This window comes from Xanthobacter pseudotagetidis (assembly GCF_043194795.2).
Classification (GTDB): Bacteria; Pseudomonadota; Alphaproteobacteria; order Rhizobiales; family Xanthobacteraceae; genus Xanthobacter; species Xanthobacter tagetidis_A.
Genome location: NZ_CM195534.1, coordinates 222977 through 278095, shown reverse-complemented (window position 1 = coordinate 278095; position 55119 = coordinate 222977). Strand labels below are relative to the sequence as shown.

At 67.6% G+C, this 55119-nt stretch carries 57 protein-coding genes and 1 tRNA gene (2 of these 58 only partly in view); 30 read left to right on the top strand and 28 right to left on the bottom strand.

Annotation, left to right across the window (positions count from 1 at the left end; genetic code table 11):
• The 19 genes from V5F67_RS01335 to V5F67_RS01245 form a co-directional block, all read left to right on the top strand.
• Positions 1-1611, top strand: partial view of a methyl-accepting chemotaxis protein gene (locus V5F67_RS01335; RefSeq protein ID WP_394020565.1) — the 3' portion only. 522 nt of this gene lie to the left of the window's left edge; 1611 of the gene's 2133 nt are visible here — the last part of the coding sequence; its start codon lies beyond the left edge, outside the window; it ends in the stop codon at positions 1609-1611.
• On the top strand, positions 1608-3830 hold the full coding sequence (locus tag V5F67_RS01330; protein WP_394020567.1) for a hybrid sensor histidine kinase/response regulator: 2223 nt from the start codon (positions 1608-1610) through the stop codon (positions 3828-3830). Before V5F67_RS01335 ends, V5F67_RS01330 begins: the two co-directional genes overlap by 4 nt.
• On the top strand, positions 3827-4882 hold the full coding sequence (locus tag V5F67_RS01325; protein WP_394020569.1) for a chemotaxis protein CheB: 1056 nt from the start codon (positions 3827-3829) through the stop codon (positions 4880-4882). Before V5F67_RS01330 ends, V5F67_RS01325 begins: the two co-directional genes overlap by 4 nt.
• Positions 4879-7446, top strand: coding sequence for a response regulator (locus V5F67_RS01320; RefSeq protein WP_394020571.1), 2568 nt, complete (start codon positions 4879-4881; stop codon positions 7444-7446). The genes V5F67_RS01325 and V5F67_RS01320 overlap by 4 nt, the downstream gene beginning before the upstream one ends.
• Before the next feature lie 9 nt (positions 7447-7455).
• Positions 7456-8637 carry an EAL domain-containing response regulator gene (locus V5F67_RS01315; protein ID WP_394020573.1) on the top strand — a complete coding sequence of 394 codons (1182 nt, stop codon included), beginning with the start codon at positions 7456-7458 and terminating at the stop codon, positions 8635-8637.
• A 352-nt stretch (positions 8638-8989) separates the two neighbouring features.
• A complete protein-coding gene (locus V5F67_RS01310; protein WP_394020575.1) occupies positions 8990-10201 on the top strand; it encodes a tyrosine-type recombinase/integrase in 1212 nt (403 codons plus the stop codon).
• 113 nt (positions 10202-10314) lie between these two features.
• Positions 10315-11046, top strand: coding sequence for a hypothetical protein (locus tag V5F67_RS01305; protein ID WP_394020577.1), 732 nt, complete (start codon positions 10315-10317; stop codon positions 11044-11046).
• A gap of 145 nt (positions 11047-11191) precedes the next feature.
• Positions 11192-11425 carry a helix-turn-helix domain-containing protein gene (locus V5F67_RS01300; protein WP_394020579.1) on the top strand — a complete coding sequence of 78 codons (234 nt, stop codon included), beginning with the start codon at positions 11192-11194 and terminating at the stop codon, positions 11423-11425.
• Between the two features lie 271 nt (positions 11426-11696).
• The gene (locus V5F67_RS01295) at positions 11697-11984 is read left to right on the top strand and encodes a winged helix domain-containing protein (protein WP_394020581.1); all 288 of its coding nucleotides are present in this window, start codon (positions 11697-11699) and stop codon (positions 11982-11984) included.
• Positions 11981-12394, top strand: a complete 414-nt coding sequence (locus V5F67_RS01290) for a hypothetical protein (RefSeq protein WP_394020583.1) — start codon at positions 11981-11983, stop codon at positions 12392-12394. The genes V5F67_RS01295 and V5F67_RS01290 overlap by 4 nt, the downstream gene beginning before the upstream one ends.
• Positions 12391-12780, top strand: coding sequence for a hypothetical protein (locus V5F67_RS01285; protein WP_394020585.1), 390 nt, complete (start codon positions 12391-12393; stop codon positions 12778-12780). Before V5F67_RS01290 ends, V5F67_RS01285 begins: the two co-directional genes overlap by 4 nt.
• Positions 12777-14900, top strand: a complete 2124-nt coding sequence (locus tag V5F67_RS01280) for an AAA family ATPase (RefSeq protein WP_394020587.1) — start codon at positions 12777-12779, stop codon at positions 14898-14900. Before V5F67_RS01285 ends, V5F67_RS01280 begins: the two co-directional genes overlap by 4 nt.
• Positions 14901-15224: 324 nt before the next feature.
• On the top strand, positions 15225-15647 hold the full coding sequence (locus tag V5F67_RS01275; RefSeq protein WP_394020589.1) for a hypothetical protein: 423 nt from the start codon (positions 15225-15227) through the stop codon (positions 15645-15647).
• Positions 15648-15782: 135 nt separating this feature from the next.
• Entirely contained in the window at positions 15783-15968 is a 186-nt protein-coding gene (locus V5F67_RS01270; RefSeq protein ID WP_394020591.1) for a hypothetical protein, read from the top strand.
• Positions 15969-16031: 63 nt separating this feature from the next.
• The gene (locus V5F67_RS01265; protein ID WP_509210598.1) at positions 16032-16625 is read left to right on the top strand and encodes a hypothetical protein; all 594 of its coding nucleotides are present in this window, start codon (positions 16032-16034) and stop codon (positions 16623-16625) included.
• Complete coding sequence (locus V5F67_RS01260) at positions 16625-17809, top strand: hypothetical protein (RefSeq protein ID WP_394020595.1); 1185 nt, start codon at positions 16625-16627, stop codon at positions 17807-17809. Before V5F67_RS01265 ends, V5F67_RS01260 begins: the two co-directional genes overlap by 1 nt.
• Before the next feature lie 2 nt (positions 17810-17811).
• Complete coding sequence (locus tag V5F67_RS01255; protein ID WP_394020597.1) at positions 17812-20844, top strand: hypothetical protein; 3033 nt, start codon at positions 17812-17814, stop codon at positions 20842-20844.
• Positions 20845-20856: 12 nt separating this feature from the next.
• Positions 20857-21195, top strand: coding sequence for a hypothetical protein (locus V5F67_RS01250; protein WP_394020599.1), 339 nt, complete (start codon positions 20857-20859; stop codon positions 21193-21195).
• Between the two features lie 46 nt (positions 21196-21241).
• Positions 21242-21364 carry a hypothetical protein gene (locus tag V5F67_RS01245; protein ID WP_394020601.1) on the top strand — a complete coding sequence of 41 codons (123 nt, stop codon included), beginning with the start codon at positions 21242-21244 and terminating at the stop codon, positions 21362-21364.
• Between the two features lie 69 nt (positions 21365-21433).
• Here the strand turns inward: V5F67_RS01245 and V5F67_RS01240 are convergent, their stop codons facing one another.
• Together V5F67_RS01240 and V5F67_RS01235 are read right to left on the bottom strand one after the other, a co-directional pair.
• On the bottom strand, positions 21434-21730 hold the full coding sequence (locus V5F67_RS01240; RefSeq protein ID WP_394020602.1) for a hypothetical protein: 297 nt from the start codon (positions 21728-21730) through the stop codon (positions 21434-21436).
• A 38-nt stretch (positions 21731-21768) separates the two neighbouring features.
• On the bottom strand, positions 21769-22317 hold the full coding sequence (locus V5F67_RS01235) for a hypothetical protein (protein ID WP_394020604.1): 549 nt from the start codon (positions 22315-22317) through the stop codon (positions 21769-21771).
• 225 nt (positions 22318-22542) lie between these two features.
• Here V5F67_RS01235 and V5F67_RS01230 point away from each other — a divergent pair, with 225 nt between their 5' ends.
• On the top strand, positions 22543-23625 hold the full coding sequence (locus V5F67_RS01230; protein ID WP_509210597.1) for a beta family protein: 1083 nt from the start codon (positions 22543-22545) through the stop codon (positions 23623-23625).
• Here V5F67_RS01230 and V5F67_RS01225 read toward each other — a convergent pair.
• The 5 genes from V5F67_RS01225 to V5F67_RS01205 all read right to left on the bottom strand — a co-directional run bounded on the left by V5F67_RS01225 (position 23558) and on the right by V5F67_RS01205 (position 25840).
• Positions 23558-24160 carry a sce7726 family protein gene (locus V5F67_RS01225; protein ID WP_394020608.1) on the bottom strand — a complete coding sequence of 201 codons (603 nt, stop codon included), beginning with the start codon at positions 24158-24160 and terminating at the stop codon, positions 23558-23560. The genes V5F67_RS01230 and V5F67_RS01225 overlap by 68 nt on opposite strands.
• 84 nt (positions 24161-24244) lie before the next feature.
• Positions 24245-24601 carry a Rha family transcriptional regulator gene (locus tag V5F67_RS01220; RefSeq protein ID WP_394020610.1) on the bottom strand — a complete coding sequence of 119 codons (357 nt, stop codon included), beginning with the start codon at positions 24599-24601 and terminating at the stop codon, positions 24245-24247.
• A gap of 350 nt (positions 24602-24951) precedes the next feature.
• On the bottom strand, positions 24952-25236 hold the full coding sequence (locus V5F67_RS01215; RefSeq protein ID WP_394020731.1) for a GNAT family N-acetyltransferase: 285 nt from the start codon (positions 25234-25236) through the stop codon (positions 24952-24954).
• A gap of 133 nt (positions 25237-25369) precedes the next feature.
• Complete coding sequence (locus V5F67_RS01210) at positions 25370-25549, bottom strand: hypothetical protein (RefSeq protein ID WP_394020612.1); 180 nt, start codon at positions 25547-25549, stop codon at positions 25370-25372.
• A 60-nt stretch (positions 25550-25609) separates the two neighbouring features.
• Entirely contained in the window at positions 25610-25840 is a 231-nt protein-coding gene (locus tag V5F67_RS01205; RefSeq protein WP_394020614.1) for a helix-turn-helix domain-containing protein, read from the bottom strand.
• 90 nt (positions 25841-25930) lie between these two features.
• On the opposite strand from V5F67_RS01205, the gene V5F67_RS01200 reads away from it, so the two are divergent.
• Genes V5F67_RS01200 through V5F67_RS01185 form a run of 4 tightly spaced genes read left to right on the top strand, consistent with a single transcriptional unit; the run spans position 25931 to position 28312 of the window.
• On the top strand, positions 25931-26524 hold the full coding sequence (locus tag V5F67_RS01200) for a hypothetical protein (protein WP_394020616.1): 594 nt from the start codon (positions 25931-25933) through the stop codon (positions 26522-26524).
• A gap of 54 nt (positions 26525-26578) precedes the next feature.
• Positions 26579-27325, top strand: a complete 747-nt coding sequence (locus tag V5F67_RS01195) for a hypothetical protein (protein ID WP_394020618.1) — start codon at positions 26579-26581, stop codon at positions 27323-27325.
• A complete protein-coding gene (locus tag V5F67_RS01190) occupies positions 27318-27776 on the top strand; it encodes a hypothetical protein (protein WP_394020620.1) in 459 nt (152 codons plus the stop codon). Before V5F67_RS01195 ends, V5F67_RS01190 begins: the two co-directional genes overlap by 8 nt.
• An 11-nt stretch (positions 27777-27787) precedes the next feature.
• The gene (locus V5F67_RS01185; RefSeq protein WP_394020622.1) at positions 27788-28312 is read left to right on the top strand and encodes a hypothetical protein; all 525 of its coding nucleotides are present in this window, start codon (positions 27788-27790) and stop codon (positions 28310-28312) included.
• A 10-nt stretch (positions 28313-28322) separates the two neighbouring features.
• Here V5F67_RS01185 and V5F67_RS01180 read toward each other — a convergent pair whose 3' ends face one another.
• Both V5F67_RS01180 and V5F67_RS01175 read right to left on the bottom strand, forming a co-directional pair.
• Positions 28323-28997: a Fic family protein gene (locus V5F67_RS01180; protein ID WP_394020623.1), complete on the bottom strand. Its 675-nt coding sequence runs from the start codon at positions 28995-28997 to the stop codon at positions 28323-28325.
• Positions 28984-29169: a hypothetical protein gene (locus tag V5F67_RS01175; protein ID WP_394020625.1), complete on the bottom strand. Its 186-nt coding sequence runs from the start codon at positions 29167-29169 to the stop codon at positions 28984-28986. The genes V5F67_RS01180 and V5F67_RS01175 overlap by 14 nt, the downstream gene beginning before the upstream one ends.
• A gap of 669 nt (positions 29170-29838) precedes the next feature.
• On the opposite strand from V5F67_RS01175, the gene V5F67_RS01170 reads away from it, so the two are divergent.
• A complete protein-coding gene (locus V5F67_RS01170; RefSeq protein WP_394020627.1) occupies positions 29839-32151 on the top strand; it encodes a hypothetical protein in 2313 nt (770 codons plus the stop codon).
• 156 nt (positions 32152-32307) lie between these two features.
• Here the strand turns inward: V5F67_RS01170 and V5F67_RS01165 are convergent.
• The 4 genes from V5F67_RS01165 to V5F67_RS01150 all read right to left on the bottom strand — a co-directional run bounded on the left by V5F67_RS01165 (position 32308) and on the right by V5F67_RS01150 (position 36998).
• Positions 32308-32383, bottom strand: a tRNA-Ala gene (locus V5F67_RS01165).
• A gap of 42 nt (positions 32384-32425) precedes the next feature.
• Entirely contained in the window at positions 32426-35686 is a 3261-nt protein-coding gene (locus V5F67_RS01160; protein ID WP_394020732.1) for an efflux RND transporter permease subunit, read from the bottom strand.
• Between the two features lie 44 nt (positions 35687-35730).
• Positions 35731-36759 (bottom strand): efflux RND transporter periplasmic adaptor subunit, encoded by a 1029-nt coding sequence (locus V5F67_RS01155; protein ID WP_394020629.1) that lies wholly within the window; start codon positions 36757-36759, stop codon positions 35731-35733.
• 35 nt (positions 36760-36794) lie between these two features.
• A complete protein-coding gene (locus V5F67_RS01150; protein WP_394020631.1) occupies positions 36795-36998 on the bottom strand; it encodes a YgaP family membrane protein in 204 nt (67 codons plus the stop codon).
• A gap of 118 nt (positions 36999-37116) precedes the next feature.
• On the opposite strand from V5F67_RS01150, the gene V5F67_RS01145 reads away from it, so the two are divergent.
• Complete coding sequence (locus tag V5F67_RS01145; RefSeq protein WP_394020633.1) at positions 37117-37407, top strand: ArsR/SmtB family transcription factor; 291 nt, start codon at positions 37117-37119, stop codon at positions 37405-37407.
• Between the two features lie 64 nt (positions 37408-37471).
• On the opposite strand, the gene V5F67_RS01140 is transcribed toward V5F67_RS01145, so the two are convergent.
• The 9 genes from V5F67_RS01140 to V5F67_RS01100 form a co-directional block, all read right to left on the bottom strand.
• On the bottom strand, positions 37472-38839 hold the full coding sequence (locus V5F67_RS01140) for an arylsulfatase (protein WP_394020635.1): 1368 nt from the start codon (positions 38837-38839) through the stop codon (positions 37472-37474).
• 29 nt (positions 38840-38868) lie between these two features.
• On the bottom strand, positions 38869-39825 hold the full coding sequence (locus tag V5F67_RS01135) for a formylglycine-generating enzyme family protein (protein ID WP_394020637.1): 957 nt from the start codon (positions 39823-39825) through the stop codon (positions 38869-38871).
• A gap of 93 nt (positions 39826-39918) precedes the next feature.
• On the bottom strand, positions 39919-40113 hold the full coding sequence (locus V5F67_RS01130) for a hypothetical protein (RefSeq protein WP_394020639.1): 195 nt from the start codon (positions 40111-40113) through the stop codon (positions 39919-39921).
• Between the two features lie 54 nt (positions 40114-40167).
• Positions 40168-41046, bottom strand: coding sequence for an ABC transporter ATP-binding protein (locus tag V5F67_RS01125; protein WP_394020641.1), 879 nt, complete (start codon positions 41044-41046; stop codon positions 40168-40170).
• Positions 41046-41828 carry an ABC transporter permease gene (locus V5F67_RS01120; protein WP_394020643.1) on the bottom strand — a complete coding sequence of 261 codons (783 nt, stop codon included), beginning with the start codon at positions 41826-41828 and terminating at the stop codon, positions 41046-41048. The genes V5F67_RS01125 and V5F67_RS01120 overlap by 1 nt, the downstream gene beginning before the upstream one ends.
• 59 nt (positions 41829-41887) lie before the next feature.
• Positions 41888-42712 (bottom strand): ABC transporter ATP-binding protein, encoded by an 825-nt coding sequence (locus V5F67_RS01115; protein ID WP_394020645.1) that lies wholly within the window; start codon positions 42710-42712, stop codon positions 41888-41890.
• On the bottom strand, positions 42709-43563 hold the full coding sequence (locus V5F67_RS01110; protein WP_394020647.1) for an ABC transporter permease: 855 nt from the start codon (positions 43561-43563) through the stop codon (positions 42709-42711). Before V5F67_RS01110 ends, V5F67_RS01115 begins: the two co-directional genes overlap by 4 nt.
• Positions 43564-43596: 33 nt before the next feature.
• On the bottom strand, positions 43597-44835 hold the full coding sequence (locus V5F67_RS01105; protein ID WP_394020649.1) for an ABC transporter substrate-binding protein: 1239 nt from the start codon (positions 44833-44835) through the stop codon (positions 43597-43599).
• A 290-nt stretch (positions 44836-45125) separates the two neighbouring features.
• Entirely contained in the window at positions 45126-45851 is a 726-nt protein-coding gene (locus tag V5F67_RS01100; RefSeq protein WP_394020651.1) for a Crp/Fnr family transcriptional regulator, read from the bottom strand.
• Between the two features lie 230 nt (positions 45852-46081).
• Here V5F67_RS01100 and V5F67_RS01095 point away from each other — a divergent pair, with 230 nt between their 5' ends.
• Positions 46082-47443 (top strand): NAD(P)/FAD-dependent oxidoreductase, encoded by a 1362-nt coding sequence (locus V5F67_RS01095; RefSeq protein WP_394020653.1) that lies wholly within the window; start codon positions 46082-46084, stop codon positions 47441-47443.
• 4 nt (positions 47444-47447) lie between these two features.
• Here V5F67_RS01095 and V5F67_RS01090 read toward each other — a convergent pair whose 3' ends face one another.
• Positions 47448-48053, bottom strand: a complete 606-nt coding sequence (locus V5F67_RS01090; protein ID WP_394020655.1) for a helix-turn-helix domain-containing protein — start codon at positions 48051-48053, stop codon at positions 47448-47450.
• 134 nt (positions 48054-48187) lie between these two features.
• Positions 48188-50476: a mechanosensitive ion channel domain-containing protein gene (locus V5F67_RS01085; RefSeq protein ID WP_509210596.1), complete on the bottom strand. Its 2289-nt coding sequence runs from the start codon at positions 50474-50476 to the stop codon at positions 48188-48190.
• A 362-nt stretch (positions 50477-50838) separates the two neighbouring features.
• Here V5F67_RS01085 and V5F67_RS01080 point away from each other — a divergent pair, with 362 nt between their 5' ends.
• On the top strand, positions 50839-51264 hold the full coding sequence (locus tag V5F67_RS01080) for an Hsp20 family protein (protein ID WP_394020659.1): 426 nt from the start codon (positions 50839-50841) through the stop codon (positions 51262-51264).
• A 44-nt stretch (positions 51265-51308) separates the two neighbouring features.
• Positions 51309-51593 carry a BQ00720 family protein gene (locus V5F67_RS01075; RefSeq protein ID WP_394020660.1) on the top strand — a complete coding sequence of 95 codons (285 nt, stop codon included), beginning with the start codon at positions 51309-51311 and terminating at the stop codon, positions 51591-51593.
• Positions 51594-51632: 39 nt separating this feature from the next.
• On the opposite strand, the gene ptsN is transcribed toward V5F67_RS01075, so the two are convergent.
• From ptsN to V5F67_RS01055, 4 genes are all read right to left on the bottom strand, one after another.
• Complete coding sequence (ptsN, locus tag V5F67_RS01070; RefSeq protein WP_394020661.1) at positions 51633-52097, bottom strand: PTS IIA-like nitrogen regulatory protein PtsN; 465 nt, start codon at positions 52095-52097, stop codon at positions 51633-51635.
• Between the two features lie 377 nt (positions 52098-52474).
• On the bottom strand, positions 52475-53044 hold the full coding sequence (gene hpf / locus V5F67_RS01065; protein ID WP_394020662.1) for a ribosome hibernation-promoting factor, HPF/YfiA family: 570 nt from the start codon (positions 53042-53044) through the stop codon (positions 52475-52477).
• 157 nt (positions 53045-53201) lie between these two features.
• Positions 53202-53765, bottom strand: a complete 564-nt coding sequence (locus V5F67_RS01060) for a cytochrome b (RefSeq protein WP_394020663.1) — start codon at positions 53763-53765, stop codon at positions 53202-53204.
• Positions 53710-54468, bottom strand: a complete 759-nt coding sequence (locus V5F67_RS01055) for a RibD family protein (RefSeq protein ID WP_394020664.1) — start codon at positions 54466-54468, stop codon at positions 53710-53712. Before V5F67_RS01055 ends, V5F67_RS01060 begins: the two co-directional genes overlap by 56 nt.
• Positions 54469-54627: 159 nt before the next feature.
• Here V5F67_RS01055 and ribA point away from each other — a divergent pair, with 159 nt between their 5' ends.
• Positions 54628-55119: the 5' portion of a GTP cyclohydrolase II RibA gene (ribA, locus tag V5F67_RS01050; protein WP_394020665.1), read on the top strand. 621 nt of this gene lie beyond the right edge of the window; the window shows 492 of its 1113 coding nt (coding positions 1-492); its start codon is at positions 54628-54630; its stop codon lies off the right edge, out of view.

Genomic DNA, 55119 nt, shown 5'->3' with positions numbered 1-55119 from the left:
CGCGACCAGGGGGTCGTCGGCGTGCTGGTGGGGACCATCGACCTCGATTCGCTCACCCAGCTCGTCGGCCGCATCCACGTGGGCAACACGGGCCGCGCGGTCATCGTCACCCGCGACGGCACCACCGTGGCCCATCCCAACGCCCAGCTGGTGCAGCAGCGCTTCAACTTCTCGGCGCAGCCCATCTGGCAGCATCTTCGCGGCGCCGCGGAGGGGCGCATCGAATTCTATCCGGACGAGAACAAGGTCGAGCGCTTCGCCGCGTTCGCCACCGTTCCCTCCACCGGCTGGAAGCTGTGGCTCAGCCAGGAGCATTCCGAGGTGAACGCGGAATTCTACGCGCTGCTCGCCTCCAGCAGCGTCTGGCCGCTGGCCTCGGTGCTGGTGGGCGTGCTGCTGACCTTGCTTCTGGCGCGCATGATCGCCCGCCCGATCCAGCGGCTGCACAGCACCGCCGAGGAGATCGCCGCCGGACATCTCGACCAGCGCGCGCCCGAGGGCGGCCCGCGCGAGCTCGCCAGCCTCGCCACGGCGCTCAACGGCATGGCGCAGACGCTGCAGACGCGCATCGAGGACGAGCGCACGGCCCGCGCCGCGCTGGAGCGCACGGTGACGGACTATGGACGCTTCGCCGAGCGGGTCGCTGCCGGCGACTTCTCGGCCGAGGTCGCCGTCGACAACGCCGGCGACCTGGAGCGTCTCGGCCACGGGCTCAACTCCATGTCGCGTTCGCTCGGGCTGCTGGTCGGCGAGATCAAGTCGGCGACGGCGCAGCTCGGCTCGGCGACCGCCGAGATTCTGGCCGCCACCAGCCAGCAGGCCGCCGCCACCGCGGAGGAGGCCGCCGCGGTGCGCCAGATGGCGGCCTCGGTCCACGAGCTGCGTCAGGCCGGGGAATCGGTGGCGCGGCGCACGCAGACCGTGCTCGACACGGCCCAGAAGACCGAAGCCATCGCCGATGCCGGGCTGCTATCCGTGGAGGAGGCCGTCCGCTCCACCGAGGACGGCCGCCAGCGCCTCGAGGCCCTCGCCGAGCGCATCATGGGCTTCAGCGAGCGCACCCACGAGATCGCCGAGATCAACGCAACGGTGGGCGAGATCGCCGAGAAGTCCAACCTGCTCGCGGTCAATGCCAGCATCGAGGCGGCCAAGGCCGGGGAGGCCGGGCGCGGCTTCGCGGTGGTGGCGAGCGAGGTCAAGGAGCTCGCCGAGCAATCCAAGGCGGCGACCGCGCAGGTCCGCCGCATCATCGCCGACATCCAGCGCTCGGCCCAGGCGGCGGTGATCGCGGCGGAGCAGTTCGCCAAGGCGTCGGATGCCACCGTGACCACCTCGCGCCAGTCGGGCGCGGCCATTTCCAGCCTCGCCGGCCGCATCACCGACGCCTCCCAGGCCGCCCGCCAGAACCTCGTGGCCGCCGAGCAGCAGCAGGCGGGAATCGAGCAGATCGCGCTGGCGGTGGACAATATCGAAGCCTCGTCCGCGCAGACCGTCTCCGCCACCGCCCAGGTGGAGCAGTCGGCGCGCAGCCTGCACGACCTCGCCGTGACGCTGGAAAGCATCGTCAATCGGGTCTCGGTTGGCCAGGGAGGCTCGCGTATCGCCACATGACGCGCAAATCCCAGGACGAACTGCGCACGCGGCTGCTCGCGATCTTCCAGGAAGAGGCGGCGGACCATCTGCGCGGCATCGCCCGGGAGATGGAGGAGCTGGCGCGCGCGCAGGACGCCGCCGCCGCGGGCGCATCCCTCCAGAGCCTGTTCCGCATCGTGCACACCTTCAAGGGCGCCGCGCGCTCGCTGTCGATCCGCGCGGTGGAGCAGCTCTGCCACGAGATCGAGGACCTGTGCAGCGAGCTGGTGCAGGGGCACGCCGCCTTCGACGCCGAGGCGCACGGCCACCTGCGCGAGCTGACCCAGCGCCTCGTGGACGTCACCCGCAACGCCCTGGCCCCGGGCACCGCGCCGCCGGCACCGGAGCAGGTCGGGCCGGCCGCCTCCGGGACCGCATCGGCGCCGCCCGCGCCCGTCATGCCGGCGGCTCCGGCGCCATCTGTCTCCGCTCCCGCGCGCGAGGCGCCCGCTCCCCCGCGGGCCGGGTCCGCCGCCCCGCCGCGCCCGCCGTCCGCGCCCAGCTTCGTGCGGGTCGAGACCGGGCAGATTCACCGGCTCGGACTGATGGCGGAAGAGCTGCTCGGGCCCCGCCTTGCCGGGCAGGCGCGCAGCGAGGAGGCGCGGGGGCTCGCGCACCGCGTCGCCGAGATCCGCCGGCAGCTTCGCGGCGCCGGCCGCGCCCGGGGGGAGGCCGATCCGGCGGCGGTTCCGGCGGACGAGCTCAAGGCCATCGAGCAGTCGGCGCGCCGGCTCGCCGCGGCGCTTGCGGAGGACAGCCGGGCGCTGCGCGTCACCGCCGACACGCTCATGCTGGAGCTGCGCCGCGCGCGGCTGATGCCGGCCGGCGACCTGCTCGCGGTCTTCCCGGACATGGTCGCCGAGCTGGCGCGGGCGATGGGAAAGTCCATCTCCTGGCGCACCTCGGGCGCGGACCTGCTGATCGACCGCGAGGTGGCAGAGCGGATCAAGGACCCGCTCATCCACGCGGTCCGCAACGCCATCGACCATGGCATCGAGCCTGCCGATGCGCGGGCGCGGGCGGGCAAGCCGGCGGTGGGCACGGTGGCGCTCGCCATCGCGCCCGCCGATGGCGGACGGGTCGCCATCGAGGTCTCCGACGACGGCGCCGGCATCGACGTCGAGGCGGTGCGCGCGGTGGCGGTGCGCAGCCGCATGCTCACCGCCGACGAGGCGCGCGATCTGCCGGAGATCGACGTGCTCGACCTGGTGTTCCAGTCGAGCCTCTCCACGCGGGGCGTGATCAGCGCCGTGTCCGGCCGCGGCCTCGGGCTCGCCATCGTGCGCGAGCGGGTCGAGCGGCTGGGCGGCAGCGTCCGCCTGCATTCGACGCCGGGCGCGGGAACGGTGCTGCGCCTGGAGGTGCCGGCCGCGCTGGCCAATTTCCGCGGCATCGCCGTGAAGGTCGGGGACGCCGACTTCATCCTGTCGCGAGATGCGGTGGAGCGCACCTTCCTGCTGCCCGCGGTCGTCCGCGTGGAGGCGTTCGAGCGGGGCGTCGTGCAGTTCGAAGGCGCCGCCGTGCCGTTCGCGCACCTGTCGCGGCTGCTCGGCGGTCCGCGGGACGCGTGGCGCGAGGCGGCGAGCCTCGGCAGCGCGCTCGTCATCCGCCACGGGCTGCGGCGCGGCATCGTCGCCGTGGACGAGATGGTCGGCGAGTGCGAGGTGATGGTGAAGGAGCTGCGCCAGCCTTTGCTGCGCGTGCGCCACGTGATGGCCGCGGGCATGCTCGGCAGCGGCCGCCTCGCCCTCATCCTGCGGACCGCCGACGTGCTCGACGCCATGGCGCTGGGGCCCTCGCGCCCCGCGGTCGAGCGGCCGTCGCGGCCCGCGCGCAAGCAGCGGCTGCTGATCGTGGACGATTCCCTGACCACCCGGGCCATGGAGTGCGGGCTGCTGGAGGCTGCGGGCTACGAGGTGGAGGCCGTCGCCGACGGCATGGAAGCCTGGTCCGCGCTCCAGCTCCGCCCCTTCGACGCGGTGGTCTCGGACGTGGACATGCCCCACATGAACGGGTTCGAGCTGACGGAGCGGATCCGCGCCGATCCACGGCTGAAGCAGCTGCCCGTCGTCCTGGTCACAGCGCTAGAGGAACGGAAGGATCACGATCTAGGGTTGAAGTTGGGGGCTAACGCTTACATGATGAAGTCGGCGTTCGACCAGTCGCTGCTCATCGATCTCGTGAGGCGCGTGCTGTGAGTGCCCAGGCTAAGATTCGTGTGCTCCTGGCCGAGGATTCCCCGTCCCAGCGCGAAGTGCTGGCATGGGCGCTGGGCCAGTCCGGCGAGTTCGAGGTGGTGGGCCGCGCCGTCAACGGCGCGGAGGCGGTGGAGATGGCCGCCACGCTCCGGCCGGACATCGTGCTCATGGACTGCCACATGCCGGTCCTGGACGGGATCGGGGCCACCCGCGAGATCATGCGCCGCTGCCCGGTGCCGATCCTGGTCGCGAGCGCGAGCTTCGAGCCGACGGACGTGCATCCGGGCCTCGAAGCCGTGCGCCAGGGCGCGCTGGCCATCGTGCCGAAGCTGCCCGGCGTGGACAGCGCGGACTTCGACGCCGTCGCCCGCGAGCTGTTCCTGTCGCTGCGCCTGATGTCCGAGGTCAAGGTGGTGCGGCGGGTGCCGCCGCGCGGGCGCCGCGAGCCGGGCATCCGAGCCGAGGTCGCCGGGCGCGTCCGGATGGTGGCGCTCGGCGCCTCCACGGGCGGGCCGCCGGTGATCCTCGAGATCCTGCGCGGCCTCGGTCCAAATCTTTCAGCGCCGGTGCTGGTGGTCCAGCACATGGCGAACGGCTTCACCGGCGGCTTCGCAAGCTGGCTCGCCCGCGGCAGCGGCCTGCCGGTGGAGATCGCCGGCGACGCCGTCCTGGCCTTGCCGGGCCACGTCTATGTGGGGCCGGAGGGCCGCCATCTCGGCATCGACCGCCATGGCCGCCTGGCCTTGAGCGACGGCCCGCCGGAGAACGGGTTCCGCCCCTCCGTCTCGCACCTGTTCCACGCCGCCGCGCTGGCCTTCGGTCCCTGCGCGCTCGCCGTGCTGCTGACCGGAATGGGAGAAGACGGGGCGGAGGGATTGGCTCATGTAGCAAGATGTGGTGGTATCACTGTCGCCCAGGATAAGGAGACGTCAGTCGTGTTCGGCATGCCCGCGGCGGCCCTAAGGCTCGGCGCGGCTCAGCGGCTGCTCGCCCCTGCCGATATCGCGCAGTTCATCCAGACACAACTGGCCAGAAAGAGCCTGCCCACATGATGTACCATGCTTCAAGCATACTCATCGCTGAGGACAGCCCGACCCAGCAGGCGCAGCTCGTCCAGTTCCTGGAAAAGCTTGGATATGCGGTCAAGGCGGCCCGCAGCGGCACCGAAGCCTACGAGATGGCGGTCGCGCAGCGGCCCGACATCATCCTCAGCGACATCATCATGCCGGGCATGAGCGGCTACGACCTGTGCCGGCGACTGAAGGGCACCGCCGGCCTCGATCAGGTTCCCGTGATTCTCGTGACCTCCCTGTCGCAGCCCCAGGATGTGCTGGCGGGGCTGGAGGCGGGAGCCGACAGCTTCATCATCAAGCCCTACGACGAGCAGATTCTCAGCTCGCGCATCACCTACCTGCTGCGCAACCGCACCCTGCGCTCCAGCGAGAGCGTGAGCGACGTGCTGGAGATCGAGTTCGGCGGCGAGCGCCACCATGTCACCGCGCGCAAGCAGCAGATCCTCGATCTGCTCATCTCCACCTACGCCCAGGCGGTGCACCTGTTCACCGCCCTCGACCAGGGCCGACAGGAGCTCTCGCAGTCCTACGAGGTGCTGCACGCCCTCTATGACATGACCGAGGGGCTCAATCGCTGCCGCGCTCCGGCGGATGTGGCCGCTGTCGCGGTCTCGCGCAGCCTCGGCGTGCCCGGCGTGCGCGACGCGTGGCTCTATCTGCGCGAGGGGGACGCGCTGGTGCTCGCCGCCGATCGCCATTTCGGGCACGGCGCCCTGGCCGATCCCTTTCCGCCCGAGCCGCCGGCGGATGCGGACGAGGAGGTGCCCGTGGACGAGGGCGCGCGCAGCGGCGGCCTTCCCCAGATCCGTCAGTTTCAGGCCAGGGGAACGGGCGCGCTGAGGCACCATGCGAGCATGCGCCTGACCGCGGGCGCGCGGACCATCGGGTGCCTTCAGCTCGCGGGCTCCGAATCCGCCATATCGGGCGAGGTCGCCTTGCGGACGCTGGAGGGCATCGCGGGCCAGATCGCCATCGCGCTGGAGCGCGCGCTGCTCCACACGCAGCTCGAGGAGGAGGTGCGCAAGCGCACCGAGCGCCTGCTGGAGGAGGTGGCCGAGCGGCGCCAGGCGACCGAGACCATCACCGCCATCTTCAATGCCTCGCCGGTCTCCCTCATCTCGCTCGACGCGCGGCTCAACGTGGCGACCTTGAACCACTCGGCGCGCGACGCCTTCCGGATCTCCGGCGAGGGCGCGCTCGGCCGCGGCTGGCGCTCCCTGTTCGCCACCGTCCCGCCTGGTCTTGAAGAGGCGATAGGCGCGCTGCCGCGTGGCCGGGAGGTGATCAGCATCGAGGTGGAGGCCGCCATCTCCGACGGCACGCAGCGGACCTTCCACATCGCCGGCGAGCCGCTGATCGACGCGGATGGCGCGTTCCGCGGCGCGGTGCTCGCCGCCGACGACATCACCGAGCGGCGGCAGGTGATGGAGCAGCTGCACCAGGCCCAGAAGATGGAGGCGGTGGGCACGCTCACCGGCGGCGTGGCGCACGATTTCAACAACCTGCTCACCACGATCATCGGCAACCTGGACCTCGCGGCCATCAAGCTCGATGGCCACGAGGCGCGCCCGCTCCTCGATGTGGCGTTGCGATCGAGCCTGCGCGGGGCCGAGCTGACGCGCAAGATGCTCACCTTCGCCCGCAAGCAGCCGCTGGAGCCCCGGTACCTGGACGTGGCCGAGATGATGGCCGAGCTGCAGATCCTGCTGGGCGCCACATTCGGCCAGAGCGTGTCGCTTGCGATCACCGTGCCGCCGGGGCTGCCGAAGGTCTATGCCGATCCGACCCACCTGGAATCGGCGCTGATGAACCTTGCGATCAACGCCCGCGACGCCATGCCCGACGGCGGCCGCCTGTCCATCGCGGCCGAGGCCACCCCCGGCGGGGCAGCGAACCCTGGCGGTCCACGCAACATCGTCTTCGTGGTTTCCGACACCGGCACCGGCATCGCCTCCGATCGGCTGGAGCGCATCTTCGAGCCGTTCTTCACCACCAAGGAGGCCGGCAAGGGGACCGGCCTCGGCCTCGCCATGGTCTACGGCTTCGCGCGCCAGTCCGGCGGATCGGTGGAGGTCGAAAGCGTGGTGGGCATGGGGACCACGTTCCGCGTGACCCTGCCCGCCGTGGAGGACGGCCCCGGCGAGGCCCCGGTGCCGGATGCGCCGGCGGTGTCCGGGCCGGAGCCCACCGCCAAGGCCGTGCTGCTGGTGGAGGGCAACGATGAGATCCGGCAGACCATCAGGGCGGCCCTCGAGCGGTCGGGGCATCTCGTGAGCGGCGTCAGCGATGCGGGAGAGGCGCTGGAGCATTTTGACACCGGCGGGCATTTCGACCTTCTCCTCACGGAAGTCAGCCTGCCCGGCGACATCGACGGCCTGAGGCTCGCGGGCCTGGTCGCGCAGCGCCGGCCCGACTGCCAGGTCCTGCTCATGTCCGGGGCGATAGACCTTCAACTGGAGGACGAGGCCCGCCGCTCCTTCCGGATCCTCAGCAAGCCCTTCCGCATAGACGACCTGACGCGGGCGGTGTCGGCCTTGTTTTAGGAGAGGAACATGCCTGAGCAGAATATATTCGTATTGGATGACGAGCAGGACATCGGCGAATACATCTGCGCTGTCGCGAAGATGAATGACTTTGAAAGTCATTATTTTTCCGATCCAAACGAATTCTTTGCCGCCCTCGCCGCCTCCCCCACCGCGTGCGTGGCGATCGATCTGCAGATGCCCATACTGGATGGCATCGAGGTGATGCGGCGCCTCGCCGCCATGCAGTTTCACCGCCCGATCCTGATCATGAGCGGCATGGACCTGAAGGTCCTGGAATCGGCACGCCACTTCGCCAAGGCGCACAAGCTCGCGGTGAGCGACATCATCAGCAAGCCGGTGCGCGTGGAGGAGCTGAACCGCATCTTCGGGCGCCTCAAGTCCAGCAACCACCTCCCGCCGAGCAGGGCCGACCTCATCGAGGCCATGGACCGCGGCGAGTTCGTGCTCTACCTCCAGCCCAAGGCGCGCATCCGTCACGACACGGCAGGCTGCCGGTACGCGCCCCTGGGCTTCGAGGGCCTGGCGCGCTGGAACAGCCCCACGCGCGGCCTCAGCACGCCCGACGCCTTCATTCCCCAGATCATCGCGTCGGGCCTCAGCCCGCAATTCTCCGACCACATCTTCGACCTCGCCTTGGCGACGCTGAAGCGCTGGGGTCCGTCGTCGATCACCGCGTCGCTCGCCATCAACATGTCCGCCCCGGACGTGGAGGACATCACGCTCGCCGACCGGCTGTGGAGCCGCTGCCTCGGCAGCGGCGTCGATCATCAGCGCATCACCATCGAGATCACGGAATCGGCGGCGATGGAGCATCCGGAACGGGCGCTCGACGTGCTCACGCGGCTGCGGCTGCGGGGCTTTTCCCTGTCCCTCGACGACTTCGGCACGGGCTATTCCTCGCTCGTCCAGCTCCAGCGCCTGCCGTTCGCCGAGCTCAAGATCGACCGCTCCCTCACCGCCGACTGCATGTCCTCCGAGCAGACGCGCATCATCGTCAAGGCGATCATCGACCTCGGGCACAATCTCGGCCTCGCCGTCGTGGCCGAGGGGGTCGAGGACCAGGAGACGCTGGAGCTGCTGAGCAACTGGTCCTGCGACCTGGTCCAGGGCTATCTCCTCGCCCGGCCGCTGCCGCCCGATCTCGCCGAGAAATGGTGGCATGAGAAGTGCTGCTGCGCGCAACCCTGAGCGTGGCGTGGAAGGCCGCCTGGCCCGTCGTCCCGCGAAGCCCCGCCGGCCTCCGGCAGATCCCAGGGAGGTCCACCACCGACCCCCGCGATCCCACGCACCAGCCGGGGCAGATGCTGGAGCCGGAATTCTCGCGTGAGAGAATTCCTCTTAAACGTCATGCGCGATTGAACTGGTGGAGCCGAGGTCCACCTAACTATCGTCTACAGAAGAACACAAGCATCGAAGTCGCCCCAAAAAATACCTTTTAAATCAGCGTTCTCCGCCTCTTCCTGTCTACGGTGGAATACCGTAGACTACGGCGAGCTAAGCTTGCTGCTGGGGCAGATGCTAGGGCAGCGCTGGGGCAGAGATGGGACGCGAGACGAAGAGGCTGACTGCGCGCACGGTTGCGACGCTCACCACGCCGGGCCGGCATGCCGACGGCGGCAACCTCTATCTGTCCATCTCCGCGAATGGCGGGCGCCGGTGGATTTTCCTCTACCGGTGGGGCGGGAAGCAGCTCGAGATGGGGCTGGGCTCGGCCCGCGACGTGACGCTCGCGCGGGCCCGTGAACTGGCGGACGCGGCCCGCGCACAGCTCGCCGAAGGCATTAACCCCCTGGACGTGCGGCGCGCAGAGCGCGTCGTCATTCCGACTTTCGGGGAGTTTGCCGACGGCCTGGTGCAGAAAATCCAATCCGGCTTTCGCAACGAAAAGCACCGCTGGCAGTGGCAGCACACCCTGGAAGTCTATGCGGCGGCGCTCCGGCCTATTCAAATCGACAGCGTGACCACCGAGGACGTGCTCGGCGTGCTGCAGACGCTTTGGCAAACGAAGCAAGAGACGGCCTCCCGCCTTCGCGGCCGGATAGAGCGCGTCCTTGACGCTGCCAAGGCAAAGGGGCTCCGTTCGGGTGAGAACCCGGCGCGCTGGCGTGGCCATCTCGACGCCCTGCTGCCGAAGCGCCAGAAGCTACAGCGCGGGCACCACGCCGCTATGCCCTATTCGGACGTGCCGGCCCTCGTTGCCGAACTGCGCCAACGAGAAGCGACCGCGGCGCTTGCACTGGAATTCGCAATCCTGACCGCTGCCCGCACAGGCGAGGTGATTGGCGCCACCTGGGCGGAGATCGACCGGAAGGCGAAGGTGTGGACCGTGCCCGCGAATCGGATGAAGGCCGGCAAGGAGCATCGCGTACCGCTGACCGACCGCGCCCTTGAAATCCTGGACGTCATCGAACCGGCTCGCGCCGAGGGCGACTTCCTGTTTCCGGCTTCACGCAAGGGCAAGCCGCTCTCCAATATGGCGATGGCGATGCTTCTCAAGGTGCGCATGAAGCGGCCGGACATCACCGTGCACGGCTTCCGATCATCCTTCCGCGATTGGGCGGGCGAATGCACGTCTTTCCCCCGCGAGATTGCCGAGGCGGCTCTGGCGCACACCGTGGGCGATGCAACCGAGCGCGCTTATCGCCGCGCCGACGCGCTGGAGAAGCGCAGGAAGCTGATGGAGGCGTGGGCCAAGTTCATCGCCGGCGGCGCCGGCGCTCAGGTGGTGCCGATCCGCGCCGCTAAGAGATAGAAACCGCGCCCGCCTGGGCGCTTCGTGATGCGTGGGGCTAGGCCGGCCAGCCGAACGCCGAGATGCACCCTCGGCTGCCCCACGCGCCTCTCGGTGCGCGCCAGGTGTAGGCGATGGATAGGACTGTAGCAAAAACGAATGTACGCTTCTATCCAGACGGATATATTGGTCTAGAGCAGGCAACACTTAAGATTGCCAAGTACATTGAGCCAGATGAATGGAGGCTGGAAACTTTCCTTGATGGAGAGGATACATTCTGGTCAGGTCTAGCCATTACTAGTTCAGCCGTCGCTATCGATACTCAACTTTGGCTTCGTTACAAAGAATGCGCACCCGAAGACGTGGTTCGTGTTTACGCCCGAGTGCAGAGTTTTCTTTATGCGCAGCAGCAACTTCAGAAGTGGCTCTTTTCGGGCGAGCTTGTTGGTGAGTACCTCAGCGAGGCGGGCCAGTGGGGGTGGATCCATAGCGAGGGCTGGAGCACAGCAGCTGGCCTAGACATACTTGAAAGAGGTGTCGCGACGCTGGATGACGACTGGGTCAGACTGGTTCTTCTGCGGGAGGACAAACTAGAGAAATTGCTACGGGAAGTGTGCGTGCCAGAAAATAACGGCCGCGACACCCGAGGAGATGCAAGCCCCACCTCAGGTGAGGAAGGGCGTCTCATAAAAAAACTCGCTGAATTACTGAAAAAAAATAAGGACATGTCCAAGGTGAAAGCAGCCGAGCTTCTCGGGATCTCCCATCGAAGCAGACCGTACGAACTTCGGATCTGGCCCGGCGGCCGTGAAGCTGCTGGCCTTGCACGACGGGCGAAGGTGGGTCGGAAAAAATCGTTGCAATGAAATCAACGCGATACTATCGCGCAATCAACGCAGCATAATCAACGCGCCAATTAAATTGACGCGCCTATTTCGGCACATTCGAAGGCGGCAACATCCACTCACAACCGCAGAAATCCACTGCGGCCCATGTGAGTGGAGAGCAGAAATGCAGCTTGCAGACACCGCCGTTGCCGCCCCGGCCGGCGCCTATCACGCGCCCGAAGCCCTGGCCTACGACGTTGCCACCGCCGCCCGCATCATGGGCGTGTCCAAGGCCACCGTCTTCAATGAGCTGAAGAAGGGCGCCATCGCGGCCAAGAAGTTCGGCCGTAAGACCCTCATCACGCGCGCTGCCATCGATGCGTGGGTCGCCAATCTCCCCGCCCGCAATGCCGCCTGAAACGCGAACACCCGACGCTGGATCAGAGCGCCGGGTGCGGAATGTCGCGTCGAAATCCCTCCCGCGAGGAAGAATTTCATGCCCTCTTCTATGCCACGCGTCCGCTGTGCGGGCAAGACGGCCCCGCCCACTTCAAGCGTCAAGCCGGCGGCCATCAGCCTTCCGAACACCCTTCACCTCGCGGCCCATCGGCTCGCGTCCAACTTGGGCGTGCCGTTCGGCGTCGCCCTGGCGCATGCCGAGGCCGCGGGCCTGGGGCGGGAGGTGAGCCATGGTTGACGTGACCCGCCTCACCTTCCAAATCGACGCCGAAGGCCCTCAGCTCACCGTGAAAGGCCGCATGGCCTGGGCGCTGCACGAACTCGTTCACGCCGGCGAGCGGGGGTGCACTCCGATCGAGCGTCCCGCGCCGCGGTGGTCCGACTACATCTTCAAGCTCCGCAAGGCCGGCCTCGCCATCGACACGGTCGATGAGGCTCACGGTGGCGCCTACAGTGGCTCCCATGGCCGCTACGTGCCGCGCTCGCCGGTGCTGGTGATCGAGGAGGTGCGCCGATGACGCCCGTCCTTCACGAGGCCATCGTCAACGGCCAGCGCCTGCGCCTCTTCCGCCCGCCGGTCGAAGGGCCTGATTTCCCCTGGCACGGGGTGGACGACCTGCACGAATGCCTCGGCCTTCCGACCGATCTTCGGCGGACGATCATGCGCGGGTTGCGCAGCCAGGTGGTGCTCTACACCGTCGCGACGGCCGACGGCATCGTCACCATCGCCCCGCACTTCATGGCCGCGGGCTTCATCGAAGGGGCGATCGAGCGCGGGTACGCGCCGCCCTGGGCCGACAAGGAATACCGACTGTCCTTGCTCGCGGCGATGAAGAAGCAGACGCGCCACCTCGGCGAGGCCGACTCGCTCGAGTTCGCCATCGCGGCCGCGCGCCGGCCTGCGGACAGCCAAGGAGGCGCGGCATGAACCCGCGCGTCCTGGAGCGGCGCGTGGAGCGCCTGACCCTCAAGAACGAGGCGACGACCGACGCGGACGAGCGGTTCTTCGCCCGCTTTCCTCACCGCTGGCATCGCATTCGGCTCGCCTCGGAACACGAGGTGGAGATTGCCCGCCTCATGGGCGAGATGCCGCCGGTGCCGCCGAGCTGGCGCCTGTTCGCTGCCATCCGCGCCTTTGATGGGGCGCGCATGCGTGCCTTCGTCATCCTTCCCGCCGCCGCCGCGGCCCGGGCCGACAGCCTCACGGAGGAACAGGCGAGGCAGACGTTCGAATGGGTGCTGCGGAACAGCCGGAGCATGCAGGAGCTGCATCGGCAAACCGCGGCAGCCTTCGGGGATGGAGGCGCCGGATGACGCCGCTAGAGCACGCTCTGGACTATGCCGCGCGCGGCCTCGCGGTCTTCCCCTGCAATCCCTCGCCGGAGCGCGGCATTTCCAAACGTCCGCTCATCGAGCACGGCTTCAAGGGCGCGAGCCGGGAAGAGGACCAGATTCGCGCATGGTGGTCGCAATGGCCTGATGCCCTGATCGGCCTGCCCATGGGGCGGAGCAACGGCCTTTGGGCCATCGATCCGGACGTGGCGAAGGAGCCCGGCGACGCGGACGGGCTGACGGCCTGGGAGAACATCGCCCGGCTGCATTCGCCCGTCCGCACCCACACCCACCTCACGCCGAGCGGCGGCAAGCACCTCGTGTTCCGGTGGCATGACGACCGGCCGGTGACGAACTCGGAACGAGGGCTCAGGGCCCGCGGCATCCATGGCATCAATGTGCGCGGCGAAGGCGGCTATATCATCGCCGCGGGCTCGCGCCTTATGGACGGCCGAGCCTACGAGATGGAAGAGCCCTTTGACTTCTTCCACTTCGCCGAGGCCGACCCCTGGCTCTACGAACTGCTGGAGGAACCGGCACCCGAGGCCCGGCAGGCGCCGAACGTCGTGGATTTCCGCGCTTCACGCTTGCCGCCGCAGGACCGGTACGTGCAGAGCGCCATTGCCGGCGAATGCTGGGCGCTGGCGCAAAGCGGTCGCGGCGAGCGCAACAACCGGCTCAACGCCGCCGCCTTCAGCCTGGGGCAACTCGTGGGCGCCGGGCTGGTGGACGAAGACACGGTGCGGGGCTCGCTCCTTCAGGCGGCGGCTTCCTGCGGCCTCGTGGCGGACGACGGCGAACGGCCGGTGCTCGCCACCATTGAGAGCGGGCTGGCCGCCGGCCGGCTGAAGCCGCGCGAAGTCCCGGATCGGCAGGAGCAGCGCCACGAGATGCGCGGGACTGGCACCGATGGCCCGGCACCCGGGCCGCAGGCCGCAACGGGACGCCGACGCATCATCGCCACGCCCTGGCAGTGGGTTGACCCGAAGAGCATCCCGCCCAGGCGGTGGATCTACGACAAGCACTATGTGCGCCGGTTCGTGACCGGCACTGTGGCGCCCGGTGGCGTCGGCAAGTCCTCGCTGATCATCGCCGAGGGCCTCGCCATCTGCACCGGGCGCCCGCTGCTGGACGTCCCCGTGCAGGAGCGCACGAACGTCTGGTACTGGAACGGCGAGGATCCGCGCGAAGAATTGGACCGGCGCCTTGCCGCCGCGTGCCTGCACTATCAGATCGTCCCCGATGAAATCGACGGCCGGCTGTTCATCGACACCGGCCGCGAGGTGCCCATCGTCATCGCCGAGAGGGTGCGAGACGCCGTTACGGTGGCGCGCCCTGTGATCGAGGACGTGGAGGCCACCATCCGCGAGAACGCCATCGGCCTGTTCATCGTCGATCCGTTCGTGTCGTCCCACAGCGTCGGCGAGAACGACAACGGCGCGATCGACCGGGTGGCAAAGGAATGGGCCGGCGTCGCCGAGCGGTGCAACTGCGCAGTCGAGCTGGTGCACCATGTCCGCAAAGCGCTCGGCGACCATACCTACACCGTTGAGGATGCCCGCGGCGGCTCATCGCTCATCGGGGCAGTGCGCTCGGCCCGGGTTCTCAATGTCATGTCGCAGGACGAGGCGGACCGGGCCGGCATCGAGCCCGAGCACCGCCGGGTGCACTTCCGAGTGGACAACGGCAAGGCAAACATGGCGCCGCCCATGGAGCGTGCCGTCTGGCGCAGGCTCGCGTCCGTCGGCCTGGGCAACGGCGAGGATTATGGCCTCATCTCCACCGAGGACCATGTGGGCGTCGTCACGGCCTGGGAGATACCGGACGCGCTTCAGGACGTTCGGGCCGAGCATATCGAGAAGGTGGTCGCAGCCGTGAAGGCGAACCCGAACTTCCGCGTGGACGTGAGGGCCGGAAGCTGGATCGGACACCTCGTTGCCCAGGTGCTGGGCGTCGACCTCTCCGACAAGGCCGCCAAGGAGAAGGTGAAGCGCGCGCTGGCCATGTGGTTCGCCAGCAAGGCCCTGGATCGGGAATTGCGCCTGGATGAAACGCGCCGAATGCGCGAATTCGTCATCGTCGGATCAGGGTGGCAACCATGACTGCTCCAGTCGCGAAATTGAACTGGAGCAGACTGGAGCAGCTGGAGCAAAAGAGCGCTTCGAAAGTTGCTCCACTCCAGTTCCTTTATGGAGTGGAGCAACTGGAGTGGAGCGCTCTCCCCGCGAAGACAGGAGTGGAGCAAACCGCGGTCGATATTCCGACCTCGCCCGCCTCCCTTCGCCAAGCGAGCTGGTGGCGCGCTGCTGCATCCACGAAGGGGTCATCCTGCAATGCAGGACGACGGCCCCCCAGAGCCGGCAGCTTTTCGATGATGTCCAATTTGGGCCAGTAGCTTTTGGCCCCCGCAAAGGATCAAGTTCCTGATGACGACGAACCCCGGTACCCGACAGCCCTCGCTCATCGCCCGCCTGCTGCGTGCTGCGGCGGACTGGGCCGGTGCCCGCCATGGGACACCCAGCACCGGCCGGGCCGAGCGTCGGCGCCGAGCGCGCCAGCGCCTGAAGGACCGGGCCGCGCTGACGGAGACCTTCCGGGCAACGACGCTGGACCTCGGAGCCCAAGTGGATGCCCTGCACCAGACGGTGGACCGCCTCAATGCCGAGCGGGAGCAGACGCAGCGGCAGGCGGAAGCCCTGAGCTGGCTTGTGGACGACCTCGTGCAGCGGAACAGCGACCTGCTGAAGCTTTGCGCGGAAAGCCAGCACGAGGCGGCGCATTGGAAGCGCTTCGTCGAGGACGACAGGGCTCACGAATTGGAAATGGAGCGGAGACCTCACATAAATTGATAGAATTTCCCACCGTTCGACTTCCATAGTCTTCGGTAGACTGAACGGCCGCACAATACATCAGAATATTTCATCTGTTGCATCGTCGTAACCGCACATATTTCGTGGCATTCTGGATCGGCAGGAGATTTACCGATGGCGAGCTACATCGAGATCATGAACATCCGCGGGCCGCAGGGCTTCAACGCAGCGATCACCGAGGCTGCGAACCGCGAGAGCATCACCCAGGCCGAATTCGCGCGCCGCGCCATCCTCGAGCGCATCGCCCGCGCCGGCGTGACGCCGCCGGCCATCAAGCCGCCGAAGACGCAGGAGCGCTGAGCCATGGGAACCTTTGATTCCTTGTTCGGGAACCAGAACGCGAAGCGCGCGACCGAGGCGCAGGTGAAGGGCCTGACGATGGGCTACACCGGCGCGGCGAAGGCCCTGAACAAGGGCCTGGCCGGCGCGACGACGCAATACGACAAGGCCCTGACCGAGAGCGACCCGCTGAAGGCGACCTATGGCCAAGGCGTCGACATGTATGCGAACGCCATGGGCCTGAACGGGGCCGCCGGCAGTCAGGCGGCACAGGACGCCTTCACGGCCGGGCCCGGCTATCAGTGGAACATGGACCAGACGCTGCAGGCTCTCGGCCGCGCGGGCGCGGCGGCGGGGCGGCTGGACAGCGGCAACACGTCTCTGGATTTCATGAAGGCCGCTCAGGGTCTTTCGGCGCAGGAATACAACAACTGGCTTGCTGGCCTCCAGGGTTACAACGGCCTCGCGAGCAATGTGGCGGCGAGCCGGGCGGGGACGCTCCAGGGGCTCGGCGACCTGAATTTCGCGAAGGGGAACAGCGCTGCGTCCCTCGCGTGGGAGTTCGGCAAGGGCGTCGGCAACGCCAATGCCGAGAAGGAGAAGGCCAACAATAGCGGCCTCGGCTCGCTCATCGGCACCGACATCGACCTCGGCACCAAGCTCTTTGCGGGGATGTGATGGTCACGTTCAGCCCAGCCACAAACTTCACGCTTCGCGATCTCCAGCGCGGCGGCGACGCCATCACGGATGCGATCCGCAAGGCGCCGGACAACTTCCAGAAGGGGTGGCAGGACAAGCAGGAGCGCCAGCTTTCGGCGGCGCGCCAGTCCTCACTCGCCGACCTGGGCGCCGGAGCGACCTATGGCGACGTGTCGCGCCGGCTGGCGGCAGCCGGCGACCTTGAAGGTGCGCGCTCCTTCGCAACCCTGGCGATGGCGGAGAGCGACCGCGATTATCGCAAGAAGCGCGATGAGATCGGCGACGGCTTCAAGCGCCAGGAGATCGACATTGCGCGCTCAAAGGCCGGCACCGGCGAGCAGCCGAAATACGGAATGAGCCCGGTGTATGGGGTGGACAAGGACAACAATCCTGTCGCTCTCCAGCTCGGTTCCGATGGCATCATGCGCGCCGCTCAGTTGCCGCCTGGCGTCACCCTCTCGGGCAAGCCGATCGTCAGCGACACCGGCACCCATTTCGTGTTCACGGATCCCGTCACCCGGCAGCCCGTGCGGATGATCCCGAAGAACGTGGCCGAGAAGGCCCAGCAGCAGGAAATCGGGAAGGCAGCCGGGCAGGCTCAGGCGCAGATTCCTATCGCTGAGGGCCTTTCCGGGCAGATCGGCCAGCACATCGACGACCTGGCGAACGATCCGAAGCTGCCGGACATGCTGGGGCCCGTCGCCTCGCGTCTCCCGAACGTCTCCGCCGATGCCCAGCGCGTGCAATCTCGCATCGATCAGCTCAGCGGTGGAGCGTTCCTCCAGGCCCGCCAGCAGCTCAAGGGAGGCGGAGCAATCACCGACTACGAGAGCAAGCGAGCTGAAGCCGCCTATGCCCGGCTGAACACTGCCCAGAGTTTGGCGGATTTCAACGCAGCCCTTCAGGACTTCCGCGGAGCCATTACCGATGGTCTCGCCAAGCTCAAGTCACAGGCGGCCCTGGTCCCTGGAGGTGGGCAGAGTGCTCCGGGCGGGACGCAGCAGTATGGGCCGGGCGGCATGCAGCCTCAGTTGCAATCCACACCCAAGGGAGCAGCTTCCGACCCCCTTGGACAGGCCCGCGACGCAATCCGCAACGGCGCGCCCCGCGAGGCAGTGATCCAGCGCCTTCGGCAGATGGGCATTAACCCGGAAGGGCTTTGAAAATGCAGGGTCTCTTCGACGACCTGATTCCGTCGCGGCCGGCACAGGCCAGCGTCGGGCCCTTTGATGACCTGATCCCCAGCAAACGGCCCATGGCACAGCCCGCTCCCTCCGGCCTATGGAACAATCTCACGGCCGGTGCGAACGACGCCATCTATTCGACGCTCGGCGCGCCTGTGGATGCTGCCACCTGGATCACGAACAAGGCGGTGCAGGGCATCAACGCTGCCACCGTTGCCGAGCTGCCCCAGGCGCGGGCCGACCTCCCCGGCTCCAGCCGGTGGCTGGCACGCACCGGCGAGGCGGTGGGGGTGAACGATCCGGCGAAGGTGCAGGCCACCAACACCGAAGAGAAGCTGGCGCGCGCGGCCGGCACGGGCGCGGGCGGCATGATCGCCCCGGAAGCGGCACTGGGCACGCTCGGCCGCGCCGGTGTGATCGGCGAGGGCGCGTGGAACACGCTCGGCCAGGTGTTCGGCCGCTCGGCCTCGGCCGGTGATGCCGCGGTGAATGCGGGCGTGGGCGCCGCGGCGGGGATTGGCGGCCAGATGGCGGGACAGGTCGTCCCGGAGCCCTGGAAACCCCTCGCCGAGGCTGCCGGCGGCATGGCGGGCGGGGCGCTCGGCGTCGGAGCGGTAGCAGCCGGGCGCGGTGCTGCCGGCCTGCCGCAGGCGTGGCGCGACTTCCGGCTTGCCGATCCGGCGGCGCAGGAGCGCGCGGCTGGCAGCCGCATTCAGGAATGGGCGAGCGACCCCTATGCCGTCCGCGACGCTCTGGAGCGGCCGAGCGAACTCGTGCCCGGATCGAAGCCCACCACCTTCCAGGCGACGGGCGACATGGGCCTTGGCGCGCTGGAGCGGGCCACGGACAGCCGCTTCCCCGCCGAGTTCATGCAGCGGCGCGCCGAGCAGAACACGGCCCGCGTGGGCGCTCTCCAAGACATCCAGCCCCAGGGCGCGCCCGAGATGGTGGTGCAGGCGCTGCGGCAGAACCTCGAAGCGCTGGACGCGGCCACCGGCCAGGCGGTCGAAGGCGCGACCGGGCGCGCGCGGGATGCCGCGGCGCGGCTGGGCGGTGAAGGCGCACCCGAGAGCTACGGCGCCGGCATCCGGCAGCAGGTCATGGATGCACGGGAGGTCGTGAAGGAGCGCGAGCGGGCCCTGTGGCGGGCGGTGGATCCCGGCGACAGCCTGAACCTTCATGGCACGGGCACGCGGCAGGCGGCGCGGGCCATCGTGCGCGAGCTGCCGAAGTCGGCGAAGCCTCTGGAGGGCGAAGAGCGCGCGGCCATAGTGACCGCCCTCAAATATCCAGACGTCGTGCCCTTCCGGGAGTTGACGGCGCTGCGCACGCGGGTTTCGGCGGCGCTTCGCGAAGAGCTATCGACCAACGGGCAGACGCCCGTCTATGCTCGCCTGTCGCAGCTTCGCGGCGCCATCGAGCGTGACATCGAGAACGCGGTAGCCGCCAAAGCTGCGATGGAAGAGCGGGCGGTGCAGGCCGGCGCGATGCGTGAGGAAGACACGGTCGCATGGCTGCTCCAGAACATGCAGCGGCAGGTCGATGCCTGGCAGTCCGGACGAACTGAGCTTGAAGCCGGGGGAAGCGTTGCGGCGAGCGCTGGAAAAACTGGCGCCTCACGACCGTCCTTTGTGCGTCCGGGATCTGGAGGATCAGGCTCGGCGCAACGGGGATCTGGTTTCGCTCCGCGAGATCAAGGCGTACAAAGCCCTGGCCTCTTCCCCGACGACCTCGCCCCCAACTTCGACGACGGAGCCGCCGGCCGACTGAAGGTCGCATCGGAGGCGACGAAGCAGCGCGCCCGCACCTTCGATGAGGGCCGTGTGGGCGCCGTCATCCGGCGCTCGGGCGCCCAGGGGCCGTTTCAGGTCGAAAATTCCGTCGTGCCGCAGCGATTCTTCGTGCCCGGCCCGCGCGGCTTCGAGGCGATGCAGGCGCTGCGCAACGCCGCGCCGAACGCCACTGGCCAGGTGCGCGAATATGCGATCAGCACCCTGCGCCGCGAGGCGATGCGCGCCGACGGCACGCTCGACCCCGCAAAAGCGCTGGCGTGGCGCAAGAAGCACGCCGACGCGCTCCGGGCAATGCCGGAGGTGGATCGCGCCCTTGCCGACCCTGTGCAGGCGTCGGAGCTGCTGGCGCGCGCCGCGGCCGATCGCAAGGCTGCGCTGGACGACTTCCAGAAGGGCGCCGTCGCCCGCTTGCTCAATCTGGACGACCCGGCCGACGTGACCCGCACCATCGGCGGCATCTTCAGCCGACAGGACCAGGTGCAGCAGATGGTGCGACTGGCCCGTGAGACGGCCGGCAACCCGCAAGCGCGCGAAGGGCTGCGCAAGGCGGTCGCGGACTACATCAACCTGCGCTTCGTCGGCAACATGGAGGGCGCCACGTCCAATGTGGACATGATGCGCTCCGACGCCTTCCAGCAGTTCCTGCGGCAGTCCGCGCCGGCGCTGAAGCCCATCCTGTCATCTGCCGAGATCATGACGCTGCACGCCATCGCCGCGGACCTAAAGCGGTCGAACCGCTCGATTGCCGCGGTGAAGCTGCCCGGACGGTCCAACACCGTTCAGGACGCCCTGGGCGTCGGCAAGAGGGGAGACGCCCCGAGCTGGCTCGCGCGGATCCTGTCGCCCGGCGCGCTGGCAAGCGCCGGCGCCGCGGCCGGCAGCGCCGGCGGATGGGTCGGCTCTGCCGCCGGCGCCGGCCTTGGCGCTCATTTCGGCCGCGTCATCGATGCCATGCGGCAGGCGGGCCTGCGGGGTGTGGATGACATCGTGAAAGATGCGATGTTGAACCCGGATCGGGCAAGGGCGTTGCTGATGAAGGTCGGAGGTGAGCCGACACAGAGTCAGGCCATCAGCTTGGCCCGGGTCTACATGCGGGCGGCGGTGGCCTCCGGCTTGGGTGGAGCGCAAAAGCAGGATGCGCCGGCTCCAACTGCGAGCAAGCCATTGCCTCCCGCTGCCGACGCGCCGGGCCGCCGGTCTTTCGGCGAACTGGCCCAGTAGAGCGAGGCCGCGATGGCAGATCAGCAGCAGCCCAAGGGCCGCAACGAGCGTGGTCAGTTTGTGACCGGCCACGCATCCCTCGGCGGCCGGCCCAGGGGCTCCCGTAGCAAGCTGGGCGAGCAGTTCCTCGAGCAGCTCTATGCGGACTTTGCGGAGCATGGGCCGGACGCCATCGCCCGCGTCCGGGAGGAGAAGCCGGACCAGTACCTTCGCGTGATTGCCTCGCTCCTGCCCAAGGAGGTGAAGGTGGCTACCGAGGCCGATCTGTCAGACGAAGAGCTCGACCGCCGTATTCGCCAGCTCGCCGCGGCGCTGGATCTGACATTCGGCGAGGGAGGTGAGATGCATTGAGGGGGGGCAAACGGCGGCGTTCGCACTCCGCGCCGCCTGGATGGACGTGGCGAAGCTGAACGGCCTCGTGGTGGACAAGAGCGAGAACGTGAACATCGTCCACACGATCAGCGATGAGCCGATGTCCGAAGCGGAGTGGGTGGCGGCGTATGGGGTGGGCGAAGGTTGACGTTTCGGTTAGGAGCAGCTGCGTGCGAATCCGCCTACAGGCGACACGAGGGGCCGCCCAAAGCCTTCCTCACTCTACGATCTGACCAAGAAGCATGGATGCCGCGGCCGCAAGGGCCGAGATGCCACTCCAAAGGGCCGCGGCCTTATTCAAGCGGCCGCCCTCTTGCAGCGCAAGATTGGCTCCAACAATCCATCCGTCAGAGGCCAAAATCCGGTCTATCGGTTCGGCGGTCAGATCTGGAGACCGGTCGCGCGACCATTGCGGCACTATCTCAATTGCAGATGCTTTAAACCAATAGAATGATGCAATAAATGCACAAATGGTACTTATTATGCCAAAAATATATGAAATATATTGATGCATTTTGACCCTTATTTTTTGCACGAGATACCTTTAAATATTTATTCAAAAATGCGCGTCATCAGCCAAAACTTAAGCGTCGGGCGCATTTCTCCTATACTCGCCAAATATGAAGCCATTGCATAGCGGCGATGGCCCTCGACCAAGAGATGGGCGGCCGGGTAGAACCCAGGCGCTATATCGTCAACCATCTGAAGATCCCGGTTATCGACGATGATCGGCGGGGAAGGGAAATCTCCATTCGCGATGAGATACTCGCTCAGATACGTCGGCCAACTTCGATGATGCTCTCTAATGAGGAACCGCCCATGAGAGATGGCCGGTTCGTGTTCGTCAGCGAAATTGTTGAAGTTCCACCGGATCGAGCGAAGGTCGGCGCTATCCCAATCTATCAGTTCAAAGCGATGTTCCGCTGATTTGAGAAAAGCAAACGGGGAATGGCGCCAATGACGATGAAGCCATTCGCGAGCGACCTCCTCAGGGACATTTGGAAAGGCTGTCGCCACCCTCGCCCACCATTCAGGGAATGGCGTCGCGACCCCGCCTCCCTCGTCGAAATCTGGTGCTAGATGGTCCGGGTAGTCGTCCATCGACCAAACTCCCCACTTAGCGGCGCTTCGCGAGATAACCCCGGGTCAGGTCGTCCCTCTCAGTTCGGAGAAAGATCTGGCCGAGCGGCGGCAGCGTCAATGGATGGCTTGGCCATAGAGCGCCGACGGACAACCCCCGCAATCCACAGGCGGACGCATTGACCTTACGGCGCAGCTTCACAACAATCGCATTGATTGCACAACCGATTCGACACACAATTGGAGATGGTGATGTACAGGCCTCTGCTGCGGTGGAAGAGGGGCGAGCAGACTGCCCTCACCAATCTAGTCGCCGGACACAAGGACGCAACTAAGCCTCTTCTCAACATCATGCCCCATGCTTTCAATCCACCCCCAGGCGGGGACACCGACGGGGCATTCGATCAACGCATTGGTCAAGATGCCGATAGGCTGAATTCCGCATGGACTGGGTACGAAGCTGCGGTCGATCTTGGCGACATCGATCCGGATGCCAGATGCTCTGGAGGTATTCATCCCGTCCGCCGCTTTTTTGAGCAAATTTATTCAGTGACACCCTCCGCAGTCGCACGCCCCGTCCTGAGATTGACCAGCGACGACGATTACCTGGCTGCCGTCGCATCTGTCTGCGCCGATTATGGTGTGGGCCCCGTCTTTCGGCTGACGCCCGACGACCTTGCTGAAATCGACGTCACCGACACGCTCGCCGCTATGCTTAGCGCGTGTCGTATAGTTCCAGCTGTCTGCGGTTTCGTAGTAGACTTGGGCTATATCTCCAGTACAGGGCGATCCATCATTACTGCCCGAGGAGCGCTGGCAGCGGTGCCATTCGCTTCCGATTGGTCCTCTCTGACCCTCGTCTCGGGATCGTTCCCGGAAAATCTTGCGGGTTTTGCAGTTGGCACTCACATAGTCGAGCGGCATGAGTGGAGCGTTTGGCTCGCGAACCGCTCGGTGTCTGGTCGCGTTGTCACCTATGGCGACTACGCAACGATACACCCCTTGCCCGTTGAGGAGGGGCTAGATCCGCGAACAATGAACCCAACCGCGAGTGTCAGGTATACATTCGAGGATACTTGGATACTACTGAGGGGGCAAGGAACGCGAACGCGAGGAAGTCAAGGATTTACGCAGTTCTACGGTCACGCCGATACTATCGTGAATATGCCTCAATATCGAGGCGCCACATTTTCTTTTGGAGATGCAAAGATTATGCGAATACATCAACGGGCGGAAAATCAGGGCAATTTGGAAACGTGGATCACGATAGGAGCAAATCACCACATTGCTGAAATCGTCGGTCAACTCTCCATCCTGCCCTCGCCTTGAGCGCAGACCGGACCTCAGCTCGCACGGTGTCGAGGTCCAACGTCATAGCGAGCCGATCGTATAGAGCTTCGCGGGGCTTGCTCCGCACTCCGCGCGCGGCGCCATATCGCTCCAAGATAGACACTGCTTCGTCACGCCATAGCAGCGATGCGACGGTTGCGGCATCCAGCGCCGGGTTGGCTTCAGGCTGCCTCTCATAGGTGACCTGAACGCCCCCTGGGGCGCTGCTCGCGATGGCGAGGCCCCACCATTCCGGGACGATGTCTTGAGCCGCTTCTCGGTGATTTTCAGCCACAACGATACTAATTAAGTCGAAGACTTTGTTGTACAGGTCACGCTGCGTCGGAAGCCTTTCGAGCGTGTCGCGCTCACTCTTCAGCTCGAACCCTTCCATCTTGCCGTTGATGACGGCGATGTCGATGCGGGTCGCGCCATTGAGGATGCCAAGCTCATCAAGCATCAGCGTGTCCGGATCGCCCGCATGGGCAAACTCCAGCCAACGCCAAACACTCTTCCGTACATCCCGATCACGCATCTCGTTCCTCGCCGGCGGGACCAGCGGCCGCCATCATAGACATAAAGATATTAGCATATGGCTTAACTAAAGTGCGCCACAACCTCACGTCGCCCGCCTTGTTGACGGCGGAGTTCGAAGCTGTCCGGTCTCATCGCTTGTTGGCCGTGGCTTTTCGGTTTTGCTACGGCCGGCACCCTGCGCCGATGCGAGGCGCGCCTCCAGCTCCTGCCAGCGGTCGACGATCCTGGCGCGAAGCGTGATGCTGTAGCCGGACACGAGAATCAAGGTCTCCCGCTTGGGGAGGTGGTAGCAGGGGAGTGCGCGGCCCGTGCTGTCACGATAGCTGCCCTCAAAATTGAGGCCAGCGGGATTGTTCAGCTCTTCCAGCATGTTGCGGATGTCACGCATCACGTTGTGGTGGAGCTTGCCCGTCAGCTCGGCGATTTCCCGGCTCGACATGGTCAGCGGCGCATCAGCCTTTCTTGTCCTGCAAAACGGACTTCAGTGCGGCTTGCAGATCGTGTCTCTTTGACACTTTGAATTTCAGGGACTGTGGCCCCGTCCGATGGGGCCGTGCACTTGGCGAAGGCGTTGGCCATTCGGTCACCTGCTTGCGCTGAGCATCCCACCAGCGCGCCACCACGTCCAGATCGAAGACCCAGCGGCCGTGGGCGCCGAAGGGCTGGAAGGCGCCGGGCACCTTGCCGGCGGCGGCGAGGCGGAACTCCAGCGCCTCGTCGTGAAGCCGTAGCGCTCCACCAGAGCCGAGGCGGGAGCGAACTGTGGTTTGCTCGACATGCGCGATCCTCCTAAGCCAGCAGATCGTTCCATTCCGGATGGCGCCGGAAACGCGCCGCCACGTACGAGCACAGGGGGGTGATCTTCCATCCCTCGGCACGTGCCGCCGCCACGGCGGCATCCACGAGCCGAGCCGCGATGCCCTGGCCTTCGAAGGCGGGCGGCACGCCGGTGTGCGTGATGATTATGCGACCGTCGGCGCCTCGGCGGTACGCCATCTCCGCAACGGCCCCACCCTCGAGCTCGATGAAGTAGCGACCGCCGCCGGGCCCTTCCTCGTGCCGCACGTCATGCATCACCGCCGCTTCTCCTTGTCCGCCATTTCGTGCGCATGATCTTCGCGAGCCACCATCCGCGCAATGGCCTCCGCCAGCGCGTTCGCCTTCAGGTGCGGTGGGGGGGCATCGGAGGGGCGGGCTGGTTCGCCGGTCACAGCACCGGCATGGGCCTGGGCTCAACAGGGGGGCGCCGGGGCGGCAGATCCTCGGCCGGCACGACTTCCGCCACGCCCGCCACGAGATCGACGCGCACGGCCATGCCTACCTGCTTTGCGGCGGCAAAGATGCGCGCCAATTCGGCCTGCGTGAAGCGAGCGGGGCGGCGGCCCATTGGCGGTCTCCGGCTGGCGAGAGGAATCCGCTCTATAGCCGATCTGCTTCCAGATGGCGCCTACTTCCGCAGCCGGACGCCGGGGCCGCCATCCCTCAGTTCGCCGTCCGCTAGGAAAGTCAGGCCGGCTCCTTCGAAGGCAGCGCGAATAGCGTCGAGCGTACTTGCCTTCGAGTCGGCGCCTCCTTCGATCCGCGAGATGGTGTTGGCCGTCACACCGGCTTTGTCGGCGAGTTCGCGCACTCCCCAACCCAGCGCTGCACGCCCCATCCTGATCTGAACGGCCTTCATTGGTACAATGTCCAAATAAGAGTTGACACCGCACCAATGCGGCCCCATTATTTGTACATGGTACAAATGAAACGTGACGGAGGCAACACTATGTGCCCCTTCAACCTCTCCCACATCATGCGCCGCGCCTGGTCGCTCTTCCGCCAGAGCATGGCGTCGTTCAGCCGCCCGGCCTTCGCTTCCTGCCTCCGGCAGGCGTGGAACGAAGCCCGCAACGCCCCGGTCACGCCGTGGGATGTGCTCCAGCGCTTCGTGAGCGTTCCGCGCGGTGCGCACCGCGCGGTGGTGATCCGTCAGGCTGAACTGGCCTTGGCCTCGGCCCGAGCGCGCATGGCCCGCTACAGCCGCGCCGGGGCGCCGGCCAACTGGAGCGCCGCCAAGCACCGCAGCTCCGACCTGATGCGCGTCGCCAACCTGGAAGCCATCGTTGTCGCCGAGAAGGCCGCGGCCGGCCTCGCCGCCACCTACACTGCAAAGCGCGATGGCGCCGGCTTCGTCCTGAAGCGCAACGGCGTCGAGTTCGGGCGGCTCACCGGCCCGACCAGCGCCCTCTCCTTCACCACCACCGACGACACCCTCGCCGAGCGCGTGCGCTCCACCTTCATACCGTGGGGCGGCGTGCCGGCGATCCTCGCCAAAGTCCGCGCCGCGGACGAGGCCCTTCGCCTGTCCCAGATCGCCTGATCCCCAGCGGCGACCTCCGGGCCGCCGCGACCTCTCACCACCTGGAGAAGACCGATGCCGAAGCCCACCGCGGCGGCAAACGCCGCCCCCTTGCCTGCCACCACCCGCCGCGCCGTCCTGAAGGCAGCCGGCGCCCTGGGCACCGTCGCCGCGCTCGCGGTGCCTGTCGCGATCCTGCCGAAGGCCCAAGCCGGCGAGCACCACGACGCCGCGCTTCTGGCTATGGGGCGCCGGCTCGACGCGCTCTGGACGCGGGAAAACGAGTTGGTCGCCGAGGAAAAGCGGCTGGCGGTCATTGCCGAGCGCATCCGGCCGGCGCCTGCGCCGGAGCTGTTCGCCTATGAGCGCGGCGGGGCCCACCTCATGTACGAGGACAAGGGCCGGCTGTGGGTGGACTTCCGGCTGCGGGATCACCTGCGGACGCTCGATCGGGCCTGCAATACGCCCAACATGGTGACGCGCCCGCGCGCGGCCGCACTGCTCGCCGCACTGGATGCCTGGCACGCCGGAGGCGAAGAGGCGCGGCGCACCACCGGTGCGGAGGCTGTGAACGCCGAATTCGAGCGCGTCACGGACGAGATCAGCGAACTCTGCTCCGACATCATCGGCACGCCCGCGAAGACCGCCGCGGGCGTCATGGTGAAGATGCGCGCCCTCGAATGGTGCTACCCGGAGGAGGTGCACACCGACACCCTCCGGGAGCTGGCCGAGGAAGAGAGCTCGAACACGAGCGAGCGCCTCATTGCGAGCTCCCTTCTCGACGCCCTCGCCATCCTGAACGCGGGAGGCGCCAATGTCTGAGCGCAACCGCCTGACCCGACGCCACGTTCTCGCGGGCGTGGCGACCCTCTCCGCCGGCATCACCGCATCGGCGGTGGCGCTCGCCAGCGTCCCCGACCCGGTGTTCGCTGCTATCGAGACGTTCCGCCAGAAGCGGGGCGCCTTCAACGAGGCGCTGCGCCATCGTGACTGGGCGGAGGAGAAGTTCCCCGACGACTACCCCCAGATGGAGGCGGCTGAAGCGGCGCGCGACGTGGCGAGCGCCGCGGATGCCGACGCGTGGTGGAGCCTCATCAATACGGCGCCGACGACGCGCGAGGGTGCGCTCGCCTTCCTGGCCATGCTGACGGACTGGGACGGCTACGGCGGCGGCCCCCATCCCGAGTTCGACGAACTGGAGGCCATTTGCGCGAGCCTCGGCGCCTTCATCTCCGGTGGCGAACTCGCGCGCACGCGCATGCACGCACAATGACGGGGGCGCCCATGGCTAAGCGTTCCCTCGCTCCCAAGCCGCAGCTTCCGGCCGTCCCGTTCGAGCATCAGCCCGAGCTGCGCGCCCTGATGATGTTCCCGACGATCCCGCCAGGCCACATGACCTTCCTGGTAGAAGACGATGCCTTCCATCCGCACCTGCGCCGCGGCGAGTTCGCCGTGGTGGACCTCTCCGACCGCCAGCCGGCGCAGGGCGAGCTGTTCCTGATCTCCTACGCTAGCCGGTACACCGAGTGCGGCCTGATCTTCGCCATCTGCCAGATGCGCAGTCGAACGTACTATTTTCGCCCAGGCCACGGGTGGCGCTCGCCTTCGTTACCCTATGAGGAGGGCTACGAACTGGCGCCCTGCTGGTCGGCCTGCCATTGGATTCCGCCTGAGGATCCCGCTGACTATGCCGCGGCGCTTCGCTCGGGCCGTGTCGGCACCAGCGAAGGCCCCTACACCACCGAGCACGCGGCCGAGAAGCTGGTGGGGCGCATTGTGGGGGTGTGGGTTCCGAACGCCCGAGGCTGAGCGAGATGCCTCAGCTTTCCGGCATTATGCCCCCCGCCTGGGCATATGCTCCATGCAACTGCTTTGCTAGCATCCCAGAGAGGAGCTCTTCCATTCTGGAAAGGTCGAGCTTGCCTTCGCGCCAGGCTGCATCGGCAGCGTCGAGCGCGTCGAAGTATGGGATTCTATTGTCCACAATTTGCTGTGGAATCGTGGGAAGCCCCGGAAGGTCGGACCCAAGCTTGACACACAGAACAACATAGGAGGCTGTGCGGGATGTGCGGCCGTTCCCGTCCGCAAAGGGATGAATCCAGTTAAGCCGCCACATCACGTAAGCAGCAAGATGTATAGCGGTCGCCTCTGCCCAGTGATCATTCACATAGTCGCACATCCCCTCGACCATTTCGGGGACTATATGAGCTCCGGGCGGGGTGTGTTTACTCCCTTCGATAGCGACGCCGGCTGGCCTGAAATTTCCAGCGTAACTGCTGATACCCACCAGGGCTTCGCGTTGAAGCCCAAGGAGATGAGATATGCGAAGTTTGAACGAGCTTCGCTCCAGCGCTTCGCGGATAATCGCGCGGCCTGCATCAAACTGACGAAGGCCGTTGAGGGCCTCCGCCTCTGCTTTCTGTTGCGGATCGGCGATAAGCTCGGCCTCGCTGGCCTTGCTATGACGTTGCGCGGGAGCGTCAGCGTTTGTCACGCGCTTGGCTCGCGAGCTTGTCTGCTTGCTCGTCAACCATTTTACGCGTGATGCGGTCATTCTCGAACGCGGTGTTGCCGTAAGCGAAACTGCGGCGCTGCTGCTCACGATGTTCCGCAGTGGGTTCGACGCGCTTGGCCGCTTCAATTAGCTTCTTGAGTTCGTTCGTCATATCGGCCTCCCGCTGGGTGCCGGTTCTCTGGGGCAGTTGCGCCTGCCTCCTAGATTCGGAACCACGGTCAAAGAGAATGGTATATGGCGCCTTTCCGGAAGATTGCCAATTTGGCATTTCGGCAACATCGGCTCTCGAGGGCAACGCCCATCACAGGGCGGCCCACGAGTGCCGAGCTCAAGGCCCGCTATCGCGGCGGTGCCACAACGCATCACACCGATCTACGCACGTAAGCTCAGGCTAGCGGCTACCAAGCCTCTTCCCTGACCAGTCGGGTGCGGTGGGCCGGGCCTCGCCGGCCGGTTCCAGCTTCATGCAACGCAGCCGCAATCTCCACGGACCGATGCCTCTTCCAGAAGGCGCGCTTGAGCCATGGGCGAAGGTGCTTTCGCCATTCGCCGGACGCGCTCAACTGCCCTTTTTTAACGTGGCTCATGATCCTGTTCCCTCGTCCGGACGCCTTACCGGAAGCCGGGCTCACGGAAAAGAGGGGCACCAACGCATGAAGTTCATTCCCACGCGCACGGACGCGCAACCGATGGGCGGACCACCCGCACCGGGTGGCTCGGCTAAATAATACCACTTGAGGGCTCTTTAGCCAGCGTCATGAATCATGAGATAGCGCCCACCCCGCCGACATTCAGAGCGGGCTCCGGAGCGAAACCGATCATGACCGGCAGACCGAAGACGAAGTTCGCCCGCATGCTGGTGCGGTTCTGCCAAGTCAGGGGCACCACCTTGCTGCCGCCCCGCGAGATGGCCGCTTTCCGATCCTATCTGCTTCTCCTGCTCGCGGAGCGTCGAGCTCCTCCAGAGCGGCGCGGTGCGCCGGACTGGCTTGAAATTGCATCAGAATGCGGGATTCCCGAAGAGGCAATGCTTCAAGCTGGGCCGGGGCTCGCTCCTGTGGTCGATGCGCTCGCCCGCGAAATAGCGTCCCGAAACCGGGGCGGGCAGCCTGCTCGAGGAAGGTCCGCCAAATCCGACACGCCCCGGCCCAACGAGCACTCCAGATCGCCTCAGGATCCGGAAACAGAAGACCCCACGCCTGGGAAGCGGGGCCGGCGTACCGGTCAACGAGCCAAGCCGGTCGTCGAGTTTCCGTCCGCAACGTCGGAACACTGGATCGAACCGGAAACCTTCGCCGATGCCCTCCGCCTGCACATGGAACGGCATGCCGATTCTTCCTGCCACTTGGAAAAGGTGTTCGCTGCAAGCGGGCATTCCGTCCTGATGACGACCATCCGCCAATGGCTCCGCGGGCTGAAAGTGCCACGAACAGCTTCCAGCCTTGCCGCGCTGGATCTTCTCGACCGCCGATACTGCCTCCCAACCGGCTACTTCCGGTCGAAATTGCCTATGACGGACCGCTCACCTTCTGCGAAGAAGCTGCCCGGTATCGGGCCAGCAGAACGGCGGCGCCTCGCCTGGCACCTGCCGCATGATTTCGACCGCCGCCCGCTACGAGAGAGAGAGGAGATCCTAGACTGGGTGCAACGGGTCGTTATTAGCGGCGCGACCGAGTATCGGCAGTTCCAGGCAGCCGCCATGAAGCAGCCCTACGCCATCCGCTTCCCCGAATTCCAGTCGAAGAGAAGACGGCGGGCCAAGCCTGTGGCAGACGATCAGTTGCTTACCCAGGAGCATGATCCGGACCTTGTCGGCATGGTCACGGATGCCCCTGCTCACCTCTCGGCCGAGATGGCCGACCTTATCCGGTTCAAGACCGCCACGCTGACCACGTTTGGGTTCCAACGCAACGGGGTTTGGGGCGAGGAGACAGCGTCGCAAAAGGTGGAGCATTTCGGGCTCATGTTCGGCGCGCTGGCGGCAGCGCCGAGCGGCGCCGTGCGAGGCTTCGGCGTACCACTGGCGAACCTGACGTTCGGCCTTCTCGTCTTTCCCATCGTCTGGGACTGGTACGTGCAATGGCGCGAGCGTCGCCGCGGCTTCTTCACCAAGTGGGAAACAGACATGCTTGCCGTCGCCCTTGCGATGACGCGGAAGGATACCGGCTGGCTTCGCCAAACCCCGAGCCTTGGGGATCGGTTGAAACCGATTCCCAACCTCATCACTGAAGGAGATATCGCCAACGTCCGGGCCGACTGGCCGGGCGCCTGCGACATCTTCCACAAGCATGCGCGAGTTCGCGTGCGGGAGATCGAGCGCGTCGCGCGCGTGCACCGCGATCCCTTTGAACCCATCCTCGTGATCCTGGAGGCAGAGAGCCCGCTGCGGGAGTACCTGAAAATCCCTCAGGAGATACTCCGGCTGATGCCCGACCCGCGCCGCTATCCCACTGCCGCGGCCGAGGCGGTCCGATCCTTTCTGATGCTTCGATTCGGCCTGCATCTTGGGCTGCGGCAGAAGAACCTACGGCAGCTTCTGGTCTGTCCACGAGGCCAGGTGCCGTCTACCGAACGCCAGCTAGAGGATACCAAGCGCGGCGAACTGCGGTGGAGCGAACGAGATCAGGGTTGGGAGGTCTTCATTCCGGCGTGCGCCTTCAAGAACGCGACCTCTTCCTATTTCGGATCGAAGCCCTTTCGCTTGGTGCTGCCGGACCTCGGCGAACTCTACCACTATATCGACGTGTATCTCGACAAACACCGGCGCGTGCTGCTTCGCGGGGCCACAGATCCAAAGACCTTCTTTGTGAAAACGGTGAAGGCGAAGACGCTCGATCCAGCGTATTGCCAGAACACATTTTATGAGGCCTGGCGCCTGACAATCCAACGCTATGGCGTATTCAACCCCTACACCAACCGAGGCGCGATCAAGGGCCTTCTGCCGCATGGCCCGCACAACGTGCGCGACGTGCTGGCCACCCACATTCTGAAGGTCACAGGCTCCTACGAACAGGCGAGCTACGCGATCCAGGACACCCCCGAGATGGTGGCCAACCATTACGGGCGCTTCCTCCCCCAGGACAAGGCAGCGCTCGCAGCGCAGATTCTAAACAGGGTGTGGGAGGCGGCCTGAGCCGCCGTCCCGCGAAATCCCGCGTGATCCCGGCAATTCCCCGTTATGTCCACCACGGACCACCGCGATCTAACTCACGCGCTAGGGCAGATGCTGGGGCACGAACTCTCGCATCCGAGATTTCGTATTAAATTTCAATATGATGTTGGATCGTCTTGGTGGAGCCGAGGGGAATCGAACCCCTGACCTCTGCAGTGCGATTGCAGCGCTCTCCCATCTGAGCTACGGCCCCGAACCATGGGAGGCGCCATTTACCGGGCGCCTCCCCCCCCTGTCAAGCGCGCTCGCGGGCCGTTTCCGGACCCTCGCCCGCCCCGCCCCGCTCGCCGCGCAGCACCACGTAGATGGCGGGGATCACCAGCACGGTCAGCGCGGTGGAGGAGGCGAGCCCGAACAGCAGCGAGATGGCGAGGCCCTGGAAGATCGGGTCGGTGAGGATCACCGCCGCGCCGATCATGGCCGCAAGCGCGGTGAGCAGGATCGGCTTGAAGCGGATCGCCCCCGCCTCCAGCAGCACCTGCGTGAGCGGCCGCTCGGCCCCGCCGGGCGCCGCTCGGGCGTGGCGGATGAAGTCCACCAGCAGGATCGAGTTGCGCACGATGATGCCGGCAAGCGCGATGAAGCCGATCATGGAGGTGGCCGAGAACGGCGCGCCGAACATCCAGTGTCCCGCCATGATGCCGATGAAGGTAAGTGGGATCGGCGTGAGGATCACCAGCGGCAGCTTGAACGAGCCGAACTGCGCCACCACCAGGATGTAGATGCCCAGGATGGCGACGCCGAACGCCGCGCCCATGTCGCGGAAGGTGATCCAGGTCACCTCCCATTCGCCGTCCCACAGCAAGGTCGGCCGGCTCTCGTCCGCGGGCTGGCCGTGGAGCGCGACCTGGGGCTTCGGCACCTCGCCCCAGTCCATGGCGTCGAGCGCCGCGTTGACCGCGATCATGCCGTAGACCGGAGCCTCGTAGGCGCCGGCAAGGTCCGCGCTCACCATCTCGGCGGCGCGGCCGTTGTGCCGGAAGATGGGGAAGGAGGAGGGCTCGCGCGTCACGCTCACCACGTCGCCCAGCTCCACCACGCCGCGCCCGCCCGGCAGCGCGTTGGCGGGCACCGGCGTCGTCAGGGTGCGCGCGTCGGCCGCCTTGTCGGCCTTCGACAGGGCAAGGCGGATGGGAATGGGCGCCCGGCCTTCCCCGCGGTGGGAATAGCCCACCGTCTGGCCGCCGAAGAAGGTGCGGATGGCGTCGTAAACGTCGGCCTGCTCCACCTTGTAGAATTCGAGATTGTCCTGGTCGATGGCGAGGCGCACGCGCTCGGCGGTGGTGCCGAAGCTGTCGTCCACGTCGACGATGTAGGGCACGCTCTCGAACGCCTGCCGCACCTTGCGCGCCACCGCGCGACGGGTCTGCGGATCGGGGCCGTAGATCTCGGCGAGCAGGGTCGCGAGCACCGGCGGGCCGGGCGGCGGCTCCACCACCTTCAGCGCGCTGCCGTCGGGCAGCGGCACCGCCTGCAGCTTCTCGCGCAGGTCCAGCGCGATGTCGTGGCTGGGGCGCCCGCGCGCCCCCTTGGGCACGAGATTGACCACGATATCGCCCTGGCGCGGCGTCGTCCGCAGGTAGGAATGGCGCACCAGGCCGTTGAAGTCGAACGGCGAGGCGGTGCCGGCATAGGTCTGGAACGAGACCACCTCGGGCACGGCCGAGAGCACGTCCACCATCTGCTGGAGCACCCGGTTGGTCTCCTCCACCGAGGTGCCCTGCGGCATGTCGAGCACCACGTTCAGCTCGGTCTTGTTGTCGAACGGCAGCAGCTTCACCGTCACGTGGTGGGTGTAGATCAGGCTGAGCGAGGCCAGCGTCACCGCGCCCACCGCCAGCAGGAAGGCGAGCGCGCGCCCCCGCGAGGCGAGGATGGGGCTGGCCACCTTCACATAGAGCCGCCCGAGCCGGCCGCCGCCGGCCGCCTCGTGCTGGTGCGCCACCGCCTTCGCGGAGCCGGCCACCTTCATCATCAGCCAGGGCGTGAGCATCACCGCGACGAAGAAGGAGAACACCATGGCGGCGGAGGCGTTGGCCGGGATCGGGCTCATATAGGGGCCCATCATGCCCGAGACGAACAGCATGGGCAGCAGCGCCGCCACCACGGTGAGGGTGGCGACGATGGTGGGGTTGCCCACCTCCGCCACCGCCTCGATGGCGGCGCGGGCGCGCGGGCGGCCGTCCTTCATCGCCCAGTGGCGGGCGATGTTCTCGATCACGACGATGGCGTCGTCCACCAGGATGCCGATGGAGAAGATGAGCGCGAACAGGCTGACGCGGTTGAGCGTGTAGCCCATGAGGCGGGAGGCGAAGAGGGTGAGCAGGATGGTGGTGGGGATCACCACCGCCACCACCACCGCCTCGCGCCAGCCGATGGCGAAGCCCACCAGGACGACGATGGAGACGGTGGCGAGGCCGAGATGCAGCAGCAGCTCGTTGGCCTTCTCGTTGGCGCTCTCGCCGTAATTGCGGGTGACGGTGAGCGCCACGTCCGCCGGCAGCCACGCGCCGCGCACCGCGTCGAGGCGCCGGAGCACCTCGTCGGCGATGACGACGGCATTGGTGCCGGCGCGCTTGGCGATGGCGAGGGAGACCGCGGGCCGGCGCTCGAGGCCGTCCTTCACCCGCGTCACGTCGAACACCCGCGTCTCGTTGGGCTCGGTGGCGAGCGTGATGGTGGACACGTCGCGCACATAGACCGGGCGGCCGTCGCGGGCGGTGAGCAGTAGGTTGCCGATCTCGCCCGCCGACTGGAGCGTCTGGCCGGCGACGAGGGTGCGCTGCTGGCCCTTCTCGCGCACGTAGCCCGCCTGGAACGAGCGGTTGGCGCCCTCGATCTTGCCGGCGAGCTGGGCCAGCGTGATGCCGTAGAGCGAGAGCTTCTCGGGGTCCGGCTCGACCCGGATCTCCTCCGGCTGGGCGCCGACGATGTAGGTTAGGCCGATGTCGGGGAGCTTGGCGACCTCCACCTGTAGCTCGCGCGCGAGCCGGGTCAGGTCGTTGGCGGTCCAGCGGGCGGCGACCTCGGGGGCGAGATCCGCGCGCGGCGCCAGCGTCACCACCAGGATCGCCACGTCGTCGATGGAGCGGCCGACGATCAGCGGCTCGGGGATGCCGACGGGAATGCGGTCGAGATTGGCGCGCAGCTTCTCGTGCACGCGCAGGATCGCCGCGTCCGGGCTGGTGCCGGTGAGGAAGCGCGCGGTGACGAGGACGCCGTCGTCGGCGGTGGTGGAATAGACGTGCTCGACCCCGTCGATGCTCTTGACGATGGTCTCCAGCGGCTCGGTGACGAGCTTCACCGCGTCCTCGGCCTTGAGGCCGTTGGCCTCCACATGGATGTCCACCATGGGCACGGAGATCTGCGGCTCCTCCTCGCGCGGCAGGGTCACGAGGGCGATGAGGCCGAAGGCGAAGGCGGCGATCAGCAGCAGCGGCGTCAGCGGCGAGGCGATGAAGGCGCGCGTCAGCGTGCCGGCGATGCCGAGGCGCACGGGCGGGATGCCGCCCGGGGCGGAAGCGTCGTTGGGGGTCCCGCTCATGGCGCCAGCACCCGGTCGCCGTCCTTGAGGCCGGTGAGCACGACGACGCGCGGGGCGCCGTCCACCTCCACCCGCTCGCCCAGCACCACGGGCACAGCGATCGGGCCGCCGGCGGCCGCGACCCGCACCAGGTCGATGCCGTGGCGCGTCGTGACCGTATCCAGCGGCACCGCCAGCACCGAGCGGCGGCCGATCTCGATCCACACCAGGGTGCGCTCGTTGACGAAATAGTCGCCGAGCCCGGTCACGTCCACGTCCGCCATCACCCGGCCGGCGGTGATCTCGGGGTAGACCTTGACGATGCGGCCCGCGCGGGCGCCGGAAATGCCGCCGGCCTTGTCGGGCGACAGGCCGCGCGCGCCGATGCGCACCGTGCCGCCCTCCTTGATGTCGGTGGCGTGGCGCTCGGGCAAGGACAGGCGCAGGTAATACTGGCCGGAGGCGACGCGGGCGATCTCGTCGCCCGCCAGCACCACGCTGCCGGGGGTGACGGGCACGGTCAGGACCCGCCCGTCGGCGGGGGCGAGCACCGCGCCCTCGCGCGCCCGCTCCACCACCACGGCGCGGTCGGCCTCGGCGGCGGCCACCTGGTTGGCGGCGACGTCGTACTGGGTCTTGGCGGTGTCGACGCGGCTCTGGCTGGCGACGCCGCGGGCAAGCAGCTGCTGGGCGCGGTCGAGCTCGGTGGCGGCGTTGGAGAGCTGGGACTTCAGCTCCTGGATCCTGGCATTGGCGGCGTTGAGCGTGAGCGCGAGCTTGTCGTCCACCACCAGGGCGATCTCGTCGCCCTCCTTGACCTGCGAGCCCTCGGAGACCTTCACCTCGCGCACCGTGCCGCCGATGCGGGCGCGGGCGGGCACCACGGTGCGGCTTTCCACCTCGGCGAACACCGCCTTCAACTCGGGCACCTCGAGCGGGCGCACAAGGAACTCGGCGGCGTGCGACGGGGCGGCCGCGGCGCCGAGCAGGCCGGCGACGGCGAGGCGGCGGAGCGCCGGCGCGAGCCGGCGCGGGAGAAGATCCATGGTCATGCGTCCCCTTGGCTTGCGGCGCCGTCCGGTCAGTTGAAGGCGCGGCCGGACTTCACGCCCAGCTTCTTCAGGATGATGGCGGCCGGGCAGAAGCCGGTGAGCGAGGCCTGCATGAGGTTGGCGCCCACGAAGGCGGTGAGCCAGAACCACAAGGGCGAGACGTAGATGCCGAGGGCCAGCGACAGCAGCACCATGAACCCGGCAAACAGCATGACCGCGCGATCAACCGACATTATGCTCTCCTGCGAACCTGTTGCATCCGCGCGCCATCCGCGGGCCGCGGTGGCGGAAGGAACTGGGTTGCAGATAACATTCAAAGAACGTAAATTCAATACTATGAATGTATCGGAAATGATCCCCGCCTCCGAGCAGGCGGCCGAGCTGATGCGGGCGCTCTCCCATCCGCAGCGCCTGCTGGTGCTGTGCGCGCTCGGGGCGGAAGAGAAATCCGTGGCCCAGCTGCGCGAGGAGCTGGGGATCGAGCAGGTGCCCATGTCGCAGCAATTGATGCGGCTGCGCGCGGACGGCCTCGTCGCGGCGCGGCGCGAGGGTACCAGCGTGTTCTACCGCATCGCCCGCCCCGAGGTGCTGGACGTGGTGGAGGCGCTGCACGGCGCCTTCTGCGGCAAGGGGAAAAGCTGAAAGGGCCGGACGGCGTCCCGTCCGGCCCCCGGCATCAGGTTCGGCCTGGCCGCGCGCTGCGCCCTCAATCGACCTTGGGCGGCACGTAGCGCCCCTTGAGCCCTTCCGGCACCGGCGGATGCTGGCGCAGCGTCTCCTGGAAGGCGGAGATCGCCTTCAGGCACACCGACATCACCCAGGTGTTGCGCAGGCTCTCCTCCGGATACTCCTCCTTGGGATCGGCCACGAGGTTGAACACCTTGGGCATGGTGAGCTTCTGCGGCGAGGCGAACCAGTCCCGCGTCTCCTCGTAGAAGGCGAGCTTCCAGTTGCGCCATTTCACCGCCTCCAGCCGCTCGGCGACGAAGGCGAACACCACCTCGCGCGGCGACTTCCCGCTCTTGCCGAGCAGGAGGTTGCTCAAGTCCATGCCGTCGATGGGTCGGTCGTCGGGCACCTTGGCGCCGCAGAACGCTGCGAGGGTGGTGAAGGTGTCGATCTGGTGCACCATCTCGTTGGTCACCGCGCCTTCCGGGATGCGTCCGGGCCAGCGGATGATGCAGGGCACCCGGAGCGAGCCCTCCATATGGGTGAAATAGTAGCCGCGCCACGGCCCCGAGGAGCCCTGCCAGGGCCAGGTGGGATCTGGGCCATTGTCGGAGGTGAAGACGACGATGGTGTCGTCCCGCACCCCGAGCCGGTCGACGGTGTCGAGGATCTGGCCGAGGCGATGGTCGGTCTCGGCGAGGCTGTCGGCGAAGTCGCCGTTGCCGGTCGCGCCCTTGAAGTCCGGATGGGGCAGGGTGGGCAGATGCACCTGGGTCAGCGGCACATAGGCGTAGAACGGCTTCTTCGCCGCGACGGCCCGCTCCATGAAGTCGATGGTGCGCCGGGTGATCTCGGCGTCCATGAAGGCGCGCTCCTCCAGGTCGTAGGGCTTGAGGCGCCTGCTCTTCTCTCCCTTGACCCCCTCCATGATGTATTGCGGCTCGATGCCGGCTTCGAGAAAGTGCGGATTGTCCGGCCAGAACACCTCGTCCGTGGTGCGCGGGATGCCGTACCACTCGTCGAAGCCGTGATCGTTGGGCAGGCGCCCGTCGACGCTGCCCAGATGCCATTTGCCGAAGTGGCCCGTGGCGTAGCCGATGTCCGACAGCAGCCGGGCGATCGTCACCTCGTAGGGGTTCAGCCCCTGCACCTCGATGTCGCCCACCGCCGGGTTGCCGATGGGAACGGTCAGCGTGCCCGAGCGGATGGCGTAGCGCCCGGTCATGATGGCGGACCGGCTCGGCGTGCACTGCGCCTCCACGTTGAAGTTCGTGAACCGCATGCCCTCGGCGGCGAGCGCGTCGGCGCGCGGGGTGGGGGCGCCGCGCAGCGCCCCGCCGCCGTAGCAGCCGAGCTCCCCGTAGCCGAGATTGTCGGTGAGGATGAAGACGACGTTGGGCTTCATGGGACTTTTCCTTGGGGACGAAGAGACATTCAGGCGTCGGATACGCAGCGGAAGCCGATGTGGCAGGAAGAGCTGTCGATCATCTGCGGCTGGCGCGCCGCCGGCCGGTAGCGCTGGCAGAAGTCCGGCGCGCACAGGAACGAGCCGCCCTTCAGCACCTTGCGCGGGATCGGCAGGCCGGGCTGGGCGGGATCGAGGCTCGCCGCGCGCGCCGCGCAGCAGGATGGCTGTCCGCCGGCCGCTCCTTCGGCGGCCTTGTGGCGGACGCGGTACCAGTCGCCCGTCCACTCCCAGACGTTGCCGATCATGTCGAGGAGGCCGAAGCCGTTGGCGGGATGGAGGCCCACCGCCGCCGTGCCGGGCGGCGTCTCGCCCGCATGGAGCGGAAACGGGCCGCCGGGCCAGATGTGCGCCATGCGCCGCCCGCCCGGCGCCAGTTCCGCGCCCCAGGCATAGTCCGCCGCCTTCAGTCCGCCGCGGGCGGCGAACTCCCATTCGGCTTCGCTGGGAAGGCGCTTGCCGGCCCAGGCGGCATAGGCGGCCGCGTCCTCGTGGGCGACGTGAACCACCGGGTGATCGGCGCGGCCGTCGAGGTCGCTGCCGGGCCCGCGCGGATGGCGCCAGCAGGCCCCCGGAACGTAGCGCCACCAGTCGGCGGGCCCGCGATTGGGACCTTCTGTCCGCGGCGCGAAGACGAGGCTGCCGGGAACGAGCCGGTCCGCGGCCACGCCGGGATAGCGCGCCGGATCGGGCATGCGCTCGGCCACCGTGACATATTCCGTGGCGGCGACGAAGGCGGCGAAGCGGGCATTGGTCACCGGCGTGCGGTCCATGAGGAAGCGCCCGACCCTTGCGGGATGCGCCGGCCGCTCCTCGGGATAGAAGCGGTCGGAGCCCATGACGAAGGTGCCGCCCGGCACCAGCGCCATGCCGTCCGGCGCGCCTTTCGGGGCGAGGAAGATGTCGAGCGCGCGTCGGAAGCCCATGGCGGTCCTCGAAGGCAAAGCGGTCCCTGCGGCGCGCGCGGCGCCGTCTGCGAAGCCTGATTGCGGCGGGTGCCCCCGCGCCGGGGGCGCGAGCTAGGCCATGGCCATTCCGGCGAGGAGCAGGACGCTCACGCTGGTGGCCCCATAGGCGAAGAGATAATGGCGCCGCCGCCTCCGGTCGGGGTCCGGCCCGTCAATCAGCGGCACGCGCGCGGCGAGCAGCGACCAGCCGCCGCCCAGGACGGCGAAGAAGATCGCCGCCCCCTTGAGGATCAATGCCGTGTCCATGGCTCTCTCCCTTGCGGCCCCGGATGCGGAGGGCGGCGCGCCGCGCCGCGCGGATCAGCCGGCGGCATGGCGCCTCTCGAACGCTTCCTTGATGTCGCCCCCGGCGCCGGTCTCCTCGAACGCGGCGGCGGCCTCGGCGTAGAGCAGGTTCAGCGCCTGCTCCTTCAGCTCGGCGTAGCGCTCGGAGGCGAGCTGCTCGAACCGGCGTGGGCGCGGCAGGTCGACCTCGATCACCGCCGCCACCTGGGCCGGCGCGCGCGAGAGCACCACCAGGCGGTCGGCGAGGAAGATCGCCTCGTCGATCTCGGAGGTGACGAAGATGGTGGTGGTGCGCGTCTCCTCGAACAGCTTCGTCAGGTACTCCTGCATCAGCTGGCGCGTCATGGCGTCGAGGCCGCGGAACGGCTCGTCCATGAGCAGCACCAAGGGATCGTTGATGAGGGCGCGCGCCAGCTCGCCGCGCCGCTGCATGCCGCCGGACAGCTCGCGCGGATAGCGGTTCTTGAACTCGCCGAGGCCGAACTTCTCCAGGAGCGCCCCGGCCTCGGCGCGGATCTCCGGCATGGTCTTGATGCCGCGCACCATCGGCCCGTAGGCGACGTTCTCCAGCGTCGTCATCCAGGGAAACAGCGCCGTCTCCTGGAACACCATGAGGCGGTCCCAGCCCGGGCCCTTCACGTCCACCCCGTCGAGCCGCACGGTGCCGGCATCGGCGCCGATATAGCCGGCGATGAGGTTCATGAGCGTGGTCTTGCCGCAGCCAGAGGGGCCGATCAGCACCGTGAACAGCCCGCGCTCGGCGAGGAACGAGCAGTCCTCCACGAGGCGCACCGGCTTGCCGTTGCGGTCGAACATGCCGACGCTGGCATGGCTCACCGCGATCTCGCCGGACCCGGCGCCGGGGGAGCGGGTCGAAATGGTCCGCGCGTCCATCAGCGCCTCCCCTGCCAGGGCGTGAGCAGCCGCCCCACGCGGCCGATGAGGGCGCTCGACACGAAGCCGGCGATGCCGATGGCGAGCATGCAGACGATGACCTGGGCGCCGGCATTGATCTCGAACGACTGCCACAGCAGGTAGCCGAGGCCGGTGTCGGAGGCGATCATCTCCGCCGCCACCACCATCTCCCAGCTGATGCCCATGCCCACCACCATGCCGGTGACGATGGAGGGCATGGTGGCCGGCAGGACGATGTAGCGGAACAGGTGCCAGCGATTGGAGCCGAGCGAGAGCGCGGCGCGCCGGTAGCTCTCGTCGATGGTGGAGGCGCCGCCGATGGTGTTCAGCAGCACGATCCAGAACGCGCCGAGGAAGACGATGAAGACGGTGCTCATCTCCCGCGTCGGCCAGAAGATGATGGCGACCGGGATCCACGCCACCGGCGGGATCGGCCGCAGGATCTCGGTGACCGGGAAGATGGTGTGGAATGCCATCCGGTTGGTGGCCATCATCAGGCCGATGGGCACGCCGATGATCTGCGCCAGCGCGAAGCCGGCGAGGATGCGCAGCACGCTCTTGTAGCAGGCGGTCCAGAAGGTGGCCGACGACAGCAGGTCCCAGGAGGCGCTGAGCACACGGGTCGGCGGCTCCACGGCGGAAAGGCCGGGAATGCCGAGCGGCCGCGCGAACTGCCAGGCGAGAAAGAAGGCGATGAGGGTGATGGCCCCCACCACCAGGTCGAAATGGCGGTGGACGTATTTCTTGATCCCGGCGGACAACGGAGCTCCCCTTTCGGCGGGCGTCGCGGATGGTGCGGATGCGGCGGTGGCGAGCGACTTCATCGGGCCATCTCCCTCTCGCCCGCCTCGAAGGCGCGCATGGCCTCGGTGTGGACGACGGCGGACAGCGCGGCCTTGAGCTCCAGGAAGCGCGGCGAGGTGAGCACCTCGTGGCTGCGCGGCTTCGGGATGTCGACGGTGACCACCTCCTTGATGCGGCCGGGCCGCGAGGTGAAGACCACCACCTTGTCACCGAGGAACAGCGCCTCCTCCAGGTCGTGGGTGATGAAGAACACCGTCTTCGGGAACTGCACGAGCAATTCCAGCAGGTATTCCTGCATCACGCTCTTGGTGAGCGCGTCCAGCGCCCGGAACGGCTCGTCGAGCAGCAGCACCGCCGGATCGTTGATGAGGGCGCGCACGATCTCCACGCGCCGCTTCTGACCGCCGGAGAGGTCGTTCGGATACTTGTCCTCGCAGCCCTTGAGGCCGACGCGGGCGAGCAGCTTCAGCCCGTGCTCGCGGGCCTCGCGCTCGCTCATGCGGCCCTGCATGACCGGGCCGCAGGTGATGTTCCACATCACGCTGCGCCACGGAAACAGCGCGCCGTGCTGGAACACGACGATCCGGTCCTCGCCCGGCGCCGCGCTCTCGCCGGGGGTGGCGATGGTGCGCCCGTCGAGCTGGATGGTGCCGGCGGTCAGCGTCTCGAAGCCCGCGACCGCGTTCAGCAAGGTGGTCTTGCCGCATCCGGACGGACCGACGATGGCGCAGAACTCGCCGGGGGCGATGTCGAGGTCGACGCCGTCGAGCGCCAGCACCGCCTTGCCCTCGGGATCGTAGATCTTGCGCACCGCGCGGAAGGAGAGCGCGCCCCGGCTCATGCCACGCCTCCCAGGGTCTTGCCGCGCCAGCGCATGAGGTAGGCGCCGAGCCGGCGGATGATGGCGCTGGAAATGTAGCCGCAGATGCCGAGCGTCAGGATCATGATGACCATGGTCTCGAACTGCACGTAGTAATAGGCCTCCCAGACCTTGTATCCGAGGCCGGCCGTGCCGGAGACGATCTCGGACGCCACCAGCGAGAACCAGCAGGCGGCCATGGCGATCTGCAAGCCGACGAAGATGAAGGGCAGCGCGCCGGGGATCACCACATGGCGCAGGATCGCCCAGCGCGAGAAGCCCAGCGACTGCGCGGCGCGGAAATAGACCTCGTCGATGGAGCGCACGCCGAGCATGGTGTTGAGGATGGTGATGAAGAAGGCGGCGAGGAAGGTGAGGGCGATCACCGCGCTCTCGCGCGAGGGCATCACCAGGATCACCAGCGGAATCCAGGCCAGCACCGGGATCGGCCGCGCCAGCTCCAGCAGCGGCTGGCACACGGCGCGGAACCAGCGGTTCCAGCCCGACAGGATGCCGATCACCACGCCGGCCGAGACCGCGATCAGGAACGCGAAGATCACCCTTCCGGCGCTCGCCTTCAGGTGGTCGTAGTATTCCTGCGTGAACACCGAGACGCCGAAGGTGGGGTCCGGGCTGAACATCTCGCGCAGGCTCACCGAAAGCTTCGGCAGCTGCGCGAACCGCCAGAGGGCGAACACGTCCACCAGCAGGAACCAGGACAGGAAGAAGAGCGAGATGCCGAGCATCGCCTGTAGGAAGGGAATCCATCCGGCGGAGGGCTTCGCGCCGGCCGGGCCGCGCGCCGGGCCCGGCAAGGATGTGGGAGCCGCCATCACATTGGCCTTTCCGATGTTCGCATCTCAGCCTCAGCTGAACAGGGCCACATAGTCCTCGATGCGGTCCTTGTTCCCGAGCAGCGGATAGCCCTTGTCGAGCGGCACCGCCTTCAGCGTCACGAGCGGCGACGACACGCCCATCTCCTTCATGGCCTCGCGGGCGAGGCTGTCGTCGACGGCGCCGGGCAGCAGGGTCGAGGAGGGGATCACCTTGTTGGCGGCGAGATATTCGACCACCTTGGCCTGGACCGCGCGGATGTCGTCGTTCCACACGAACAGCTTCTCGTCCCGGATCGGGCCGCCGTAATAGGGCTCGGGGATGAGGCCGGCGAGCGAGAACCAGAGCGCCTGCCGGGAGAGTCCCTTCACGTATTTCTGCGCGATGGCGATCACTTCATCATGGTTTCGCGGATCGCAATACCAGATCTGGGCCTCGATCTCGGACTTCAGCCACGCTTTCATGATCTCCGGCTTGGCATCCATGAAGTCCTTGCGGGCGATCATGGTGCCGAAGTCGCGCTCGTTCCAGGGGTAGCCGGTGGCCACGACGCGGGCGATGCCCTCGCCGGCGATGGTGCTCACGGCCGCGCCCTGCGGGTCCCAGGTGCAGGCGCCGTCGATGGTGCCGTTCCTGAGGCTCGTGGTGATGACGCCGATGGCGAGGTTGAGATATTCCGCCGGCTTCACGCCCTCGCGCTTGAGCACGTCCTGGAAGAAACGGTCGGACGCCGAGCCCTTCGGCGTGGCGACCTTCTTGCCGTCCATCCACTTGAGCGCTTCCTTCGAGTTCGCGAACTCGGGCGCGTCCTTGCGCACCAGCACCTGGAATGTGGCATAGCCCGAAGGCGAGGAGCCGATGATGCCCACCGCGCGGATATCCACGCGCTCGCGCTGGAAGGTGGCGATGAGGCCGGGCGCGTCGCCGTTGTGGCCGATCACGCTCTTGTTGGCGATCAGCTCGCTGGTGACGATGCCGCCCTGGATGGGATGCGAGAAGGTGACGTTGGAGCCGGCGGGCAGGTACTTCTTCCAGAAGCCCTTCTCCTGGTTGATCATGCCGAACCAGCCCTGGGTCCAGTCCGGGCGGATGGCGACGTTGAATTCCACCGGAGGCCCGGAGACCTGCTGGCCGTAAGCGAGGTCGCCCCAGGCGAAGCCGTAGGACGAGACGGCGGCCCCGGCGACGGTGGCGGCCGAGCGCGCCATGAACTGGCGGCGGGAGAGATCCAGCTGAGGCTGGGCCGGAATGGGCTTCTCGTGATCGGCCATCTGCGCTCTCCAAGACAAGGGCTATTTTTTGCTCTGAGGAAACAAATTTATCTGAGAATAGGAGTCGGCCTGAACCGCTCGCAATCCCTGGAGTCAAGGAATTGCGCTTTCCAGCAATAAATGGCGCGAATTTAGGCAAGACACGCAGGCAGCGGCCCGAATCCGTGCAGCGGATCTCTGCGGGTTCAAGATTTTGCCGCTTAATTATGAAGTATTATAATCGAAATTATTGTGTTTCTAGAATGCGGCTGCGCCGGGAGCCCTCGATCTTTCAAGAAAGAGATCGCGCTCTAATGATCGATGGCCTTCAGGGCGTCCCAGTCGCGGATGACCAGATTGCGGCCGTCGCCGCCCACGATCTGTTCGTCGCGGAACTTCGCCAGGGTCATGGTCACCCACTGGCGCGTCACCCCGATCATGGCGGCGAGCTCGCTGTGGGTGTACGGCAGCGCCAGGTGAACCCCGTCCTCGGCCGGCACGCCGTAGAACTCCGCCAGCTCCAGGATCGCCTTGGCAAGGCGGGCGGCCGCGCTCTGGGTGCCGAGCATCTGCAACAGGTTCGACATGCACCGGCCCTTGATGACCAGGCCGTCGAGCAGCGCCATGGTGAGGAGCGGCATGTGCGGCAGCAGCTCGCACAGCTGGTCGCCGCTCAGATACAGCACCTGGGAATGCTCGGTGGCCTGACCGGACCAGCAATGCTTGCCGCGGCCGAACAGCTCCGGCCCGCCGACAAAGTTGCTGGGCGTCCAGTAGGCGATGGTCAGCTCGCGCCCGCGCTCCGAGGTGTAGAAGGTGCGCACGCGGCCGCTCTCGATGATGAAGATGCCGCCGTGCCGCGTTCCCTGCTTGAACAGGAGGTGGCCGGGATTGAGCCAGAGCGGGCGTCCGGCGGCGCGCAGGGTCTGACGCTCGTCGGGCGACAGGCGCTCGAAGATGCCGAGCTCAAGCGGATCGCCCCGCAGCTGGTCGAAATAGACGAACTCGTCCGCTGGGCGTGAGGAATGTGCTCTCATCGTCGTCCCCCGCGCGAGAAATGCTGCGACTGCCGCCGATCCCGTCTGGCAATCTTCATGCCGCCGGACCAGGTCGATGCGGGGCTTCCGGCTCCGGTTCCGTTCGAGCGGACGGCGTTACGCGGGAAGATGCGGCTGTCGGACCATCATTCTCGAAGTTTGCATCAACTGCAAACATTTTGTATCAAATGGAGGTGGTGGCGCAGCGCCGGGGTAAAGTCGGGGGCCTCATGGACAGCGTGGCGAGAGGTCCGAGCCTTGCCGCTCTTGCGCAGGGCCGATCCGCGAATGCGATCCCCTCCTCCCAGCCCTGCTGGTGGGACCGCGCGCCCCTGGGCGACACAGCCCTGCCCATTCCCCTGTCCGCCCGCCTGCCGCGGCACGCCGACGTCCTGGTGGTGGGCTCCGGCTTCACGGGCCTGTCCGCGGCGCTGGTGCTCGCCCGCGCGGGACGGCAGGTGCTGGTGGCGGATGCCGGGCCGATCGGCTTCGGCGCCAGCACCCGCAATGGCGGGCAGGTGGGCAGCGGCAACCAGAAGTTCCGCGTCGCGGCGCTCGTCGCCATGTTCGGCGAACGCAAGGCGGTCGAGATGCTGCGCGAGGGCGTGGAGATGCTGGACGGCATCGAACGCCTGATCGCGGAGGAGGGGATCGATTGCGACTTCGTCCGCTGCGGCCGCTTCCGCGGCGCCATGCGGTCCGCCCATTACGAGGCCATGGCCCGCGACATGGAGGACCTGAGCCGCCGCGCCGGCGTCGACTTCGAGATGGTGCCGAGATCGGACCAGCACCGGGAGATCGGCTCCGACCTTTTCTTCGGCGGCTCTTTGCTGCCCGCCGACGCGAGCCTCGATCCCGGTCGCTACCATGCCGGGCTGCGCGAGCGCGTTCTGGCCGCGGGCGTCCGGCTGGAAGGGCACGCCCCGGTGCGGGGAATCGATGCCGACCAGGCCGGGCACCTGGTGCGGTTCGACGGCCACGCGGTGCGGGCGCGGACGGTCCTGGTCGCCACCAACGGCTACACCGCCGGTGTCGGCGCCTTTCTGCGCCGGCGCATCGTGCCCATCGTGTCGGCGCAGATCGCCACCGGCGCCATTCCGGGCGCGCTTATGGACCGCGCCATGCCGCGCCGGCGCGTCTACGGCAATTCCAACCGCGTCTTCTTCTATTTCCGCCCCGCGCCGGGGGCGAGCCGCATCGTCTTCGGCGGCCGGGCGGCCCATTTCCGCCCGCAGGGCGCGCCGTCCGCCTATGCCCATCTCGCGCGCGAGCTGCTGTCGGTGTTCCCCGATCTGGGCGAGGTTCCGGTCACGCACGGCTTCAGCGGCGCCATCGGCTACACCCACGACAACTTTCCCCATCTCGGGCAGGACCGGGGCGGAGTGTTCCACGCGCTCGGCTATTGCGGCACCGGGGTGTCCCGCTCCACCCACTTCGGCCGCAAGATCGCGCTGCGCATTCTCGGTCTGGCGGAGGGACGAAGCGCGTTCGACGATTTGCCCTTCCCCGCCCATCCGTTCCGGGAGCTGGCGCCGCTCGGCGTCCCGCTGGTGGAGGCATGGTACCGGCTGCGCGACCGGGGGGACTTCTGAAGCGCTATTCCCCGTAGATGATGATGGAAAGGAAGCGGATCTGCGGGTCGAGCAGCTTCTCCGGCCCGTGCACCACCGCCCCGGAGAAGGTGAAGCTGTCGCCCGGCTCCAGCAGGAACACCCGGTCGCCGAAGCGGTATTCCATGCGCCCGCTCAGCATGTAGATCAGCTCGGTTCCGGGGTGCTGGAAGCGCGGGTGGGTGCCGCTCTCCTGGTCCATCTCGATCAGGAACGGCTCGAACGCCTTGCGCGGCCCCTTCTGGTAGGCGAGCAGCCGGTAGACGTGGCCGTGCCGCGTCCCGGTGCGCACCACCTCCATCTGGTCGGCGCCCTTGATCAGCTGCGCCGTGCCGGACGTGTCCTCGATGGCCTCGAACAATGCGGCCAGGCCGATGCCCAGCGCCGCCGTGAGACGCTCCAGCACCTCGAGGCTCGCCGCCGACTGGCCGTTCTCGATCCGGCTGAGCATGGCGATGGACATGCCGCTCGCCGCCGCCAGCTCCGCCAGCGTCAGGCTGCGCTCCATGCGGTTGCGGCGGATGGCGGCGCCGGCGCGGCGATGGATCGGCTGGAGCGCGGTCTCGATGGCACCGGCGGCATCGCCGGTCACAAAAGCGGGGCTTCGCGGGCGCCTCGTCACCTGATCCCCTCCGTTCCGCGAGCCGAGCCAGCTTAGAGCGGGATCCGAGCAAATTGAATCAATTTGCTCGGATCTTCGATCCATTTCGGCCATCGCCCGCGCGGCTACTTCTCCACCGCGGGCAGCAGCGCGTCGCCCTCGCCTTTCTGCCGCTCGCGCGCACCGGGATGTTCCTCGATGAGCGGACCCTGTGTCGCTGCCGAAGCGGCGGCCTCCGCCTTGCGGGCACGGCTGCGCGACGTCGCGGCCCCGGCCTCGCCGCGGACGACCCGCAGCGGCGGCGCGCCCCCCTTCTTGTCCTCGCCGAAATAGACCGTCTGGTGCGGATAGGGCACCTGGAAGCCGCGGGCGTCGAAGGCCGCCTTGATGCGCCGGTAGAATTCGCGCCGCACGTTCCATTGGCCCAGCGGCCGGGTCTTGAAACGGCCCCGCAGCCACACGGACGATTCCCTGAGGCCCTCGACGCCCACCACCTCGAACGGGCCGATGATGGTCTCGGCGAGCGGACCGCTTTCCGCCATGTCCTGCGCGACCTCCGCCATGACGGCGAGCGCTTCGTCGATGTTCTCGCGATAGGCGATCGAGACGTCCACCACCGCATAGGCGAAGTGCTTCGACATGTTCTTGATGGTTTGCACCTCGCCAAACGGCAGGGAATGCACGTTGCCGTCGAAGTCGCGCAGGTGGACCGTGCGGATGGTGATCTTCTCCACCAGCCCCGCATGGGCGCCCACCTCCACCACGTCGCCCACCGAGAGCGTGTCCTCCATGAGGATGAAGACGCCGGTGATGACGTCCTTCACGAGGGTCTGCGCGCCGAAGCCGATCGCGAGGCCGAGCACGCCGGCGCCGGCGAGCAGCGGGGCGATGTTCACTCCGAGCTCGGAGAGCACGATCAGGCCGGCGATGGTGATGATGACGACTCTCAGCCCGTTCATCATGAACGGCAGCAAGGTCTTCAGGCGGGTGGAGGAGGGATTGCGGGCGGTCATCCGCTCGGCGAACGCGGCGCCGAGCTCCCAGGTGGCGAAGGCCGCCACCATGACGACCAGGATCGAGATGGCGCGCGCCAGGAGCGCCTGCCCGCTGGTGGAGGCCAGCCACTCGAACGGCCGCGCGCCCCAGATTTCCAGCAGCGCGACGACGGTCAGCGCGGCGACCAGCGCCTGGCCCGCCTGGCGCAGCGCCGGCAGGTAGCGGTTGGCGCGCGCTTCCAGCAGCGGGTATTTCCGCTTCACCTCCGGCGCCAGCCGGAACACCATGCCGAAAACGCGGTGGAGCGCGAACAGGATGAAGCGTGCGGCCACGACGGCGAACACCGAGAGGATGGTCGCGCGGGCGAGGAAGGCGAAGCCGCCCTGAAGATCGGTCACCCACACCACATAGGCCGCGGTCACGTAGGCGATGGCCAGCAGGTGCCAGAAATCCGCCACCTGGTTGCGCAGGCGCGCAACCCCGTCGCTCGGCGCCGTCCACGCGCGCAGGCGCCGGGCCACTGAGCTGCGGACCTGGAGGATGAAGACCACCGCCATGCCCGCGATCACCAGCGCCAGCAGATCGCCCAGAACCTTGTAGGCGGCGAAGGACAGGCCCAGAATCCAGGCGGTGCGCAGCAGGAAGTAGCCGTAGACCGCGGTATGGGTGAAGCGCCGTACCCACAGGAAGCCGTAGGTCGCGCTTTCATCGTCGAGGGGAAGCAGCCGCAGCCGCGCGGCGTCGGGCGCGAGCACGGCGCGGGCGCCGGCGATGATGACCCGCGCGAGCACGTTCGCATTCACCACCGTCACCACCGCGAGGCGGACCAGGAAGGGAGTGTCGACCACGGCCAGCACGCCGAAGGCCGCGGCCGCGAACGCGACGATGGGCAGCGTGTCGAGCACCGTGCGTACCAGGAGGAGGACAAGCCGGTTCGCGAACGCGCCGCCGCCGCGCGCCTCCACCGCCCGCCGGAACCCGGCGAGCAGCGCCTTGACGGCCCATTCCGCAGACAGGGCGGCAACAAGAACCGCCGCCACCACGCCCACCGCCCAGGCGATCCGCTCGATCACGAACGGGTCCGACAGGCTGGAGAACAGGCGGTTTATCTGGTCGGGAACCTTCTCCGCCTCGGCGACCAGTCCGAGGACCGAGCCGGAAAAGGCGCCCAGCGCGCTGGTGGCGCCGGCCAGCCAGTCGTCGCGCAGCGGCGTCTGCGCCTCCTGGCGCTCGGCCGCAAGGAGGGCGCTGAGCCGTGCCACGAAGGCCTCGCGGGCCTTCTCGTCCTTCAGCGTTGCCACGAGATCGCGGATGTCGCCGCGCAGCGTCTCGGGGAGCGTCGCCGGCGTGGCGCTGTCCGAGGCACTGGGGGCCGCCGCTGCGGCCGGCGGCGGGGTGGCGATCTGCGCCATCGCCATGGGAGCGGCAAAACAAAACAGCAGGCATGCCGCGAGGCGGGCCAATCGGATCATGTGGGGAAACTCCCGTCTGGCCGTGGCGCTTGGTGTCGCTCAAGGGGGCGGCGCCTGGGCGCCGCGGCGGGTCAGGCAAGCCTTGCATCGCTGCACGCTGTTGTCCACCCGCCCCCGAACACGCCGCGTCCTGCGGCCATGTCGCGCCGGTGTCGCGCGCAGCCCATTCGGGGCCCCGCGACCTTGCGGGGGCGCATGCCGGCTCCCATATCCCCTGAGCCGGGATGCCGCGACGGGTCCCGGCGGGTCGGTGGCCGGATAGGCGCCGGTTCAGGCAATGCAAAGTCGCTTGACGAGGGCTTTGGTCGATGTCGCGCATGTCTTCGCTGTCGAGCCCCTTCCTGCTCGGGTTCGACGAGGTCGAGCGGTTGCTCGACCGTGTGACCAAGAGCGCCGAGGGCTATCCTCCCTACAATGTGGAGAGGGTCGAATCGGACGGGGAGGCGCCGCGCCTGCGCATCACGCTGGCGGTGGCGGGGTTCACGGCGGACAAGCTCGAGATCACCCTCGACGAGAAGGAGCTGACCATCCGCGGCCGTCAGGCCGAGGAGAGCGAGGACCGCATCTTCCTCCACAGGGGGATCGCGGCGCGCCAGTTCCAGCGCACCTTCGTCCTGGCGGAGGGCATGAACGTGGTCGGCGCGGAGCTGCGCAACGGCCTGCTCGCGGTGGATCTTGTCCGCCCCGAGCCGGAGCGGCGGGCGAAGCGGATCGACATCGTCTCTCGTCCCTGACGGGCGGGCGGCGTCCCGCGTTGCCGAGCGTGAGGAGTTGAGACATGACGAACGACAAGACCGAGGCATTGACGCCCGACACCATCGCCCCCGAGGCGATCACTCCCGAGGCCCTGGCCGGGCTCGGCGGCGGCCATATCGCCTATGTGCGCACCATCCGCTCCGAGGACGTGGCAAGCATGTTCCCGCAGGCGCCGCAGATCGCGCCGGGCATGACGCTGTTCACGCTCCATGCGGCCGACGGCACGCCGATCCTCCTCACGGACAGCCGCGAGGCGGCGCTCGCCAACGCGATCCAGAACGAGCTGGAGACCGTCAGCGTCCACTGACGGAAGACCGTCACCAGTGAGCGGGCGCGCAGCGTCCGCTCAGGCGGCGTCCGAGGCGGGCGTGGCCGTGAGTAGCGTGAACATCGCCTTGGCATCGCGGGTGGCGCGGAGCTTTTCCACCGTATCGGGATCGCGCAGCATGCGCGCGACGCGGGCCAGCGCCTTGAGATGATCAGCGCCCGCCGCTTCCGGCGCCAGCAGCAGGAACAACAGGTCCACGGGCTGCCCGTCCAGCGATTCGAAATCGATCGGCTTCTCGAGGCGCGCGAACAGGCCCACCAGCTTGTCGAGCTTCGCGAGCTTGCCGTGGGGAATGGCGATGCCGTTGCCGACCCCCGTCGATCCCAGGCGCTCGCGCTGGAGCAGGGTCTCGAAGATTTCCCGCGGGTCGCGGCCGATCATCCCCCCCGCCTGCTGCGCCAGTTCCTGGAGGGCCTGCTTCTTGCTGCTTGCCCGCAGCATGGGAAAGACCGCGTCGGGAGCGATGAGATCGGCGAGGGGCATGGATCGGGTCCCTGCGGCATGCGCGGACTGGCTCGGAAAAGGCGGCGGACGCTAGTCCCAAGCCGAGCCGACCGTCAATGGCCTGCAAAAGCCTGCCGAGGCCCCCTGGGGACAGGCGTCGCCGTCCACCCCCCGAAGGCACCCGCCGGGCACGCGACATCGTCTCGGGTCCGGACAGCTGGACGGGCGGCCCCTGCGCCGAACCCGTCTGATCCATCAGCCCCCGCTGGAGGACGACCCGGCCAGATCGCAGGATCTGCCCGGTGGAGCCGCCCTCCAACTCGATGAACGAGACCACGTCCGCTCCGCATGCGGTGCAAGCTGAACGGCGCGTGTTCCCGGCGGCGCGGAGCACGGCTCCGCGCCGGGAAAAACCGTCAGGCGGCCGGATCGATCCAGCCCACGTGGCCGTCGGGACGCCGATAGACGACGCTCACGCGGCCATGGCTCGCATGGCGGAACACCACCACTGGCGCGCCCGTGATGTCGAGCTCCAGCACGGCGTCCGCAACCGAGAGGGAACGCAGGCGCGTGACCTGCTCGGCCACCACGGTGGGGCTCCAGCCCTCCAGCGCCTCCTCGGTCTCGGATTCCGGGACCGGCGCGAGGATGTAGCTCTGCGCGGCCCCGGTGGCGCCGTTGCCGCTGTGGACGTGGCGATCCTTGATCCGCTGCTTGTAGCGTCGCAGGCGCTTCTCGATCTTCTCCACCGCGGTGTCGGCGGAGGCGTTGGCCTCCTGCTCGCTGCCGTGGGCCTGAAGGTTCACGCCTGAATCGAGGTGAAGCATGCATTCCGACCGGTAGCCGGAACCTTCGCGCGCGACGGTCACGTGGCCGGACCAGCCACCGTCGAAATATTTGGCGACAACTTCGGAGAGCCGATCCGTCAGGCGTTGCCGGAGCGCTTCCCCGACATCGATGTTCTTTCCCGACACTCTTAGGGCCATGCGATTTGATCCCCTTTGAGCGGGTGCCGAAAGGCGCCTGCTCTCATTCTCAAAACCGGCCGGCCGTACAAGTGGTAGGAGTGCTTTGCCAGCGTGTCAACAAACCAGCGCCCGCACCGCCGCGCGTTGCGCCGGCACGAATCACCGTCGCGCGCGCTCAGCGCGAGAGGAACGGCAACATGCGCGAGAGCACGCCGTCCTGCTTGACGACGCCGTGGTAGAGGCCGGCCGCGATGTGGAGCGCCACCAGGCCCGCCATGAGGTAGCCGCCGCGCTCGTGCCACGTCCCGAGCACGTCGGACAGGGCCTCGTTCTTGCCGAGCGGCGACGGCATGGTGAACAGGCCGAACACCGACACCGGCGCGCCGAAGGTGGTGGCGGTGAGCCAGCCGAGGATCGGCATGACGATGATGAGCGCGTAGAGCGCATAGTGCGTCAGCTCGGCCGCGCCCCACATCCAGACCGGCATGCCCGCCGGACGGCCGGGCACGGGATTGAGCGCGCGCGTGAGCACCCGCGCGAGCGCGAGCGCGAAGATCAGGATGCCGATCGATTCGTGATAGGAGAAGAGCTGGTCCTGAAGGGCGCCGGGTCCGAGCCGGACCATCACGAAGCCGGCCGGGATGATCGCCAGGACGAGGATCGCGACGATCCAGTGGATCCATCTAGCCGGCGGCGCGTAGATGCTCGGGCGGGCGGGCGAAGAGGTCTCGTTGGCCATGGCTTTCCGTCTCCGAGGAAGAGGGGCGCAAACGGCACTCGAACCACACGTCCCCGTCGGGCAGCAGCTCGACGCGCGTGGCCGGCCTGAGGGCGCTGGACAGGCTGGCGACGGGCGCCAGCTCGAGCCCGCTGCGACCCGAGCCGATGATGACCGGCGACACGAAAACGTGAACCACATCGAGGCACCCGGCCTCGATGAAGGCGGACAGCGTCCGCGCCCCTCCTTCCACAAGGATGCGGGTGAAGCCGAGCGCGCGCAAGGCCGCGACCACGCGTGCCGGGGCGAAGGCGCCTTGCCCGTCGAGCTCGACCGCCTCGGCTCCGGGCGCGAGCGCGGCCGCGGCGCCCGGTCTCCGCACCACCACGCGCCGCGCGCCGTCGGCGGCGAAGCAGCGCGCCTGCGGATCGGCGCGGCCATTGGGATCGAGCACCACGCGGGCAGGGCTGCGCCCGCACACGCGGCGCACCGTCAGCAACGGATCGTCGGCCACCACCGTCCCCACGCCCACCACCACCGCATCGACGCTGGCGCGCAGCGCATGAAGCCGGTCCAGCGCCGCCGCACCGTTGATGTACTTGGATTCGCCGTGAACGGTGGCGATCCTCCCGTCGAGGGACTGCCCGATCTGCCCCATCACGACCGGCGCAGCGCCTTCGTGACGGGGATCGAGCGTCGCGCTGTCCGGCTTCGGGTCATCCATGGGTGCGAGCCTGCCGTAGAGAGTGTGCCATCGGGAACGCATCTCCCCGCGAAAGGTTACGCCTGAGCCGCTATTTTGGATCGGCACCGCTCGCGAGCAGCGGTGCCGGCGGCGCGCAGGCGGCAGCCTGCCGCGGGCCAGCGAGCAAGAGGTAACAGGATGTCTTCCGCCGACCGTCTCGGCATCGGTTCCGCTTCGTCCACCGCCTTCGTGGAGCGCGCCCTTGGGGAGCTGCGCTCCGGCCGGCCGGTCCTGCTGCAATCGGCAAGCGAGGAGGCGCTGGTCCTCGGCGCCGAGGCGCTCCACGCCGAGACGGCGGAGGCGCTGGCCGCCCTGGAGACGGCCGGTCCGGCGCGCCTGGTCCTGCCGGCGCCGCGCCTGACGCGGCTCGGCGCCCCCCGTGCCACGGCCGGCTCGGTCGCGCTGCCGTCCCTCGACGCGGCACGGGTCGAGGTGCTCGCCCTCGGCCTCGATGCCCGGATCGACGCGCCGGTGGCGAACGCCGCTCCGCTGGAGCTTGCCGCCCTCGATCTGCTGGCGCTGGCTTTGGTGCTGCCGGCGGCGGTCGTGCTTCCGGTCCGCCGGGAGACGGTGCCGGGCGCGGTGGCCGTGTCGGCGCAGGATGTTGCGCGCTTCCGCAAGGAGCAGGCG

Excerpts from the sequence above, each read along its gene's own strand:
- V5F67_RS01135 (WP_394020637.1), bottom strand. The coding sequence starts at position 39,825 with ATGGGCTTCCGACGCGCGCTCGACATCTTCCTCGCCCCGAAAGGCGCG.
- V5F67_RS01315 (WP_394020573.1), top strand. The coding sequence starts at position 7,456 with ATGCCTGAGCAGAATATATTCGTATTGGATGACGAGCAGGACATCGGC.
- V5F67_RS01275 (WP_394020589.1), top strand. The coding sequence starts at position 15,225 with ATGACGACGAACCCCGGTACCCGACAGCCCTCGCTCATCGCCCGCCTG.
- hpf (WP_394020662.1), bottom strand. The coding sequence starts at position 53,044 with ATGGCCCTAAGAGTGTCGGGAAAGAACATCGATGTCGGGGAAGCGCTC.
- V5F67_RS01230 (WP_509210597.1), top strand. The coding sequence starts at position 22,543 with ATGGTGATGTACAGGCCTCTGCTGCGGTGGAAGAGGGGCGAGCAGACT.
- V5F67_RS01220 (WP_394020610.1), bottom strand. The coding sequence starts at position 24,601 with ATGTCGAGCCGGGAAATCGCCGAGCTGACGGGCAAGCTCCACCACAAC.
- V5F67_RS01215 (WP_394020731.1), bottom strand. The coding sequence starts at position 25,236 with ATGCATGACGTGCGGCACGAGGAAGGGCCCGGCGGCGGTCGCTACTTC.
- V5F67_RS01195 (WP_394020618.1), top strand. The coding sequence starts at position 26,579 with ATGCCGAAGCCCACCGCGGCGGCAAACGCCGCCCCCTTGCCTGCCACC.
- V5F67_RS01285 (WP_394020585.1), top strand. The coding sequence starts at position 12,391 with ATGAACCCGCGCGTCCTGGAGCGGCGCGTGGAGCGCCTGACCCTCAAG.
- V5F67_RS01240 (WP_394020602.1), bottom strand. The coding sequence starts at position 21,730 with ATGCATCAATATATTTCATATATTTTTGGCATAATAAGTACCATTTGT.
- V5F67_RS01225 (WP_394020608.1), bottom strand. The coding sequence starts at position 24,160 with ATGCGTGATCGGGATGTACGGAAGAGTGTTTGGCGTTGGCTGGAGTTT.
- V5F67_RS01075 (WP_394020660.1), top strand. The coding sequence starts at position 51,309 with ATGACGAACGACAAGACCGAGGCATTGACGCCCGACACCATCGCCCCC.
- V5F67_RS01100 (WP_394020651.1), bottom strand. The coding sequence starts at position 45,851 with ATGAGAGCACATTCCTCACGCCCAGCGGACGAGTTCGTCTATTTCGAC.
- V5F67_RS01200 (WP_394020616.1), top strand. The coding sequence starts at position 25,931 with ATGTGCCCCTTCAACCTCTCCCACATCATGCGCCGCGCCTGGTCGCTC.
- V5F67_RS01145 (WP_394020633.1), top strand. The coding sequence starts at position 37,117 with ATGATCCCCGCCTCCGAGCAGGCGGCCGAGCTGATGCGGGCGCTCTCC.
- V5F67_RS01250 (WP_394020599.1), top strand. The coding sequence starts at position 20,857 with ATGGCAGATCAGCAGCAGCCCAAGGGCCGCAACGAGCGTGGTCAGTTT.
- V5F67_RS01330 (WP_394020567.1), top strand. The coding sequence starts at position 1,608 with ATGACGCGCAAATCCCAGGACGAACTGCGCACGCGGCTGCTCGCGATC.
- V5F67_RS01155 (WP_394020629.1), bottom strand. The coding sequence starts at position 36,759 with ATGGATCTTCTCCCGCGCCGGCTCGCGCCGGCGCTCCGCCGCCTCGCC.
- V5F67_RS01140 (WP_394020635.1), bottom strand. The coding sequence starts at position 38,839 with ATGAAGCCCAACGTCGTCTTCATCCTCACCGACAATCTCGGCTACGGG.
- V5F67_RS01125 (WP_394020641.1), bottom strand. The coding sequence starts at position 41,046 with ATGGACGCGCGGACCATTTCGACCCGCTCCCCCGGCGCCGGGTCCGGC.
- V5F67_RS01205 (WP_394020614.1), bottom strand. The coding sequence starts at position 25,840 with ATGAAGGCCGTTCAGATCAGGATGGGGCGTGCAGCGCTGGGTTGGGGA.
- V5F67_RS01170 (WP_394020627.1), top strand. The coding sequence starts at position 29,839 with ATGACCGGCAGACCGAAGACGAAGTTCGCCCGCATGCTGGTGCGGTTC.
- V5F67_RS01260 (WP_394020595.1), top strand. The coding sequence starts at position 16,625 with ATGGTCACGTTCAGCCCAGCCACAAACTTCACGCTTCGCGATCTCCAG.
- V5F67_RS01295 (WP_394020581.1), top strand. The coding sequence starts at position 11,697 with ATGGTTGACGTGACCCGCCTCACCTTCCAAATCGACGCCGAAGGCCCT.
- V5F67_RS01080 (WP_394020659.1), top strand. The coding sequence starts at position 50,839 with ATGTCGCGCATGTCTTCGCTGTCGAGCCCCTTCCTGCTCGGGTTCGAC.
- V5F67_RS01055 (WP_394020664.1), bottom strand. The coding sequence starts at position 54,468 with ATGGATGACCCGAAGCCGGACAGCGCGACGCTCGATCCCCGTCACGAA.
- V5F67_RS01290 (WP_394020583.1), top strand. The coding sequence starts at position 11,981 with ATGACGCCCGTCCTTCACGAGGCCATCGTCAACGGCCAGCGCCTGCGC.
- V5F67_RS01110 (WP_394020647.1), bottom strand. The coding sequence starts at position 43,563 with ATGGCGGCTCCCACATCCTTGCCGGGCCCGGCGCGCGGCCCGGCCGGC.
- V5F67_RS01185 (WP_394020622.1), top strand. The coding sequence starts at position 27,788 with ATGGCTAAGCGTTCCCTCGCTCCCAAGCCGCAGCTTCCGGCCGTCCCG.
- V5F67_RS01130 (WP_394020639.1), bottom strand. The coding sequence starts at position 40,113 with ATGGACACGGCATTGATCCTCAAGGGGGCGGCGATCTTCTTCGCCGTC.
- V5F67_RS01255 (WP_394020597.1), top strand. The coding sequence starts at position 17,812 with ATGCAGGGTCTCTTCGACGACCTGATTCCGTCGCGGCCGGCACAGGCC.
- V5F67_RS01115 (WP_394020645.1), bottom strand. The coding sequence starts at position 42,712 with ATGAGCCGGGGCGCGCTCTCCTTCCGCGCGGTGCGCAAGATCTACGAT.
- V5F67_RS01300 (WP_394020579.1), top strand. The coding sequence starts at position 11,192 with ATGCAGCTTGCAGACACCGCCGTTGCCGCCCCGGCCGGCGCCTATCAC.
- V5F67_RS01150 (WP_394020631.1), bottom strand. The coding sequence starts at position 36,998 with ATGTCGGTTGATCGCGCGGTCATGCTGTTTGCCGGGTTCATGGTGCTG.
- V5F67_RS01190 (WP_394020620.1), top strand. The coding sequence starts at position 27,318 with ATGTCTGAGCGCAACCGCCTGACCCGACGCCACGTTCTCGCGGGCGTG.
- V5F67_RS01210 (WP_394020612.1), bottom strand. The coding sequence starts at position 25,549 with ATGGGCCGCCGCCCCGCTCGCTTCACGCAGGCCGAATTGGCGCGCATC.
- V5F67_RS01060 (WP_394020663.1), bottom strand. The coding sequence starts at position 53,765 with ATGGCCAACGAGACCTCTTCGCCCGCCCGCCCGAGCATCTACGCGCCG.
- V5F67_RS01235 (WP_394020604.1), bottom strand. The coding sequence starts at position 22,317 with ATGGACGACTACCCGGACCATCTAGCACCAGATTTCGACGAGGGAGGC.
- V5F67_RS01305 (WP_394020577.1), top strand. The coding sequence starts at position 10,315 with ATGGATAGGACTGTAGCAAAAACGAATGTACGCTTCTATCCAGACGGA.
- V5F67_RS01270 (WP_394020591.1), top strand. The coding sequence starts at position 15,783 with ATGGCGAGCTACATCGAGATCATGAACATCCGCGGGCCGCAGGGCTTC.
- V5F67_RS01105 (WP_394020649.1), bottom strand. The coding sequence starts at position 44,835 with ATGGCCGATCACGAGAAGCCCATTCCGGCCCAGCCTCAGCTGGATCTC.
- V5F67_RS01095 (WP_394020653.1), top strand. The coding sequence starts at position 46,082 with ATGGACAGCGTGGCGAGAGGTCCGAGCCTTGCCGCTCTTGCGCAGGGC.
- ptsN (WP_394020661.1), bottom strand. The coding sequence starts at position 52,097 with ATGCCCCTCGCCGATCTCATCGCTCCCGACGCGGTCTTTCCCATGCTG.
- V5F67_RS01085 (WP_509210596.1), bottom strand. The coding sequence starts at position 50,476 with ATGGCGATGGCGCAGATCGCCACCCCGCCGCCGGCCGCAGCGGCGGCC.
- V5F67_RS01310 (WP_394020575.1), top strand. The coding sequence starts at position 8,990 with ATGGGACGCGAGACGAAGAGGCTGACTGCGCGCACGGTTGCGACGCTC.
- V5F67_RS01320 (WP_394020571.1), top strand. The coding sequence starts at position 4,879 with ATGATGTACCATGCTTCAAGCATACTCATCGCTGAGGACAGCCCGACC.
- V5F67_RS01280 (WP_394020587.1), top strand. The coding sequence starts at position 12,777 with ATGACGCCGCTAGAGCACGCTCTGGACTATGCCGCGCGCGGCCTCGCG.
- V5F67_RS01175 (WP_394020625.1), bottom strand. The coding sequence starts at position 29,169 with ATGACGAACGAACTCAAGAAGCTAATTGAAGCGGCCAAGCGCGTCGAA.